The organism is Nocardia sp. NPDC004260 (genome assembly GCF_053603155.1).
In genome coordinates this window covers 1-57671 of the sequence record NZ_JBSGEZ010000050.1, presented here as the reverse complement: position 1 = coordinate 57671, position 57671 = coordinate 1, and the positions used below count along the sequence as shown (strand labels likewise).

The 57671-nt window shown below is 68.9% G+C and carries 19 protein-coding genes and 1 pseudogene (1 of these 20 running past the window's edge); 8 read left to right on the top strand and 12 right to left on the bottom strand.

The window, feature by feature from the left end; translation table 11 throughout:
* Nucleotides 1-2086 carry the 3' portion of an arylsulfatase gene (locus ACWEO7_RS26015; RefSeq protein WP_452426915.1) on the top strand. The gene continues 266 nt to the left of window position 1, outside the view, so 2086 of the gene's 2352 nt are visible here — the last part of the coding sequence; its start codon lies beyond the left edge, outside the window; it ends in the stop codon at nt 2084-2086.
* 175 nt (nt 2087-2261) lie between these two features.
* Here ACWEO7_RS26015 and ACWEO7_RS26010 read toward each other — a convergent pair whose 3' ends face one another.
* The 7 genes from ACWEO7_RS26010 to ACWEO7_RS25980 form a co-directional block, all read right to left on the bottom strand.
* Nucleotides 2262-3056, bottom strand: coding sequence for an FkbM family methyltransferase (locus ACWEO7_RS26010; protein WP_452426913.1), 795 nt, complete (start codon nt 3054-3056; stop codon nt 2262-2264).
* A complete protein-coding gene (locus ACWEO7_RS26005) occupies nt 3050-27517 on the bottom strand; it encodes a non-ribosomal peptide synthase/polyketide synthase (protein WP_452426911.1) in 24468 nt (8155 codons plus the stop codon). Before ACWEO7_RS26005 ends, ACWEO7_RS26010 begins: the two co-directional genes overlap by 7 nt.
* A 1233-nt stretch (nt 27518-28750) precedes the next feature.
* Nucleotides 28751-31531, bottom strand: coding sequence for a cation-translocating P-type ATPase (locus tag ACWEO7_RS26000; RefSeq protein ID WP_452426909.1), 2781 nt, complete (start codon nt 31529-31531; stop codon nt 28751-28753).
* Nucleotides 31532-31743: 212 nt separating this feature from the next.
* Entirely contained in the window at nt 31744-32646 is a 903-nt protein-coding gene (locus ACWEO7_RS25995) for a universal stress protein (protein WP_452426907.1), read from the bottom strand.
* Between the two features lie 154 nt (nt 32647-32800).
* Nucleotides 32801-34441, bottom strand: a complete 1641-nt coding sequence (locus ACWEO7_RS25990) for an MFS transporter (RefSeq protein ID WP_452426905.1) — start codon at nt 34439-34441, stop codon at nt 32801-32803.
* Between the two features lie 323 nt (nt 34442-34764).
* Nucleotides 34765-35217 carry a pyridoxamine 5'-phosphate oxidase family protein gene (locus tag ACWEO7_RS25985; protein ID WP_452426921.1) on the bottom strand — a complete coding sequence of 151 codons (453 nt, stop codon included), beginning with the start codon at nt 35215-35217 and terminating at the stop codon, nt 34765-34767.
* A 187-nt stretch (nt 35218-35404) separates the two neighbouring features.
* Entirely contained in the window at nt 35405-36772 is a 1368-nt protein-coding gene (locus ACWEO7_RS25980; RefSeq protein ID WP_452426903.1) for a wax ester/triacylglycerol synthase family O-acyltransferase, read from the bottom strand.
* Between the two features lie 189 nt (nt 36773-36961).
* Here ACWEO7_RS25980 and ACWEO7_RS25975 point away from each other — a divergent pair, with 189 nt between their 5' ends.
* The gene (locus ACWEO7_RS25975; protein ID WP_452426901.1) at nt 36962-38098 is read left to right on the top strand and encodes an NAD(P)/FAD-dependent oxidoreductase; all 1137 of its coding nucleotides are present in this window, start codon (nt 36962-36964) and stop codon (nt 38096-38098) included.
* On the opposite strand, the gene ACWEO7_RS25970 is transcribed toward ACWEO7_RS25975, so the two are convergent.
* A complete protein-coding gene (locus ACWEO7_RS25970) occupies nt 38088-47195 on the bottom strand; it encodes an amino acid adenylation domain-containing protein (protein WP_452426899.1) in 9108 nt (3035 codons plus the stop codon). The two genes, ACWEO7_RS25975 and ACWEO7_RS25970, sit on opposite strands and share 11 nt — an antisense overlap.
* A 363-nt stretch (nt 47196-47558) precedes the next feature.
* Here ACWEO7_RS25970 and ACWEO7_RS25965 point away from each other — a divergent pair, with 363 nt between their 5' ends.
* From ACWEO7_RS25965 to ACWEO7_RS25955, 3 genes are all read left to right on the top strand, one after another.
* On the top strand, nt 47559-48596 hold the full coding sequence (locus ACWEO7_RS25965) for a cupin domain-containing protein (protein ID WP_452426897.1): 1038 nt from the start codon (nt 47559-47561) through the stop codon (nt 48594-48596).
* 99 nt (nt 48597-48695) lie between these two features.
* Nucleotides 48696-50327 (top strand): FAD-binding oxidoreductase, encoded by a 1632-nt coding sequence (locus tag ACWEO7_RS25960; protein ID WP_452426896.1) that lies wholly within the window; start codon nt 48696-48698, stop codon nt 50325-50327.
* The gene (locus tag ACWEO7_RS25955; RefSeq protein WP_452426894.1) at nt 50324-50935 is read left to right on the top strand and encodes a TetR/AcrR family transcriptional regulator; all 612 of its coding nucleotides are present in this window, start codon (nt 50324-50326) and stop codon (nt 50933-50935) included. The genes ACWEO7_RS25960 and ACWEO7_RS25955 overlap by 4 nt, the downstream gene beginning before the upstream one ends.
* 178 nt (nt 50936-51113) lie before the next feature.
* Here the strand turns inward: ACWEO7_RS25955 and ACWEO7_RS25950 are convergent, their stop codons facing one another.
* Nucleotides 51114-52082 (bottom strand): TIGR03557 family F420-dependent LLM class oxidoreductase, encoded by a 969-nt coding sequence (locus ACWEO7_RS25950; protein WP_450021203.1) that lies wholly within the window; start codon nt 52080-52082, stop codon nt 51114-51116.
* A 134-nt stretch (nt 52083-52216) separates the two neighbouring features.
* Nucleotides 52217-52993, bottom strand: coding sequence for an MHYT domain-containing protein (locus ACWEO7_RS25945; protein WP_450021201.1), 777 nt, complete (start codon nt 52991-52993; stop codon nt 52217-52219).
* 688 nt (nt 52994-53681) lie between these two features.
* On the opposite strand from ACWEO7_RS25945, the gene ACWEO7_RS25940 reads away from it, so the two are divergent.
* Both ACWEO7_RS25940 and ACWEO7_RS25935 read left to right on the top strand, forming a co-directional pair.
* A complete protein-coding gene (locus tag ACWEO7_RS25940; RefSeq protein ID WP_452426892.1) occupies nt 53682-54221 on the top strand; it encodes a hypothetical protein in 540 nt (179 codons plus the stop codon).
* Between the two features lie 89 nt (nt 54222-54310).
* Nucleotides 54311-55432, top strand: coding sequence for a CapA family protein (locus tag ACWEO7_RS25935; protein WP_452426890.1), 1122 nt, complete (start codon nt 54311-54313; stop codon nt 55430-55432).
* Here ACWEO7_RS25935 and ACWEO7_RS25930 read toward each other — a convergent pair.
* Together ACWEO7_RS25930 and ACWEO7_RS25925 are read right to left on the bottom strand one after the other, a co-directional pair.
* Nucleotides 55413-56084 (bottom strand): annotated as a pseudogene (locus ACWEO7_RS25930) (dienelactone hydrolase family protein); the annotation flags it as partial. The gene ACWEO7_RS25935 and the pseudogene ACWEO7_RS25930 sit on opposite strands and share 20 nt — an antisense overlap.
* A 116-nt stretch (nt 56085-56200) precedes the next feature.
* Nucleotides 56201-56959: a hypothetical protein gene (locus tag ACWEO7_RS25925; protein ID WP_452426888.1), complete on the bottom strand. Its 759-nt coding sequence runs from the start codon at nt 56957-56959 to the stop codon at nt 56201-56203.
* 489 nt (nt 56960-57448) lie between these two features.
* On the opposite strand from ACWEO7_RS25925, the gene ACWEO7_RS25920 reads away from it, so the two are divergent.
* Nucleotides 57449-57671, top strand: a 223-nt coding sequence (locus ACWEO7_RS25920) for a DUF6986 family protein (RefSeq protein WP_452426919.1), incomplete at its 3' end; no start/stop codon positions are given.

Genomic DNA, 57671 nt, shown 5'->3' with positions numbered 1-57671 from the left:
CTGTCTCATCACCGGGCGTAATCATCACGCCAACGCCATGGCGGGCATCACGGAGATCGCCACCGGGTATCCGGGCTACAACGGCAACATTCCATTCGAGAACGGATTCCTCTCGGAGATGCTGTTGCAGCACGGCTACAACACCTACATGGTCGGCAAATGGCATCTGGTGCCGTCGGAGCAGGAATCCGCCGCAGGGCCCTACGATCGTTGGCCGCTCGGGCGGGGCTTCGAGCGGTTCTACGGCTTCCTCGGCGGCGACACCAGCCAGTGGTATCCGGATCTGGTCTACGACAACCATCAGGTCGAGCCGCCCGCCACCCCGGAAGACGGCTACCACCTGACCGCCGATCTGGTGGACAAGGCGATCTCCTTCATCGCCGGTGCCAAACAGGTCGCTCCGGACAAGCCGTTCTTCTTGAACTTCTGCACCGGCGCCACACACGCGCCGCACCACGTCCCGAGGGAGTGGGCGGATCGTTACCGCGGCCGATTCGACGGCGGCTGGGACGCCTATCGCGAATACACGTTCGACCGGCAGCGCGAACTCGGTGTTGTACCACCGGACGCGCGGCTTTCGCGCCGTGACCCGGATGTGCCCGAATGGGCTGCGCTGTCCGCCGACGCACGCCGCCTGGCGGCGCGAATGATGGAGGTCTACGCCGGATTCCTCACCCATACCGACCACCACATCGGACGACTGCTCGACTTCCTCGACCAGATCGGCGAGCTGGACAACACCCTGCTCATGCTCGTGTCCGACAACGGCGCCAGCCCGGAGGGCGGGGTCACCGGAACCACGAACGAACTGCAGTTCTTCAACAACGCCCAGGAACCGATCGAGGACAGCCTGCGCGCCATCGACGAGCTGGGCGGTCCGACCACGTTCAACCACTATCCGTGGGGCTGGACCTGGGCGGGCAATACTCCCTTCCGGCGGTGGAAACGCGAAACCTACCGCGGCGGCGTCAGCGATCCCTTCCTGGTCCACTGGCCTCGGGGCATCACCGCACAGGGTGAGATCCGAACCCAGTACGCGCACCTGATCGACATCGTTCCCACCGTTCTCGACGCTTTCGGCCTCGAACCGCCGGACACCATCAAGGGCGTATCCCAGTCCCCCTTGCATGGCGTCGGTTTCGCCCACACTTTCGACGATTCCACCGCGGCGACCCGGCACCACACGCAGTACTTCGAAATGCTCGGCCACCGAGCCATCGACCACAACGGCTGGCGGGCCGTGTGCCCCTGGCCGGGCCCGTCCTTCGCCGAAGCGGACCGGCCGTTCGGCACGCCGATCACGGCCGATGACCTCGGCCGCCTCGACGCCGACGATTGGGAGCTCTACCACGTCGCCGAGGACTTCGCCGAGACCCGTGACCTCGCCGCTGAACGTCGAGACAAGCTCAACGAGATGGTCGCCCTGTGGTATGTGGAAGCAGGCCGCTACGACGTGCTGCCGATCGACGGCAGCGGATTGCAGCGCCTGCTCGCCGAGCGCCCGCAGATCACGCCCGCGCAGACCCGATACACCCTGCGCCCGGACACCGAGACGCTGCCCGCGGCCGTCTCGCCGCGGGTGCTGAACCGCCCGCACAGCGTCACCGCCGAAGTGGAGATCCCATCCGGCGGCGCCGAGGGCGTCTTGCTGTGCCAGGGCACCAATGCCGGAGGCTGGACCTTCTTCGTCGCAGACGGCCACTTGCACTACGCCCACAACTACGTGCGGCGCACCGTGCACCGCGTCGCCTCGACACGAACCATCCCGGAAGGCCGCCACGAATTGCGCTTCGAGTTCGAACCCACCGGCGCACCGGATTTCGGCAATGGAAGGGGCACCCCCGGCACCGCCCGGCTCTACATCGACCGCAGCCCGGCAGGCGAAGCCGATTTCCCGTTCATCACGCCGGTCGCGTTCAACCCCGGTGGGATGACTTGCGGCGCCAACCCGGGCTCCGCGGTGGTGCCCGACTACCGGCCGCCCTTCCGGTTCACCGGCACGTTGCGCACGGTCGTCGTGGACCTCTCCGGGGAACTGACGACAGACGCCAAGAGCGAGATGCGCATGCACATGGCTCGGCAGTAACCGATACCGTGCCCGCCGCGCTCTCCAGCACCCGGGTCGTCGCCACACCCGCGACCGTGGGATCCGGCTGTCCTCGACAGCGCGCGGGAAGGGCGGCGATCCGGCACGGGAACAGCCTGGGAGAGTGTCCGCAGGCTGTTCCTCTGCCGGGATGGAACAAGACGGCGCGGGACCGTCAGACGCTCTCCGCTCTGATGGCGTAGATCTCGTGCAGTTCGGTTCCGGCCAGGCTCGGGTCCTGGCGCGTTCGCGCGTACAGACCGTGTCCGCTCAACAATTCGCAGCACTGGGCCAAGCGGTCGTCCCGATCGTGCACCTCGGCGACGACGGCACGGATACGCGGCCAGTCCGCGGCGGCTATGCCGCGCAGGACATCGAGCTCCGCTCGCTCGACGTCGACCTTGAGCAAGCCGACCTCCGCGTTCCCGCCGTGCTCGTCGAGTATCGCCGAAACGGTGGTGACTTCGACCTCCATTCGCTCGCCCTCGTGCAGCCCGGCGGTGATGAGAGCGATCGCCTCGTCGTTCAGGCCACTGTTGCGCAGGTAGATCTCGGTGGCCCGGTCATCGGCCGCGCGGTCGGCGTAGAGACCCGAATTCGCCGACGCCCGTGGGTACCAGGTGAACGGCGCGCTGCCGGGCGCCGCACCGACCGCGACCTGCAACGGCACACCGTCCGGCACATGAGCGGCCATATTGCGCTGCAGACAGTCGAAGGTCGCCGGGGCCGGCTCGGCGGCGATCACCCGGATGCCGGGGCAGGTGTCGGCGAACATCATCGCGCTCAGCCCGATGTTCGCGCCGATGTCCAGTGCGATGTCCCCGGGACGCAGCAGCGCGGCCGCTAGCCGATAGAAGCCGCCGGTCGACATCTCGCCCCACAACATCCGCGCCTCGGCCGGACTGGTACAGGCGACCGTCCTGCCGTCCTCGAGCCGGAGTTGCTGGAGTTGATCGAGAGTCTTCAGCATGCGTTCGCGAACCTTTCGAGGATCGGGCCGATGACGGCCAGTGCGTGCGGATGGGTCAACTCGAGATGTCGTGCGTCGACGACAGTGTTGTGCAGGTCGCCGGTGATGAACGGCCGCCACGTCCGCACGACGGCGTCGTGGTCCGCACGGTCTTTTCCTGCGGTGAAGAAGATCAGATCGCCGTCGAAGACACCCGGCCGGTGCTCGCGGGCGATATCGCTCGCGGTCCGGAAGCTCTCCATCACCCGATCGACCTGTTCGGCGGTGAACATCCCGGTGGCGGTCACCTGATCGCGGATCACCGCCCAGGCCTGCTCGTGGGTCTGGGCGGTCACCTCGGCGCCGAGGTCGAACAGCTCACGCCAGCCACCGAGCAGATCGGCCATCAGTTCGCTCGGCGCGGGCTCGTCCGCGGTGCCGCTCACCGCCGCGGCCAGCGCCTCGGAGTCGCCGACCGCGCTGTCCATCATGGCCAGCATTCCGACCTGCTGTCCTTCCCGCTGGAGCCGGACCGCGACGGCATGCGCGATGGCACCGCCCAGCGACCACCCCAGCAGGTGATACGGCCCGCTCGGCTGCACTCGGCGGATCTCGGCGACATAGCGTTCCGCGAGTTCCTCGATGGAACGCGCACCGGGTTCGCCCGCCACGACATGGGGATCCTGCAAGCCGTAGACCGGCCGGTCCTTGTGCAGATGTTCGACCATTCCGCCGTAGAACCACGCCAGCCCGCCCGCGGGGTGCACCGCGAACACCGCGGGCTTCGGGCCGTGCGCGCGCAGCGGCAGCAATACTTGCAGCCCCGAACCGCCCGCCGTGCCGTCGGCCCGCGCCGCCAGAGCTCGCGGCGTCGCGTCGTCGAACATCCACGGCAACTGGATCGTCACGCCGCGGCCGCGCAACTCGGTCACCACCATGGTGGCCAGCAGCGAGTTGCCGCCGAGATCGAAGAAGCCGTCCGATGCCCCGACCCGCTGGACGCCGAGGACTTGCGCGTAGACGTCGCTGATCACCTTCTCCGTGCGGGTCCGGGGAGCCACGAACGCGGTCGTCGACTCGTCGAACTCGGGGTCGGGCAGTGCTTTTCGGTCGAGCTTGCCGTTGACCGTCAACGGCAGCGCGGGCAACACCATGATCGTCGCGGGCAGCATGTAGCCGGTCAGCACCTGGGCGGCGGCCTCGCGGACCTCCGCCGGATCGATCCGCTCGCCGTCGACGCCGACGACGTAGCCGATCAGCTGATCGACACCGCGATCGTGCCGGTGCACCGTGACCGCGGCCTGGGTGACGAGCGGATGGCGCAACAGCGCCGACTCAACCTCGCCGAGTTCGATGCGGAAACCACGCAACTGCACCTGCGCGTCGGCCCGGCCCGCGTACGCCAACTCCAGCCCGCTCGCGGACTTCCGCCAGCGGCCGACATCCCCGGATCGATAGAGCCGGGCGCCGTCGGGATCGAAGGGATTCGCCACGAATCGGCCCGCGGTCAGTGCCGCGGCCCCCAGATATCCCCGGGAAAGCTGCCCACCGGCCACATAGATCTCTCCGGCGACACCGATCGGCACCGGACGCAGCCGGTCGTCGAGAACGTAGGCCCGCAGCCCGGGCAGCGGCACACCGATCCCAGCCGAGTTCGGCTGCGTCACTTCGGAGAACGTGACGTGCACGGTCGTCTCGGTGATGCCGTACATGTTGATCAGCCGTGGCATGCCCGGCGCGTGCGCGGCGAACCAGTCGTCCAACCGCGACGCGTCCAGCGCCTCGCCACCGAAGACGACATAACGCAACGCGAGATCTCCCGCGGGGCAGCCGGATTCCCGATAGCGGCGCTCCGCGTCGACGAATCCGTAGAAGGCCGACGGCGTCTGGCTCAACACGGTCACGCCCTCCCGCGCCACGACGTCCACGAACGCCTCCGGCGACCGGGAGGTGTCGTAGTCGACCACGACCACCTTGCCGCCGGACAGCAGCGCGCCCCAGATCTCCCACACCGCGAAATCGAACGCGTAGGAATGGAACATCGTCCACACGTCGTCGGGTCCGAGGTCGAATCGCTCGGCCGCGTTGGTGAACAGGGTGACCGCTTCCCGGTGGCCGACCGTCACGCCCTTCGGGCGCCCTGTCGATCCCGACGTGTAGATCACGTAGGCGACGTTGCCCGGCCGCGCACGCGACACCACCGAATCGGAGCCCGCCGCGTCGTCGTTCGCGCACTCCTCGATGAGCAGTACCGGCGCGGTGCACTCCGGCACCGCGGCGGCCAGGTCCGCCGAGGTGAGAACCGCGGCCGGGCGAGCATCGTCGAGCATGAAGCGCAATCGTTCGGGCGGATACGCCACATCCAGCGGCAGATATCCCGCACCCGCGCGCACAACGCCGAGCAGGCCGGCGACCAGGTCCGCCGAGCGCGGCAACGCCACGGCCACCAGCGATTCCGGACCCACTCCCCGCTCCGCCAGCCGCGCGGCCACCGCGGCGGAGCGCCGATCCAGCTCCGCGTAGGTCAGCCGCGACACGCCGTCGGTCACCGCGACCGCGTCCGGTCGCGCGACGGCCTGGGCGGTGAACAGTTCCGCGAGGGTCGTGTCCGGCACCGCGACCCCGGCGCCACCGGCCGCGCCGAGCAGCTCGCGACGCTGCTGCGGGCCCACGAGGTCGATGTCACCGACGGCGACCTCCGGATCGGCGGTCACCTGCTCCAGGATCCGCACGAAGGCCGCCGCGAACCGCGTCATCGTCTCCTCGACGAAGAGATCGGTGGCGTAGGTCAGGCGACCTCGGATGCCCTCCGCCTGCCCACCGGCGCCGGACCCTTCCACCAGATTCAGGTTCAGGTCGGCCTGCGCCGGTTCGAAGCCGTTCTCGACCGGCTCGACGGTGAGCCCCGGCAGTTCCAACGCGGCCTTGCTGAGGTTCTGCACGTCGAGCGTCACCTGGTACAGCGGCAGATGGGCCGTGGACCTCGGTGGATTGATCGCCTCCACCACCTGCTCGAACGGCACGTCGGCATGGGCGAACGCCGCCAGATCCGTCTCCCGCGTCGCCGCGAGCAGGTCAGCGAACGACTGACGCGACGACACCCGTGACCGCAGCACGAGGGTGTTGACGAACATGCCGATCAGATCGTCGAGTTCGCGCTCCCCGCGTCCGGCCACCGGAGCACCCACCGCGACATCGCCGACACCGGCCGACCGCGACAGCAGGACGGCCAGCGCGGCGTGCACGACCATGAAGACAGTCGCGTTCGCCGCGCGCGCCACCGCGCCGATTCGTTCCCGCAACGCGGCGGAGATCTCGAAATCCACGGTCCGGCCGCGCATCGACGCCACCGGCGGACGCGGCAGGTCGGTGGGCAGTTCGAGCAGTTCGGGCAGCCCGGCGAGGGTGTCCTTCCAGAAGCGCAACTGCCGGGACATGACCGAGCCCGGGTCGCGCTCGTCGCCGAGTACATCGCGCTGCCAGAGCGTGTAGTCCGCGTACTGGACCGCGAGAGCGGGCCAGATCGGTTGTGTCCCTTGTGTGCTCGCCTGGTAGGCCACCGCCACGTCTCGCGCGAGCGGCATCATGGACTGCCCGTCGGCACAGATGTGGTGCACGGCGATGACCAAGACGTGCTCGGTGGCTCCGAGCCGGAACAACGCCATGCGCAGCGGCGGCGCCTGTGTGACATCGAAGCTCGCCGAGACGGTGGCGAGCACTCGCTCCATCAGCCGATCCGCCTCGACCGGTACGGCGGTCAGCCCGATCGTGACCTCTTCGACGGGGACCGCGACCTGATGTGGCGTCCCGTCGGTCATCGGGAATCTGGTCCGCAGTGACTCGTGCCGATCGAGGACCAGCTCGCACGCGCGCCGCAACGCGTCGATGTCGAGTTCGCCCGTCAACCGGATCACCAGCGGGATGTTGTACGCGCCGATGGAGGTGTCGAGCTGGTTGAGGAACCACATCCGCTGTTGTGCCGGCGACAACGGCACCGGCCCGGAGCGGGTGCGCGGCCCCAGTGGCGCGCGGACCGTCCGCTCGGAGGCGTCCAGACGGGCGGCGAGTCCGGCGACCGTCGGCGCTTCGAACAGGTCGCGAACGCCCACCCTCACTCCGAGCGCGGTACCCAACTGAGCGGTCACCCGCGTCGCCGACAACGAGTTGCCGCCGAGGTCGAAGAAGCTGTCGCCCGCCCCGACCCGGTCGATGCCAAGGACGCTTCCGAAGATTTCCGCGACTTGCCGTTCGGTCTCCGTACCCGGTGCGGTCCAGGCCCGCGCCGCCGAGAACCGCGGGGCGGGCAGTGCCAGGCGGTCGAGCTTTCCGGTTGTGGTGAGCGGGAATTCGGCGAGCACCGTGCAGATGTCGGGCACCATGTGCGCGGGCAGCCGCAGCCGCGCGGCCGCCCTGATCTCCTCCGGATCCAGGTTCTCGGCGCCGACCAGGTAGCCGACGAGTCTGCCGACGCCACGCTCGTCTTCGCGCAGCACGACGACCGCGTGTTCCACGCCGGGGTGCGCGGCCAGCACGGCCTCGATCTCACCGAGCTCGATCCGTTGACCGCGGATCTTGACTTGGAAGTCGCGGCGACCGAGGTACTCCACGGTGTGCTCCGGCGTCCAGCGAGCGAGGTCGCCGGTGCGGTACATGCGGGATCCCGGCGCACCGAACGGGTTCGCGACGAACGCGTTCGACGTCGCCACCGGCCGGTTCACGTATCCGCGGGCCAGTTGCACACCGGCGAGATACAACTCGCCGACCACGCCCACCGGCACCGGCCGCAGCCAGGCGTCCAGCACGACGGCCTCGACGCCGCTGATCGGACCACCGATCGTGACGGCCGCACCGGGATGCAGCGGGCCCCCGATTCCGGCCAGGATCGTCGTTTCGGTCGGGCCGTACCCGTTCAGCAGTCGCCGGCCCGGCGACCACTGCGTGACGATCTCCGGCGTCACGGCCTCGCCACCGGCGATCAGCACCCGCAGGCGATCCAACCCCTCCGGCGACATCGTCGACAGCACGCTCGGCGTCAGGAAGGAGTGCGAGACGCGCTGCTGCCGAATGAATTCCGCCAGTTCGGGGCCGCCGAACACGTCCGGCGGCGCCACCACGAGTACCGCACCGTTGGTGTGGGCCAGCAGCAGTTCGAGGACCACGACGTCGAAACCGGGAGCGGACGCGTGCAGTACCCGCGACCGGCTGTCCGCGCCGAAACGGTCACGTTCCACGGCCGCGAAATTGGCCAGCCCCTCGTGGGTGACCGCGACGCCCTTCGGCGTCCCGGTCGAGCCCGAGGTGTACAGCACGTACGCGGTGTCGCGAACATGCGGCGTCCGCGTTCGATCCGTGTCGGTCACCGCGTCCGAGGACCGCGCCTCGATCCCCTTCCGGGTTTCCGGATCGTCGAGCACCAGCCGCCGGACGGGTGCGGAGACCAGCTCTCGCCACGCCTCGACCGTGACCACGACCCGCACCCGCGAGTCGGCGACCATGTGCCCGACGCGTTCGGCGGGGTTGCGCGGATCCACGGGCAGGAACGCGGCGCCGGTCTTGGCGACCGCCCACATGCCGACCACGAGTTCCACCGATCGGGCCATCGCCAACGCCACCTGGTCGCCGGGGCCGACACCCCAGTCGATCAGCTCGCGCGCGACACGGTTCGACCAGGCGTCCAACTCGGCGTACGACATCGTGTGCCCGTCCGAAACGATCGCTGCCGCTTCGGGATCCACCGCGACACCGGCGGCCAACAGCTCAGCGAGAACCCGGGGCGCTGCGGCGGGTCCGCCGGTGGCGGGTACCAGGTCACGGCGCTCGGCCGCGGTCAGCAGGTCGACCGCGCCCAGCCGCGCGCCCGGATCGGTCGTGATGGCGCGCAGCACGGTCTCCAGCCGGGCGGCCAGGCCGGCGGCCGTCGAGTCGTCCACGCGGGCCTGCTGGTAGCGGATCATGACGTGCAGCTGATCGGTCTGGTGCGCCTGCACCGTGATCGGGTAGTGCGCGGCGTCGCTTCCATCGGCCGCGACCACCCGCATGCCGTCGATGTCCGCGTCGCCGAGGCCGCTGCTGTCGACCGGATACGACTCGAAGACGACCAGCGTGTCGAACAGCTGGGCAGCGCCCGTGTCCGCCAGGATCCGGGACAGTTCGACGTCGTGGTGATCGAGCAAGCGGGTGTTGTCGGCCTGCAACCGCCGCAGCGCGTCCTCGACGGTCCAGGTTCGCGGGAGGTGCACGGCTACCGGAATCGTGTTGATGAACAAGCCGATCATCGACTCCACACCGGGCAGGTCGGCGGGACGTCCCGACACCGTGCTACCGAACACCACACGCTCGGTGCCGAGCAGGTTCCCCAGGACCACCGCCCAGGCGAACTGCACGATCGTCGACATGGTCACCGCCCGCGCCCGAGCGAATTCCACCAGTTCCGCGGTGACGGTGCGATCCAGCACCACCGCCAGGTCGACCGGGATGCCGACCGTCGTGTGTGTCCGCGCGTCGGCGATCACCGTCGGTTCGGTGAAATCGCGCAGGACCTCCCGCCACACCTCGATGCCGGTCGACGACTCACGCCGATCCAGCCATTCCAGGTAGCCGCGGTACGACGCCGCGGCGGGCAGCAGCTCGGCCCGCGCGCTCACCGCGTAGAGGCCGATCAACTCGCGCCACAGCAACGGCAACGACCAGCCGTCCAACAGCAGGTGGTGCGCCGTCAGCACCAGCCGGAAGTCCTGCGGCGCCACGTCGATCAGCAGGAACCGCAGCAGCGGAGGATCGGCGGGATCGAACGGGACCGCCCGCTCGGCCGCGATCAGCTCCTCGGGGGTCGTCGTGCCGTCGCGCAGATCGACCCGCCGCCAGCGCACGGCGGCGGCCGCCGGAATCACCTGCGCCGGAGTGCCATCGGCCGTGCGCACGAAGGCGGCTCGCAGATTCGGATGACGCTCCAGCAAGGCCGCGGCGGAGCGCTCCAGCCGATCCGCATCGATCACACCGGCGAGGGCGAGCGTCGATTGCGCCGTGTAGACGTCGAGATCACCCGCGGCGAGTTCGGCATGGAACAGCAGTCCCGCCTGCAGGGGCGCCAGCGACCAGACATCGCCGAGCGCTCCGTAACGGTTGGCGAACCCGTCCAGGTCGGATTGTGTGACCTCCACGAGTGGAACGTCGGCGGGTGAGAAGCCCCAGTCCTCGTCCGCGAGGGCCGCGGTGGCGATCCCGGTCACCGCGCCGGTCCATTCGTCGGCGAGTTCGGCCACGTCGTCGCGCTCGAACAGCCGGGACGCGTAGCCGATCCGCGCCGACAGGCGCGGTCCCGCTTCGGTATCCACGATGTTCACATCGATCGTGATGGCCGCCGCCGCGGGCATGTCGGGATCGAAGGCCGACCACCGGTCGAACGGCTCGTCGGTCGGAATCCACGCGAGGTCGGACAGCGTCGTGAGGTCGACGCCGACCCGGCCGAGATTGTTGAACCCGATCTGCGGCTCCGGCAGTGCCGCGAGCCGGTCGCGGGTGTCGGCGTGGAGGTAACGCAACAGGCCGTAGCCGATCCCCTTGTCCGGGATCACGCGCAACTGGTCCTTCACGGATTTCACCGCGGCACGCGGATCATCCGCATTCACCCCGCTCAGGTCGAGCGCCACGGGATAGGTGTTGGTGAACCAGCCCACCGTGCGGGAGACATCCGCTCCCTCGGCGATCTGTTCCGCGCGGCCGTGCCCCTCCAAGAGGACTTTCACACCCGCGTGCGCGATACCGCGCCGGTGCCGCCAGCGCGTCGCCGCCACGGCCAGGCCGGCCAGCAGCGCGTCGTCGACGCTGCCGTGCGCGGCCTTCGGCACCGCGTCGAGCAATGCCGACGTGACGTCCACCGGGAGGGACACCGTCAGATGCCGCACGGTCGACTGGGTGTCGACAGCGGGATCGAGCACCGCGCTGCCGAGCAGCGGATCCGGCGCCGCACCCATCCGGTGCCACAGGTCGAACTCCCCGGCACGGGCCGCGGCGGCATCGGCCAGCGCGTGCGCCCATCGGCGCATGGATGTCCCTTGCGCGGGCAATTCCACCGTTCGTCCCCGCGTGACCTGCTGCCAGGCGGTCGCGAAATCGGGAATCAGGATTCGCCAGGACACACCGTCGACCACGAGGTGATGGACGACCACGAGCGCCCGCGCCTCGGCGTCGAGGCCCGGTTCGGGCAGCAGGCACACGACCTGCACCATCCGGCCCGCCGCCGGGTCGAGGCGTTCCGACGCCTCGGCCAGCGCCCCTTCCACCACCGCGCTGAAACCGTCACTGCCCGGAGTCTCGTGCGCGCGGAAGGTGCGGGTCAGCACCACGCCCGCGGCGTCGGCGGCCTCCGGCCGCGGCACCTCCAAGCAGTGTTCGCGCAGCCGCGCGCGCAGCATGTCGTGCTGTCGCAGCACGGCCCGCACCGTCGCGGTCACGTCCTCGACTCGCGCGTCGCGCGGCAAGCGCACCAGCATCGACTGAGCGAACCGAGGAGCGGCGCCGAGTCGCTCGGTGAACCAGGAAACCACCGGGGTGAACCGAATCTCGCCCACGCCGCCACCCGGCAACTCCGCGAGCGAGGTCCGTTCGGCGGCCGCGGCGACCCGCGCCAGGCCACGAACGGTCTTCTGCTCGAAGATGTCCCGCGCCGTCACGACGACACCTGCCGACTTCAACCGGGAAGCCAGCTGGATCGACAGGATCGAATCGCCGCCGAGGGCGAAGAACGAGGTGGAGACGCCGACCGACGCGACGCCGAGAACGTCGGCGAACGCGGCCGCGACGGTGCGTTCCAGATCGGTGGACGCCGCCTCCGCGTCGGCTCCATCGGCGCGGAAGACCGGCTCCGGCAACGCTTTCCGATCCACCTTGCCCGTCGAGGTGATCGGCATGCGATCGAGCACCGTCAGCACCGACGGCACCATGTGCGCGGGCAACACCGACGCGACGTGTTCGAGCACCGTCTCCGGATCGGCGACCGTCGCGCCTTCGGTCACGATGTACGCGGCCAGCACCTGCTGCCCGCCCGGCCCCGTGCGGCTGACGGTCACCGCGGCGGCCACCGCCGGGTGCGTGAGCAGCGCCGCGTCGATCTCACCGAGTTCGATGCGCTGGCCACGGATCTTGATCTGGAAGTCGCTGCGGCCGACGTATTCGAGCGTGCGTCGCGTCGTCCAGCGGACGATGTCTCCGGTGCGGTACATCCGCGCGCCCGGTCCACCGTAGGGATTCGCGACGAACGCACCGGCAGTGACCGCACGCCGGTTGAGATAGCCGCGCGCCAACTGTGCACCCGACAGGTACAACTCCCCCGTGACTCCGACCGGCACCGGGCGCAAGCGCGCGTCCAGCACCAAGGCCTCCGCGCCGCGAATCGGGCCGCCGATCGCGATCGGATCGCCCGGCCGCACCGGGTCGCTCATCGTGATCACGATCGTCGTCTCGGTCGGGCCGTAGATGTTGTGCAACCGGCGACCTGGCGCCCAGGTGGCGATCAGCTCCGCGGGCACCATCTCGCCGCCGACCGCGAGCATCCGCACCGACTCCAGACCGGCGGGCGCCATGGTCGCCAGCACGCTCGGCGTCAAGAACGCGTGCGACACCCGATGCGTCCGGATCAGCGCGGCCAGATCCGGCCCGCCGAACACCTCCGGTGGCGACACGACCAACGCCGCGCACGCCGCATGTGCCATCAACGCTTCCAGCAGCACCGCGTCGAACGCGGGCGCCGCCACTTGCAGCACCCGCGACGTGCCGTCGACCCGGTAGCGTTCGGTTTGCTCGGCCGCGAAGTTCGCGAACCCGGCATGGGTGACCACGACGCCCTTGGGCGTTCCGGTCGAACCGGACGTGTAGATCAGGTACGCGGCATCCTCGATCCGCAGCACACGTCCGCGATCCGCGTCGGTCACCGCCTCGCCGGACCGCGCCGTGATCTCCTCCGCCGTGCTCGGATCGTCGAGCATCAGCCAGCGCACAGCGTCCGGCAGCTCCTCGCGCGCGGTCGCGAGCGTGAGCCCGACTCGGACGCCGGAATCGCTCACCATGTGCGCGATCCGCTCGGCGGGGTAGCGCAGATCGACCGGAACGAACGTGGCGCCGGTCTTCGCGATCGCCCACATGGCGACGTGATACTCGACGGAGCGTGGCACGGCCAGCGCCACGAACACTCCCGGCCCGACTCCCTGGGTGAGCAGGTGACGAGCGAGCCGGTTGGCCCTGACGTCCAGCTCCGCGTACGTGACGGTTTCGCCGTCCCCGATCAGGGCCACCGCCGCCGGAGCCGATGCCACGGCCGTCGCCAGCAGATCCGGCAGCAAGCAAGGCCGCGCGTCGGCGCCGCCTCGCGCGGGCACCAAGCGGTCGGTGTCGGCGGCGCTCAACAGATCGATGTGGCCGATCGCCCGCGCCGGATGGGAGGTGACCGCCTCGAGCACGCGGACGAACCTCTCCGCCAGAGCATGCGCGGTCGATCGGACGAAAAGATCTGTGGCGTAGATGATCTCGCCGTCGATTCCGGCGGGCCGATCGCCTTCGCGCCGCTCGGTCACCAGCACGGTGAGGTCGGCTTTGGCCTGCGCGATGCCGGGGTCCATGATCTCGACGTCGATTCCGGGCAACTCGAATCGGGCCGCTCCGGTGTTCTGCAACCCGAACATCACTTGGAACAGTGGCGAATACGCCGTCGAACGCGGACGGCCGATGACGTCGACGAGCCGCTCGTAGGGCAGGTCGGCGTGGGCGAGCGCTTCGAGGTCGATATCGCGTACTTCGGCCAGAAGCTCCCGGAACGAGCGGTCCTCATCGATGCGGGTCCGCAGCACCACCGTGTTCACGAACATGCCGACGAGATCGTCGAGTTCCGGCCTGCCGCGACCGGCGACCGGCGTGCCGACCGAGATGTCGTCGCTGTGCGCGGTGCGCGCCAACAGGATCGACAGGGCCGCGTGCAGGACGACGAACACCGTGACGCCCTCGCGGTGGGCCAGCCGCACGATGTCGTCGTGCAGCCGCGCGGGCAGCTCGAACCGGACGTTGCCGCCGTCGGTCGAGAGGGTGGCGGGGCGTGGCCGGTCCGTCGGCAGGGCGAGCAGCTCCGGGGAACCGTCCAGAGCGTCGGTCCAGTAATCGATCTGCCGCGCGATCAGCGACGCCGGATCGTCCTCGGAGCCGAGCAGCTCCTGTTGCCACATCGCGTAGTCGGCGTACTGGACCACCGGCGATTCCCACCGGGGCGCATGGCCGCCCACCCGCGCCCGGTACGCGGCGAACACGTCGCGGCCGAGCGGAGCCATCGACGCTCCGTCGGCGGCGATGTGATGGACCACCACCACCAGCACATGTTCCCGCGGCGCGGTGCGATACAACCGCGCACGCACGGGTACCGATTCCGCGATGTCGAATCCCGCCTCGACCACGTTCCGTATGCGGTCGGCGAGTTCCGTCTCGCCGACGACCGGCTCCGGTTCGAAGGCCATGTCCGCGGCGATCGTCGCGACCTCCCGCACCACCTGGCAGGGCTCGCCGTCGACGAGCGGATACACCGTCCGCAAGGGCTCGTGCCTGGTCACCACGTCGAGGAACGCGGCACGAAGTGCCTCGGTGTCCAGCGGCCCGGTCAGGCGGGCCGCGAAGCAGATGTTGTAGGCCGCCGAGGAGGTGTCGAACTGGTTGAGGAACCAGATCCGCCGTTGCGCCGCCGCCAACGGGACCGCGCCGGTGCGTGGCCGCGCGGTCAGCGCAACAGCGGTGGATCTGGTCCGTGCCGAGATCCGCTCCGCCAGTGCGGCGATGGTCGCCGCATCGAAAACATCCTTGATACCGACATCGACACCGACGACCGCCTGGGCCCGCGCCGCGAGCTGAGCGGCCGACAGCGAGTTGACACCGATCTCGAAGAGGTTCGCGGTCACGCTCACCCGTTCCGCGCCGGTGAGTTCGGCGACCAGACGCGCGAGCACCACCTCGCCGTCGGTGCGCGGCGAGACGAAGTCCGCGCCGTCGTCGAACACCGGCCGGGGCAGCGCCCGGCGGTCGAGCTTGCCGTTGGCGGTGAGCGGCATCGCGTCGAGCACCTGCACGACGTCCGGAACCAAGTAGGACGGCAGCGTCCGGGTCAGCTCTTCGCGGATCGCGCGGCCGTCGGTGACCGCGCCCGGCGCCAACGTCACGTAACCGACGATGCGCTCCGTCGTCACGATGGCCACCGCACGCGCTACCTGCCCGCAGGCGCGCAGCGCGGCTTCGATGTCACCGGGCTCCACCCGCTGACCGCGCACCTTCACCTGGAAGTCGCCGCGCCCCAAGTATTCCAGTTCGCCGGTCTTGCGCCACCGGACCAGGTCCCCGGTCCGGTACAGCCGCTGTCCCGCGACGCCGAACGGGTTGGCGACGAAGGCGCCGCAGGTGAGGTCGGCGCGCCCGTGGTATCCGCGCGCCAATTGGACACCCGAGACGTACAGCTCCCCGACGACCCCGACCGGCACCGGCCGCAACCGCGAATCCAGCACGTAGACCTTCATGCCGCCGGCGGGCGCTCCGATCGGCACGGCCGCGACGGCCGACGCACCCGGCGCGCACCGCTGCGCGGTGACCACCTCCGCCTCCGCGGGCCCGTACCAGTTCACCAGCTCCGCGTGCGCGAAGACGTGCGCCGCGGCGTCGACCGTGCGCTGCGCCAGCGCCTCACCCGCGACGAACACCCGCCGGATCGAGGGCAGTTCCGCGACCCCGGCCGATTCCAGCAGGACATCGAGCATCGACGGGACGAAGTGCACGGTGGTGATCTCGTACCGTGCGATGACCTCCGCCAGGTAAACGGGATCGCGATGTCCGCCCGGTTCGGCCACGACGATGTGCGCGCCGGTCTGCAACGGCCAGAACAACTCCCACACGGCGATGTCGAACGTGATCGGCGTCTTGTGCAGCACCGCGTCGGACGTTCCGTGCGGCCACCGCTGCTGGGCCCACGCCAGCTGGCTCACGGTGGCGGCATGGGTCAGCGCCACGCCCTTGGGCACCCCGGTGGACCCGGAGGTGAACAGCACATAAGCCAGGTGGTTCGGCCGCAGCGGCGTGCGGCGCTCCGCGTCCGTGATCCGGGCACCGGACAGACCGGTCACGTCCAGCCGGTCGATCCGCGCGTACTCGAATCCGTCGGGCAGGCCCTGGCCGTCGTCCGCGGTCGTGAGCACCAGCAGAGGATCGGCTGCGCCGAGGACGTGCGCGATCCGCGCGCTCGGGTGATCCGGGTCGATGGGCAGGAACGCGGCGCCCGCCTTCACGACCGCGTACAGTGCCGTGACCAGCTCGGCCGATCGGCGGACGGCCACCGCCACGATCGTCTCCGGCCCGGCACCGCTCTCGATGAGCCAGCGAGCCAGCCGGTTGACGCGTGCGTCGAAATCCTGGTAGGTCGACGTGCTTCCGTCCGGAAGCCGCAGCGCCGTGGCGTCCGGGGTGCGCGCGACCTGTTCGTCGAAGACGTCGACGAGCGTCCGGCCCGGTGCGGCCGAGCCACCGGTGTCGTTCCACCGCTCCAGCACTCGGGACCACTCGGCCTCGTCGAGCAGGCCGATCTCCCCGACGGTGGCTTCGGCATCGCGGGCCACGGCATCGAGGACCTGGACGAACCGGTCGGCGAAGCCGCGCACCGTGTCCTCGTCGAACAGATCCGTGGCGTAGGTCAGGCGTAACGTCATGCCGGTCGGCTCGTTGTGCGTGCCGTGGCCTTCGCTGATCATCAGCAGCAGGTCGTAGATCGCCGCGCTGTCGCAGGGGTCCACGTTCTCCACGGTGAGTCCCGGCAGTTCGACGCGAGCCCGGGTCATGTTCTGGTAGGCCAGCAGCACTTGGAACAACGGCGTATGCGCGGTCGATCGCACCGGGTTCAGCGCGTCCACCAGTTGCTCGAACGGCACGGTGGCGTGATCGAACGCCTCGATGTCGGTGCGCCGCACCTGGTCCAGCAGACTCGCGAACGTCTGGTCGAGCGTGATCCGCGACCGCAGCACCAAGGTGTTGACGAACATGCCGACCAGGTGGTCCAGCGACCGGTCGCCCCGGCCCGCGTGCGGCACACCGACCGTGACGTCGTCGCTGCCGGACAGCCTCGACAGCAGCACCGCCAGGGCCGCGTGCACCACCATGAACGTGGTGGCACCGGAGCGCCGTGCCAGCGACTCCACCCGGCCTTGCAGTTCACCGGGTATGACGACCTGGATCACCGCCCCGCGCTGGGATTGCTCGATCGGCCTCGGCCGGTCGGTCGGCAATTCGAGCAACTCCGGTACGCCCGCGAGCTGGGTTCGCCAATAAGCGATGTCGCGGGCCATCGGCGAGTTCTGGTCGTCCACGGAACCGAGAACCGCTCGCTGCCACAAGGCGTAGTCGGCGAACTGCACCGGCAGCGGCGCCCAATCCGGCGCGGTACCGCCGGAGCGCGCCCGGTACGCCGTCACCAGGTCGGCCGCCAGCGGGGCCACCGAGAAGCCGTCACAACTGATGTGGTGCGCGGCCAGCGCGAGCGTCCACGCCTCGTCGGACAATTGGTACAGCGCCACCCGCAGCGGCACACCCTCGGCCACGTCGAATCCGGTGCCGCAGAATTCGGCCAGCCGGTGCGGCAGTTCCCGCTCACCGACGGCCTGCGGGGTGAGATCGCAGGTCGCGAGTACATCTTCGGCGTTCAGCACAACTTGGGTGGGCGTGCCGTCGACCGCGGGATACATGGTGCGCAAGCTCTCGTGCCGCTCGACCACATCGCCGACAGCGGCCGTCAACGCGGCCGGATCGAGCGCGCCTTCCAGCCGGATCGCCAGTGGCACGACATATCCTGGCGCGGCGGGGTCGTACTGGTTGAGGAACCACATCCGGGTCTGCGCGTGCGACAGCGGGATACGGTCCGGCCGCGTGACCCGCGTCGGCGCGGGCAGACTCGGGACCGCGCGCAACTGGGCGATGCGCTCGGCCAGCCCCGACACGGTCGGTGCCTCGAAGATCGCGCGCACCGGAATGGTCACGTCGACAACGTCCCCGATCCGGCTCAGCGCGCGCGTGGCGACCAGCGAGTTGCCGCCCAACTCGAAGAAATCGTCGTCCGCGCCGATTTCGGGGCGGTCGAACAGTTCCGCGAAAACCGCGGCGATCGCCTGTTCGATGAGACCTCGCGGCGCCCGGAACTCGGTGTCCTGGGCGCTCGGGTCCGGTTCGGGCAACGCTCGATAGTCCACCTTGCCGTTGGCATTCAGGGGAATCGAGTCGATCCGGGTCACCGACGACGGCACCATGTAGGCGGGCAGCCGGTCCAGCAGCGTATTCCGGACCTGCCGGGCGTCGAACGCGCCATCCGCGACGACGTAGGCCACCAGCCGCTGCTCGCCGCCGTCGCCGCGTACCTGCGCGACAGCCGCGCGCACCTGCTCGTGCGCGAGCAGGGCCGCTTCGATGTCGCCGAGTTCGATCCGCAGGCCGCGCACCTTCACCTGGGTGTCGGCGCGGCCGATATAGCGCAGGTTGCCGTCGCCGTCCCAGCGCACGAGGTCACCGGTGCGATAGAGGCGCGCGCCGTCCGCGGCGCCGGAGGGGTCGGCGACGAACGTCGCCGCCGTCAGGTCCGGACGTCGGTGGTATCCGCGGGCAAGCTGCGCGCCGCCCAAATACAGCTCGCCGGTGACGCCGACCGGCACGGGATGCAGCCGCGAGTCCAGCACGTGCACCGTGACATTCGCCTCGGGCACGCCGATCGGCACGGCCGCGCCTTCGACCACGTCGATCCGGTGCGCGGTGACACTGACCGCCGCTTCCGTCGGGCCGTACAGGTTGTCGATGCGGGCGTCGCTGAAATCCCGGAAGCGGCGCGCGATCTCCGCGGACAACGCCTCACCGATGCACAGTACGCGCCGCAGGTCCGGGAACTGATCCGGAGTTGCCACCTCGAGGAACACCGCGAGCAGCGACGGGACGAAATCCACCGTGGTCACGTGATACTCGGCCATCAGCCGGGCGATCTCGCGCGGATCGCCGTGCACGTCGGGACCGGCGACCACCAAGGCAGCGCCGCAGGTCGGCGCGGAGAACAGCTCCCAGACGGAGAGGTCGAACGTCACCGGGGTGCGCAGCAGCATGACATCGCCGCCACCGAGCCGGTAGTGGTCGCGCATCCAGCGCAGCTGATTCACCACCGCGGCGTGCGGAACCGCCACGCCCTTGGGCACACCCGTCGAACCGGAGGTGTAGATGACGTAGGCCAGATCGTCCGGGCGCAGCGGCCGGATCCGATCGGCATCGGTCAGCGCCGACGCGTCCAGGCGCTCGGCCTCCAGCTCGCCGAGCGTCCAGACCGGCACGTCGCAGGGCAGACTCGCCCGGTCGGTCGTACGGGTGAGAATCGCGGCGGGACGCGCGGCGGAGAGGACGGAGCTCACCCGGTCGGCCGGATGGTCCGGGTCCAGTGGCAAATAGGCCGCGCCGGCCGCGTGGATGGCGTACAGCGTGGCCAGCAGGTCCACCGAGCGGCGCATCGCCACCGCCACGACGGTCTCCGGTCCGATGCCGCGCCGGATCAGCGCCCGGGCCAGCGAATTCACCCGTGCCCCGAATTCCCGGTAGTCGAGCCGGGCACCACCGGCGGCGTCGAGCACCGCTGGGTGTTCCGGCGTCGCGGCCACCTGTGCGGCGAAGAGGTCCGCGATCGTGGCTGACGGAGCCTGCGTCCGCACGCCGCTCGACCGGGCCGCGATCCGGTGCGCCTCTTCGGCGGTGACCAGATCCACGTCGCCGATGGCGCGGGTGGGGTCACCGACGATCGCACGCAGCAACAGCAGATAGCGGTCGAACATCGACTCGACGGTCGCCTCGTCGAAAAGATCCTTCGCGTAGCCGAATTCGACCGCCATGTCCCCCGGCTCACCATCCGCCGCCAAGGCGTCGACCAGATTCAGGTGCAGGTCGTACTTCGCCACGCTCGGATCGGCCATCCGCGCCGAGACCGTCAGGCCCTCGAACCGCACCGTGGGGATCTCGATGTTCTGGAACGAGAAGCCCACCTGCGTCAACGGCGCGTGTGCCGTCGAGCGCGGCGGATTCAGCACCTCTACCAGACGCTCGAACGGGATGTCGGCGTTCTCGAAGGCGGCAAGGTCGGTGGCCCGGACCTGGTCCAGGATCCGGACGAAGGACGCGCCGGGTTCGATGTACGTCCGCAACACCAGCGTGTTGACGAACATCCCGACCAGGCCGTCCAACCCCGGCTCGCCACGACCGGCGATCGGTGTGCCGACCGCGATGTCCCCGGTACCGGACAACCGCGCCAGCAGTGCCGCGTAGGCCGCGTGCATCACCATGAAGACCGTCGCGTCGTGGCTGCGGGCCAGCGCGATCACCTCGCGGTGCAGATCCGCGGGAAGGGTGGCCGAGACCGTCGCGCCCCGGAACGACTGCTTCGCGGGCCGCGTACGGTCGGTGGGCAGATCCAGTACCTCGGGCAGATCGGCGAGAGCCGCGATCCAGTACCGGGTCTGGGCGACGGTCGGACTGTGCGGATCGTCCTCGCTGCCGAGCAACTTCCGTTGCCACAGCGCGTAATCCGCGTACTGCACCGGCAACGGGGCCCACCGCGGCGCTTCGTTCCCGACCCGGGCACGGTAAGCGGCCATCAGGTCCGCGGCCAGCGGCGCGAGCGAGGACCCGTCGAAGCTGATGTGATGGACCACGAGCACCAAGGCATGCTCGTCGGCCGCGATGCGCACCAACGCGACCCGGAACGGAACCTCGGTGGTGACGTCGAAGCCCGCGGCGACCTCGGCGGCGACGCGCGCCTCGACCGCACCGGCCGCGACCGCCACCGGCGTCAGCGGCGGCAGCGCCGTCGGCACCGACACGATCATCTGGTGCGGCCCGCTGTCGCTGTCCGGGTATACCGTCCGCAGCGCCTCGTGCCGTTCGAGCACATCCGCGATCGCTGCGTGCATCGCAGCCACGTCGAGGTCTCCCGACATCCGCACGACCAGCGGGATGTTGTACACCGGTGAGCTCGTGTCGAACTGATTGAGAAACCACATCCGGGCCTGGGCGGGTGAGAGCGGGATCCGGTCCGGGCGCTCCTGCGGCACCAGCGGCGCCCTGGTCGCCGCGTCGGCACTGCGCAGGCGCTCCGCCAGCGCCCCGATGGTCGGCGTCTCGAAGATCGCGCGCAGCGGCACCTCGACGCCGAACGCACCGCTGAGCTGCGCGGCCGCGCGGGTGGCCGACAGCGAGTTGCCGCCGAGATCGAAGAAACTGTCGAGCACGCCGACGCGTTCGACGCCCAGCACGCCCGCGCAGATGTCGGCCACGATCTGTTCGGTGGCGTTGCGCGGCGCGACGAAATCCACGGCGGGCGCGAATTCCGGTTCCGGCAGGGCGGCGCGATCGACTTTGCCCACCGACGACAGTGGGAGCGTGTCGAGCACCATGACGGTGTCCGGCACCATGTGCGACGGCAGGCGTTGCGCCGCATACCTCGTCAGTTCCGCGGTATCGACCACGCCGTCGGCGGGCACCACGTACGCCGCCAGGCGCGACCCGGTCTCGGCGTGCACGCCCACCACGACGGCTGCCGCGACGGTGGGGTGCCCGGCGAGGACGGCTTCGATCTCGCCCGGTTCGATGCGCTGTCCGCGGATCTTGACTTGGAAGTCGGTGCGTCCCAGGTACTCCAAGGTGTGATCGGCGGTCCAGCGCGCCAGGTCACCGGTGCCGTACATGCGAGTGCCCGCGGGACCGTACGGGTTTGCGACGAATGTGACGGCGGTCGAGGCGGGACGATTGAGGTACCCGCGCGACAGCTGCACGCCCGAGACGTACAGCTGTCCGGTCACCCCGACCGGGACGGGCCGCAACCGGTCGTCGAGAACCACCGCGTCGACGCCGCGGATCGGGCCGCCGATGGTCACCGGGTCGCCGACGCACAGCGGATCGCTGATCGCCACCATGATCGTGGTCTCGGTCGGCCCGTACCCGTTGTGCAGCCGACGCCCCGGCGCCCATACCGAAACCGTCTCGGCCGATACCGCTTCGCCACCCGCCACCAGCACCCGCAGCGAATCGAGTCCGGCGGGCGACATCGTCGCCAGCACGCTGGGCGTCACGAAGGCGTGCGAGACCTCTTGTGCGCGAATCAATTCCGCCAGCTGGGCCCCGGCGAACACCTCCGGCGGCGAGACGACGAGCACCGCGCCGTTCGCGTGCGCCATGAGCAACTCGAGCATCACCGCGTCGAAGCCGGGCGCCGCCACCTGCAACACGCGCGACCTGCGATCCACCCGATACCGCTCGCGCTGCTCGATCGCGAAATTGGCCAAGCCCTCGTGGGTGACCGCCACACCTTTCGGCCTGCCGGTCGAGCCCGAGGTGTACACCACGTAGGCCGCGTCGGCCACACGGCAGGCCCGCACCCGTTCCGCGTCGGTCACCACGGCCGGGGACTGCGCCGCGAGGAACGCCTCGGTGCCGGGATGGTCGAGAACCAGTTGCCGCACGTGACCGGGAAGCATGCCGCACGACGCCTCGACGGTGAGTCCGACCTCGATATTCGCGTCCGCGACCAGGTGCGCGACCCGCTCGCTCGGATAGCGCGGATCGACCGGCACGAACGCGGCGCCGGCCCGCGCCACCGCCCACACACCGACCACGAACTCCACCGACCGCCCCATGGCCAGCGCGACCTGATCCCCCGGCCCCACACCCCAGTCGATCAGCGCCCGTGCGAGACGATTCGACCATTCGTCCAACTCCCCGTAGGAGAGCACGCGATCCCCCGCCACCACGGCAGGCGCGGTGCGTTCACCCACCAGCAACACATCCGCCAGCACCCGAGGCGGCTCGGCACGACCACCGGAGGCCGGGACCAATCCCAGGCGCTCGACCCCCGACAACAAATCCACGTCGCCGACTCGGGCCCGTGGATTCGCCACGAAGGCGTCGAGCACCCGATTCAGCCGTTCGGCCAGCTCTTCGACGGTCTCCCGATCGAACAGGTCCGTCGCGTAGTTGACGCGCAGCGCGACATCGCCGCCCGCGGCGGTGTTCTCGGCGACGGTGACGATGATGTCCACCTTCGCTGGCTCGGCGCCGGGGTCCAGCAGCTCGACGGTGAGCTCGGACAGCTCCAAGTTCGCCCGGTCCATGTTCTCGAACGCGAGATACACCTGGCACAGCGGCGCGTACGCCGGGGACCGCTTCGGATGCAGTTCGTCCACGACACGTTCGTAGGGCAGGTCGCTGTTGGCGAAGGCGTCGACGTCGATGCCCTTGACGCGCGTGAGGAACTCGGTGAACGACTCCTCGGCGCACACCTCGGTACGCAATGGCACGGTGTTGACGAACATGCCGATCAGCGGCTCGAGCGCGCGTTCGCCGCGACCGGCGACCGGCGTGCCGATGGTGATGTCCGCCGAGCCCGACATCCGGGCCAGCAGCACGGCCAGGGCGGCGTGGACGACCATGAACGTCGTGACGTTGGCGGCACGCGCCAGCCGCTCGATTCCGGCGAAGGTCTCCGCGGGGATCACCGTGTCCGCGACGTCGCCGCGCATGGTCCGGCGGGCCGGACGCGGCCGGTCGGCGGGCAGCTCGAGGACCGGCGGCATCCCCGCCAAACGCTGCGACCAGTACCGCAATTGGCGGGCCGCCCGGGAATCCGGATCGTCCGGGTCGCCGAGCAGGCTGCGATGCCAGACGCTGTAGTCGGCGTACTGGACGCTCAGCGGTTCCCAGTCCGGGATCTTCTTCTGCGCCCTCGCCTCGTAGGCGACGGCGACATCCGCCGCGAGGGGCCGCAGCGACGATCCGTCGCAGCAGATGTGGTGCAGGACCACGGCCAGCACATGCCGCGTGCGGTCGGCGGTAGCGAGCAGCGCCACCCGGATCGGAGCGCGTTCGCGCAGATCGGTCCCGACCGAAGCCAGGTCGCGGATTCGGCCCTCGATGTCGTCCGGGTCGGTCGGCCGCGGCGTCAGGTCGAGCCCCGCGACGACCTCGTCGGCAGGCAGAATCACTTGTGTCCCCTCGCCGTTCACCGCGGGGTAGACGGTGCGCAGCGATTCGTGCCGATCGATCACGTCGGTCAGCGCGGCACGCAGCGCCGCCGCGTCGAGACGTCCGGTGAGCTGGACGATCAGCGGAATGTTGTAGGCGGCCGAGGCCGGGTCGGTCTGGTTGACCAGCCACATCCTGTTCTGCGCCGGCGCGAGCGGAATGGGATCGGGTCTGTCCGCCGCCCGCAGCACGGGCCTGCCGGAACGGTGTCCGTCCTCGATGTGCGCGGCGAGTTCCGCGATGGTCTGCTTGACGAACAGGTCGCGCACCGACACATCGCACCGGGTCGCTTCCGCGATACGCACCGCCGCGCTGGTCGCGGTGATCGAGTTGCCGCCGAGGTCGAAGAAGCTGTCGAACACGCCCACCCGGTCGGTGCCGAGCACCTCGGCGAAGACGTCGGCGATCGACTCCTCGACGGCCGTGCGCGGAGCGACGTAGGCCGCGGCCGAATCGAACACCGGCTCGGGCAATGCCCGGTGATCCACTTTGCCGTTCACGGTCAGCGGCACCGCGTCGATCACGACGACGCTCGACGGCACCATGTACTCCGGCAGCATCCCGCCGACGTGGGTGCGCAACTCGTCCGGCTCGCAGGTGGCGCCGACGGCGGGTACGACGTATCCCACCAGCCGGGCCGCCTCCGTGCCGGGCAGATGCACCACGACGACCGCCGCGGCGACGCTGTCGTGGGCCAGCAGGGCGTTGCGGATCTCGTCCAGCTCGATCCGGAACCCGCGCAACTGCACCTGCTGGTCGGCGCGGCCGCGATACTCCAGTTCGCCCCGGTGATTCCAGCGCGCCACGTCGCCGCTGCGGTAGAGACGCTGACCCGAACCGCCGAAGGGGTCGGCGACGAAACGTCCCGCGCTCAACGCCGGTCGGTTGAGATAGCCGCGAGCCAGCTGCGTTCCCGCGACGTAGATCTCGCCCCATGCGCCGAGCGGGCACGGACGCAACCGCTCGTCCAGGACATAGGTTCGCAGGCCCGGCAATGCCGGGCCGACCGTGCTCGGCGCGCCCGGGACGGCGACGTCCGGCGTGAGGTCGGTGTAGGTGACGAAGACGGTGGTCTCGGTGATGCCGTAACTGTTGGCCAGCACCGGCAGGTCCGGGTTGTGCTCGTACCAGTCGGCCAGCCCGGCGGGATCGAGAGCTTCGCCGGACAAGACGACCAGCCGCAGCGACAGTTCGCCTTCCGGCTCTCCTGCGTGCGCGTACCGCTGGCGCGCGGCCGCGAACTGATAGAACGCCGACGGCGTCTGGCTGAAGACGGTGACCTTCTCCCGCGCCGCCAGGCGCACCACGTCGTCCGGCGAACGGGTGGTGAGGCTGTCCACGACCACGATCCGGCCGCCGGTGACCAGTGCGCCGAAGATCTCCCAGACCGAGTAGTCGAAGGCGAAGGAGTGGAACAGCGTCCAGACGTCGTCGGATCGAATCCCGATCGCCGCGCACGAGTTCACCAGGTAGGTGGACACGGCGCGGTGCGTGATCGACACGCCCTTCGGCCGACCGGTCGATCCGGACGTATAGATGACATAGGCGAGGTGATCGGGACGCAACGGACCGGTCCGATCGGCATCGGTGATCGGGTCCGCGGCCTGCTCCGCGGCGAGCACGTCGTCGAACAGCACGACGCGGCCGGGATCGCCGGGCACGTGCTCGCGCATGCCCCGCGTGGTCACCACCGCGATCGGGTTCGCGTCGCCCAGTACGTATTCGAGCCGCTCGGCCGGATGGGCGGTGTCCAGTGGAAGGTACCCCGCGCCCGATTTCAGCACGCCGAGCACGGCGACGATCAGGTCGGCGTCGCGAGGCATCGCGATGGCCACCAGTGCTTCCGGTCCCGCGCCGAGTGCGATGAGCCCGCGGGCGAACCGGGTGGATCGTTCGTCGAGCTCGCGGTAGGTGAGAGTGGTCGCATCGGACGTCACGGCCACCGCGGACGGAGTCGCCGCCGCTTGCCGGGTCAGCAGATCCACCAATGTGGCCGACGGGGATTCGCCGTCGCGACCGGCGAGTTCCTCGACGATGCGCAATTCCTCGGCGGGGCCGACCAGCTGGATGTCACCGATGCGGGTGTCCAGGGACGAGTCCATCATCCGCTGCAGGAAATCCAGGAACCGGTCGGCGTGCGACTCGAGTTCGTCCTGCCCGTAGAGGTTCGGATTGCCGTGCAACTCGATGAGCAGCGGCGCGTCCGCCCCGGAGCGGTACAGGTTGAGCTGCAGATCGTCGAGCGCGCCCGAGGTCAGCGCGCGGTAGCGGCCGACGGCCGAGCCGAGGCGAATCTCCGAATCGAAGAACAAGATGTTCACGATCGGGCCGAACGAGTTCGCCGACGAATCGATCGCGGCCGAGTCGCGGCGCAGATCCTCGAACCGGTACAGCTGGTGGCGCATGGCCGAGACGAGCTCCGACACCGAGGCGCGGACCAGCTCCTCCACGGTGGTGGAATGGCGCACGGCGAAACGAATCGGCACCATGTTGGCCAACATCGCGGCGGAGTTGCGCAGGCGCTTGGTCACTCGGGCGGTCACCGGAAGCGACAGCGCGACGTCCTCGGTGCCGGTCATCCGGGCAAGAAACGCCGCGAACGCCGCGATCACCACCTGCGCGGCGGATGCGTTCACCTCGTCGGCGAAGCGGTCGAGCCGGTCGGACAGATGCGCCGGGAGCTGCAGGCCTGCGACGCGGTCCACCTTGCCGGAACGTGCCGTTCGGCCGGACAGGCTCACCGGTGTCGGCAGATCGGAAACCTTGTCCAGCCAATATTTTTTGTCCGCCTGGTACCGCGAGCCGGCGCGATAGACGCGCTCCGCTTCGACGATGTCGTGCAGACTCGCCGCGTCCAGCCGCGTCGGTGGCCTGCCTTCCAGCGGCGCGTTGTAGTGCTCGGCCATTCGGGTGAGGCTGTTGAAGGCGCCGTACCCGTCGACCACCAGGTGATGCGCGCGGCCGTACCAGAAGTAGTGGTCCTCGCCGACCCGGATCAGCCTGGTCCGGGTGAGCCGGTCGCGACTGAGATCGACCGCCTTCGTGTTGTAGTCGCGGCGCATCCACTCCATCGCCGCCGCGACCGGATCCTCCGCATCGCTGAAATCCAGCACCGGCTCGTCGTAGATGATGCTGCGGTCCACGAATTGATAAGGGCGTCCGTCGGATTCGATCACCCGCACCACGAGGGACTCGGTTTCGTGCCCGCCGTTGTTCACCGCGCGGGTGAACGCGTCGTGGTCCACCGGGCCATCGATCTCGACGTAGTGTGCGATGTTGACAGCCGGTCCACCGGGCACATGATCCGCGAGCCACATGCCGTACTGCGCGCTCGAGAGCGGAATCAACCCCGGTTCGCCATCGGCGGTTCCGTCTGACTTCAGATGCATCGCATGACCCCTTATTCCTACCCGGACGCGTGAAGGCATGGCGGAACCACGCAGGCTCACCGCGTCCGAAATCTGGCTTATATATGCACTTGGTCTGCTGAGAAGCGGCGTACCCCTGCTGTTCGCCGCGCCGTTCAGGTTTCCCGTGTAGCTCGATCAGCCGGTTCCCGGCATCCGAATCGGACACCATTGTGGTCTCTACGGCGGCTCCCACACCTCCTGTTTGTCGGCATTTCCAGTCGGCTCAAAATCTGAAAACAGAACTTTTGAATCTGCGGTGGAGCATCGACACTCTGGCGGGACAAGCTATCTGACAGCAGCCTGGCTCAGTCTAGTCGTATCAAACCTCGCGGCCCCGCACGGAAGCCGGTGTTTCGGATCGCGATTCCAGCGGAGCGGACCCGTGACACACCTCGCACGGCGCCGCTACTACGACCACGCATCCCCGAAGAAGATCCTGGTTCCGAGGCGAGTAGCCGAGGAGAGACACCTGCGATCGGGCATCGTACATGCCGGGTCAGGGCCGGAATCAAGCCGGTACGTCTCGACCGACCAGACGGCCGAACGAGGAGCCGCAGCACCTCCCCGCCTACACCTTCGATCGACGATGAATTACCGGTCGACAGTTATAGCAATAAACTGGCAACCTTACTTGTGATTGCCAATAGACACCACCTCCATCAATCGTGGCAGCGTGCTGACAATTTCATATGAGTGCCTATTCCTCTACCCCGAAACAATCTGCACCGGATACGTCTCGCAGCACATACTTCCGTTCGGCAGCGCGCTCATATCAGGCGATGAATTGTTTCCACGCTTCCGCGTCCGCCGAAGATCGCTGCCGGACAGGGGCGACCCCCAGAGAAGTCCCGCGTCCACGACGCTTTCACGCACGGCCGGACGGCGGCCGATCAGCGCTCACGACGGACATCGTCCCGGTCAGGCCGCGGATTCGAACGGCCGATAGCACGCCGGGCAGGCACCGGCGACCGGCGACCATGCCGGAGCAATCGGCACGACCGCCGTGCCGGACACACACCGGCACAACGCTGAAGACATTTTGCCCGCAAGGGAATCGGGGCGGCGCCGAAGCCGTGTGCTGGTCCACCGGATACGGCCGCAAAAATTCTCGGTAGGAGAGTTCGGCAAATCGGCGCGGTGTCCCCTGCCGCACGCCAGGACCGGCGTATGGACAATCACCGGGACGACGCGATGTCCGGCAGCACCACTCGTTCACTCGCCCGTCCCCGGACCGACCGCCGCCATTGTGGGGATCGGCGCGGGCGCGCCGGATCGGCGCCGACGTCGCACCGCCTTCTCGGCTTCGATGACGATCGGGACCACGAGCGACCAGCCCAGGCAGGCCAGCCACTGACCACCCGTCAGCGACCTCGTCATCAGCAGATCCTGCAGGAAGCCGATCTCGACCGCGAACACGGTGACCACGACCGGAATCGACAGGATCTTCACCGCGCCGAGAACCGGTGGGGTCAGGCCGGACTCCGGGTCGCGGCGCATGACCAGGCCGCTCAGGATGGAACCGAACGACAGCACCACGAACGCCATGGTCATCGGGACACTCGCCGTAGTCGTGCTCATCTCCCCCGGCGCGAGGAGCATTGCGGCGAGCGTCACGGCCAGTTGCAGAGCGCCGTAGGCCAGCCACTGCACGAACGAATTCCGGTTCGCGATCGGCTTCGCCGGGTCGCGGGGCGGCTTGTTCATCAGGTCCGGCGGCGGCGGATCGAGCATGATCACGGCGACCGGGAACAGGGTGATGAAGAAGTGCTGGAACAGCACCATGAGCGGGGTCAGCGCGACCCCGTCGTTGATGTCGAAGACGCTGGCGACGAGGAACAGTGCCACCAGCGCGAACAGCTTGGACATCTGATAGCGGATGTAGGACACGATCTTGTCGTAGATGCCGCGCCCCAGCCGGATAGCGGTGATCAGGGTCCCGAAGTTGTCGTCGGTGAGCACCATCTTGCCCGCCTGCTTGGTGACTTCGCTGCCCGATCCCATCGCCACGCCGATATCGGCCTTCTTCAGCGCGGCGGCGTCGTTGACCGCGTCGCCGGTCATGGCCACCACGTCACCGCCGCGCTGCATCAGGTCGGCCAGCCGCAGTTTGTCCTGCGGGGTGACCCGCCCGAACACGTGCAGATTCGGCAGGGCCGCCGACAGCTGCTCGTCGGTCATCGCCTGGAGTTCGCCGCCGCCGATCGCACCGGGACCGAGGCCGAGTTCGGCGCCGATCGCGGACGCGGTGATCGCGTGATCTCCGGTGATCATGCGGACCTCGATGCCGGCCGCTCGCGCGGTGCGCACCGCCTCGATCGCCTCGCGCCGCAGCGGATCGATGATCCCGACCATGCCGACGAAGGTGAGTTCCCCGACGAACGACATCGGGTCGGCGACGGCGGCTTCCTCCTGCTCGTCGAGCAAGCGTGCGGCGAAGGCCAGCACGCGCAGCCCCTGTTCCGACATGGCGCGATTGGCGGCCGCGATCTCGTGCCGCATGTCATCGATCGGCACGGCTCGCCTGCCGGGACGGTACGCGGTCGCGCACCGGTCCAGGACGACGTCGGGCCCGCCTTTGACCAATTCGACGAAGCGGGTGCTCCCGTCGAATTCGAGGTGGTGGAACGTCGCCATGAATTTGTAGGCCGAATCGAACGGCACTTCGGCGACCCGGGGGTAGGTTCGGCGGGTCAGAGGTGCGTCGACGCCGAGCTTGGCCGCCAGCACCACCAGCGCCGCCTCGGTCGGATCGCCCACGATCTCCCCGCTCTCGGCGACGGTGGCGTCGCTGTCCAGGCACAGCCCGTAGGCCAGCAGGGTGAAGTCCGGCGCCGCCTGACCGGCGGCGTGAGTGATCGCCCCGGACTTGTCGTACCCCTGGCCCTCGACGGTGTACCACCGGCCGTGAAAGTACAGCGACCGCACCGTCATCTGGTTCATCGTCAGCGTGCCGGTCTTGTCGGAGTTGATGGCGCTCGTCGCGCCGAGTGTCTCGACATCGGTGAGGTTCTTGACGACGGCCTTGGCCTCGGCCAGCTGGCGCGCCCCGTAGGCCAGCATCGCCTGCACGAATGTGGGCAAACCGGTCGGGATCGCCGACACGCCCATCGAGATCCCGAGCAACAGCACTGCCGTGATGCTCTGCCCGCGGATCGCACCGATGATCACGATGATCGCCACCGCCGTCCAGGCGATCACGCCCAGCACCTTCGTCAGCGCATCCAGTTCCCGTTGCAACGGCGACTTGCTCGGGGTGACCGCCGAGAGCATCGACGCGATCCGGCCCATCTCGGTGTCGGAGCCGGTCTCGGTGACCACCATGGCGGCGGTGCCGCGCGTCACCGATGTGTTCTGGAAGACCATGTCGGTCCGGTCGCCCAGGGCGACGCCGGCGGCGCCGAGCGTGTGGGCGTCCTTGGCGACGGGCGCGCTCTCCCCCGTCAGCGCCGCTTCCTGGGTCTCGAGAGTGGTGGATTTCAACAGCCTGCCGTCGGCGGGGACGATGTCGCCTGCCTCCAGTTCAACGATGTCGCCCGGCACGAGCTCGGTCGCGGCACAGCGCATCAGCGACCCGTCGCGCACAACCCGTGCCTGCGGCGTCTGCATTTTCGCCAGCGCGTCGACGCTGGCCCGCGCCTTGACCTCCTGCTGGGTACCCAGCACGACATTGAGCCCGACCAGCACCCCGACCACTATCGCCGTCGGAATCTCGCCGATGATCACGCTGACCACCGCGACCACCAGCAGCATCAGGTTCATCGGATCCTTCGACTGCAGCAACGCCATCGCCCAGACCGACGGCGCGGGTTCCGCGGCGAGCTCGTTGGGGCCGTACCGCTTTCGCCGTTCCTCGACGTCGAGTGCGGCCAGGCCGGACTGCCGGTCCGAGCCGAGAGCCGCCAGCACCGCGTCCGCGTCCTGCACGTACCAGACCGGTCGCCCCTCCGAGCCGGCCTGACGTACGCGGTCCCGCGCTGATTCCGTCGTTGCCATCCCGCTGGTCCTTTCTCGGCTGGGACCGCATGGCGGGTTCTCCAGCGCCCGATCCGGACGGGAGCGGGCGCGAGGCCCCGATCGCCATGATGTCGCAGTGAGGTATCCAGACAACCACGGGCAAGCGACGGGCACACCGGATTGACCCAACGGAGACAGCACTGCGACCGCCGCGCGGTCAGTGCTGGTTATCGCGGCTCAACAAACGTCCGTCACCGCGTTCGAACGACGATCAAAGGCACCTCCACCGAGTGCAGCAGGGTGTTGCTCGTCGAGCCCAGCAGCATGCTGGCGAACCCTCCTCTGCCGTGACTGCCGACCACAACCAACTGTGCGTTCGCCGACTCGTCCAGCAACGATCGTCCCGGCCGGCCCGCCGTGACGACGCGCCGTACCGCGACGTCCGGGTAGCGATCGGCCCAACCGGCCAGACTCTCGGCCAGCACCGCTTCCGCCGACTCGCGGGCGCCGTCCCAGCCGCGGACCGGTGCGTCCGGACCGCTGGTGTCGCTCCACGCGTGCAGCGCGACCACGTCGACCTTTCGGCGTGACGCCTCCTCGAACGCCAGCTCGACGGCGGCCACACTGTTGTCGGTCCCATCGACGCCCACCAGCACGGGCTGCCGGGCCGACACGGCGTCGATCGCCGCGATGCCATGGATCACCGCGACCGGGCACCGCGCGTGATGGGTGGCCGCGGTGCTCACCGAGCCGAGCAGCCCCCGCTGGAACGCACCCATCCCGCGACTGCCCACCACCAGCATCCACGCTCGCGCGGACCTTTCGATGAGCATGGGAATGATCAGTTCGAAAGTCACCTCGGTGGTGATGGCGGGTTCGGCGCCCGGCACCGCCGTGCGCGCCACCCGCGCCGCCTCCGTGAGGATGCGCTCGCCGTCGCCGCGCAACCACTCCAGATCGGCTTCTCCGAGCGACATCTCGGGGCCGAAACCGGTCTGGATCGCCATCGAAGTGACGATGTGCAGCGAGCGGTGATGCAGCGCGGCTTCGACCGCCGCCCAAGCGACCGCCTGGTACGAGCTGGCCGAGCCGTCGACGGCCGCCAAGATGGGGAAGTCGAGGTTCATTGCGCGCGAGGTGCTTTCGGTGGTCATGAAGATTCCCTCCGTCGAGAGGGGCGCCGCAGGCGTCCCATCGGCCGTCCGCGTCGCCGCTGCCATCGACATCGAGCATCTCGCGTCCCCTACGAAGGCGGCAGAGACGAAGGTCTTCACCGGACGGGCCGTCGGACCTCTGCCGAAGGCTGCTTCACGATTCGCCGGTCTCGGCCGGGTCATCCCGGCTCCGCGCGGCCGGTCGCCGTGGCAACCTGCCGGTGGCGAACAGCGCCGCGATGGCGAGCAGGGCAGTCACGGCCAACGCCACCCGCAAGGCTTCCAGCCGCGCCTCGGTGTTGACCGCTATGACGGCGTCCGCGGTGGACTGCTGCACTCCGGCGGCATGGAGGGCATCCTCGAGTTGGGTGTCGGACAGGAACGGCACGCCGCCCGCGAGTTCGGTGGTCGCCCGCTGCTGCACCGACGCGGGAACCGCGGGATCGCTTTCGATGCCCGCGACGACCGACGAGGTCAGGGTCGCGATCAGCACCGAGCCGATCAAGGCGGTGCCGAGCGATGCGCCGAGATTGGTCACGGTGTTCTGCAGCCCGCCGACCGCGCCGCTCTGCGCATCGGGCACCGACGAGACGGTGACAGCGCCCAACTGCGAGGCCAGAGCGCCCAGTCCGAATCCCATCAGCAGCATCGGAATCGAGACCACCCCGGCGTTCGCTCCGGGGTCCATCCCGGCGACCAGAATCAGGATGCCGGTGATCATCGAGCCCAGCCCCAGCCGTACCACCCGCCGCGGGTTCGCCCGCGGCCGGAACTTCGGAATCGCCGTCGCCGCCAGAACCAGCGCCACCGACAGCGGCAGGATCCGCACGCCCGTTTCCACAGCGCTGAGTTCGAGCACCACCGACAGGTACAGCGGGACCGCGAAGAATACCCCCGCCTGCACCGTGAACTGAGCGAAGAACATGCTCAGGCCGCCGGTGAGCTGCCGATTACGCAGCAACCCCGGATCGACAAGCGGCTCCCGGCCCGTGTCGACCAGATGGGTCTGCCACCGCAGGAACAGGTACGAGACCAACAGTCCGGCGATCAGCAGCCAGATGACCGGGGAGAGCCCGAGCACGGCGGGGCCGCCCGGCTTCACCAGCACCCAGCCCCACGTGCTCGACCGCAGGACACCGAAGACGACCATGCCGAGCCCGGCCACCGATAGCAGCGAGCCCACCAGATCGAGCCGTACCTGCTCCGCGGGGGCGTCCTCGATCCTGCGGAGCACCGGCAGGATCAGTACGACGATGACGACCTCGCCGAAGAACACGTACCGCCAGGACGCGTATGTCGTCACCGCGCCGCCGAGCAGTGGCCCCACCGCGACCGCCATCGCGCCGGCCGCCGCCACCAATCCATAGGCCGCCGGGCGGCGTTCCGGGGCGAAGTTCGCAGCGACCAGGGACACGATCGCGGGCATGATCAGAGCCGCTCCGATCCCCTCGAGCAGCGACCAACCCAACAGCAGAATCGGCAGATTCGGCGCCAGGCCGGTGGTGCAGGAACCGGCGCCGTAGATCACCAGCCCGAGGCCGAACGCCCGGCGACGGCCCAGGATGGAGCCCACCTTCCCGCCGGTCAGCATCAGCGTCGCCATCACCAATGTGTAGAGGGTGATCGCGGTCTGGATTCCGGTGATCGTCGTACCGACGTCCTGGGCCACGGTCGCCATCGACACGTTCATCACCGAGCTGTCGAGCGTCATCAGGAATTGGCCTGCGGCCAGTACACCCAGTACCAGAACGGAATTCGGCCTGGCCTGCGATACCGAAGAACTCTCGATGCTCATGTCTCGGTTCCGTCCCGGTCTCGGCCGAGAGCCGGGGCCCGAGCCACTCGGCTACGGCGGCGGTCGCCGTGCCGGAACCGAGCAGCGCCCCGGCGTCGGCGATCTGTCGGCGGGCGACTTCCCGGGCCACCTGCCTGGTGTTCTGGTCCGGTGGCCGAATCGGCCACGCGCCCCGCCCCGACCCGCCGTCGGACAACCGCAGGCGGTCGGAAGGGAACGCCGCAACATCCACCTCATTTGATCACAGACGTCCTCCGCCAACCCGCAATTGTTCGCGGTGACCGGCTTCGGATCACCGACCTGGTGCGCTTCGCTACGGCGACCTATCCCTGCTCGCCGAGCAGTCTGACACCCGTCACGATCGTGGGTTCGATGGCGATGACGGTGTCCATGAGCCCATCGGCCCACGGACGCAGCAGCCGCGTATAGCGCGCGATCCGTTCGGGGTCGGTGACCGTACGCGCGAGACCGGTCACGACGACCGACCAGCCCACATGGCTCACCGCGTCGATGTCGTCGGCCTCGTACGCCACGACGACGCACGGATCGGCACGGACGGTGTCGGTGAGCCGTGAGGTGACCCGAGTACGCACGATGACCACACCGCCGTCGACGAAATGGTTGACCGGGCGAATCGCGGGCAGCGCGTCGCGAGTGAACACCACGCGTCCGTAGGCGACGCCGGCCAGCAGTCGCAGCGCCTCCTCGCGATCGATCTCGACCATCGTGCGTCCCGCGACGCCGTGGTCGGCGACACGGCCGTTCGAGGCGATCATGATCTCGGGCCGGGGCACATCGCGCGTGTATCCACCTGGCAACAACCTCGCTCTCCGGTCTTCACTCGACACCACGGCCTCCCATACCATCACCGAGTCCTACTGCCGGACAGGGCAGAAAGTCCCCGATCCGGCCTCTTCGCGCAGCCGGTCCCGGCGGCTCGGGCCGCACCGCCGAGAAGGCGCGTCACGGCCGGGTCACCTCGGGCCGGGACGGTCGCCGGATCCCGGCCCGCTCCCGCAGCCGCCGGATCTCCCGCTCGATGCCTTCGGCGAGCACGGCGATATCGGGAGCGGTGTCATAGTCGCCGGTGATGCCGAAGGTCAGGTGGCCCGCATAACTGAGGACCGCGACCGCCGTGCGCAACCGCATGGCGATCGGCATGGCAGGCAGAAGTTCCGACACCACACGCCCGCGCACGGTCAGCTGTTCACGCGGGCCCGGCACATTCGTCACCAGCGCCCCCACGGTTCGTTGCGGAAACCGTGCCAGCAGACGAAGACTCCACGCCAGGGGCGCGAACGGCAGCAAGCCCGCCAGCGCGAGCACCGATTTCTCCGCCTGCGCTTCGCCTCCCGACTTGTGCCGGTTCATCCGTTCCCGGATCGCCCTCAGCCGCTCCACCGGGTCGGCGACCTCGATCGGCAGGAACGGCAGCACCGCCGAAACTCGGTTGTCCATTGTGTATTTCGCTTGTTCGGAGCGCATGGAGATCGGGACGAGAATACGCAGTTTGTCCGGAGACGGCCGTTCGTCGCGGCCGACCAACAGTTCCCGATAAGCGGCGGCGACCGCGGCCAGGACGACATCGTTGACCGTGACGCCGAACACCGCGCCGATCTCGTGTACATCCGACAGGGCGGCCCGGGCCACGACATACCGGCGCTGTCGTCCGATGGGGCCGTTCAGCGAGGACTCGGTGGCCGGCGATAAGACGGCGGACAGCAGCGGCGCCAGACCGCGCGTCATGGCGACCACCGTCCGCGGCACGACGACGGGTAGCCGCGACAGTTCTCGAACCGGATCCGGCCGGCGCACCTTGGTACGGCTCGCTGGCTCGGTCACCGGATCGCTCGGCTCCTCGGCCACGGCATCGCAGAAACTCCGAAACACCGAGATGCCGGATACGCCGTCCACCAGGCTGTGATGCGCTTTGACCACCAGTGCCCAGCGGTCCGCCGCGAGGTGTTCGACGACGACGCACTGCCACAGCGGGTGGTCGCGATCGAGTCGCTCCTCGAGTTCCGTCGCCACCAATTCGCACAACGCGGCCTCGTCACCGGGCGTGGGCAGCGCCGTCCACCGAATATGGTGTGCGAGATCGAAATTGGGGTCGTCTTCCCACACCGGCGTGGCCAGGTCGAGCGGCGCCCGCCGCACCTTCTGGCGCAAGCGCGCGTTCCGCTGCACGCCCTTGGCGACTACGCCGCTCAACTCGGACCTGCTCGGCGGGGCACCGGAGATGATCGCCACCGCGCCGATGCCGAGACTGATATGCCGGTCGGAGTCCTCCAGTTCCATGAAGCCGGAATCGAGGGGTCGTAGTTCTGTCATGGGGATGCTCATTCGAGTCGCTTCGTCTTTCCAGCATCGCGCGAAGCGTCGGTACAGATGATGGCCGAAGGTCACCGAACGCAGGGCACTCCGGCCACGGCGGGCCCCGTCACCGGACCGGGACTCGGCCGTCGGCAGGCCTTGGAAGCACCCTCGACTCGGCGGCGTCGCCGGGGGAAGAATCGGCGTATGCGAACCGTGCTCATTCTCGGTGCGGGGTTCGGAGGGTTGGAGCTGGCCACCCGTCTGTCGGGTTCGCCGGCCGACGAGCTCCGTGTCGTCATCATCGACCGAAACGACTCCTTCACCTTCGGCTTCGCCAAACTGGACATTCTGTTCCGTGACCTGCCGCCGGAGACAGCGCGGGTGCCGTACTCCCGCTTCACCCATCCGCGCGTCGAATTCCGGCAGGAGGAGGTCACCGAGATCGACCCGAGAACCCGCCGCGTCCGCACCGACCAGGCGGTGTACGACCCCGACATCCTCGTCGTCGCGCTGGGCGCCGACTACGACCCCGGCGCGACCCCCGGCTTCGTCGAGGACGGCTACGAGTACTACTCGATCGACGGCGCCCGCCGATTGCGCGAACGCCTGGCGGGCTTCGACGGCGGAGCCGTCGTCCTCGCGGTGCTGAGCGTCCCGTTCAAGTGCCCGCCCGCGCCCTACGAAGGCGCGATGCTCCTGCACGAAGCGCTCACCAGGCGCGGGATCCGGGACCGCACCCACATGCGATTGCTCACCCCGATGGACGCGCCGATTCCGGTGTCCGCGGACACCTCCGCCGCCATCGTCGAAGCGCTGGCCCGGCGTGGCATCGCGTATTCGCCGGGACGCCGGGTGCACGCGCTCGACCCGGACCGCCACATGGCGGTCACCAGGACGGGAGACGAGCCCTACGACCTGTTCATCGGAATCCCGAAACACCGGGTTCCCGCGGTCGTCGAGGCGTCGGGGCTCACCGAGGGCGGGACCGACGGCTGGATCGCCGTGGATCCGCACACCCTCGAGACGCCGTATCCGGGCGTCTACGCCCTCGGCGACTGCGCCGACGCACCGGTCCCACGCGCGGGCGTGTTCGCCGAGGACGCCGCCCGTACGGTCGCCGCGGGCATCGAGGCGGGGTTCGGCGGCTCGGCGCCGCAGGAACAGTACCGCGGGCGGGGCACCTGCCACATCGAGTTCGGCGGCGGGCTGGTCGGCAAAGTGGACGCCGATTTCCTCTCCGGTCCCGCGCCGGTCGCACCGTTCACCGTGCCCTCGGTGGAACTCGCCCGGGAGAAGGCCGCCGCCGCCGAGGCCAGGCTGCACCGCTGGTTCACCGGCTGACCGAGTCCTCCCCGCCATGCTCGCCCGCTCGCCACGCGCGGGTCAGCACCGCGGCGATCTCGGCCAGGCCGGACGCGACGGTCATCCGCCAGTGCGTCGTCGACACGGGATGGTTGTGCACGCTGCCGTCGACGACCTCGTTCCAGATCGACGCGCCGACACAGCCGGTCGGATCGTCGAGCGCGGCGGTGAAATAGAGGACATCGCCCCGGTACACCGGCGGGACGTAGGCGCCGCGGAGCGCGACCGAATGCACCGCCGCGTCCAGGATCCGGGTGACGCGGTCGGAGCCGAACGACGCGAACGGCTCCGGAAGTTCGGTCATCTTCTGCGGCAGCGTGGCCCAGTCCACCTCCGCGACGTTGCCGAGGTCGCCCGCCTGCTCACCCAGCAGACCGCCGATCAACTCGGCCACCGGAACCTGGCCCGCGTCACCCGCCGGCGTGCCGGGCGGATCCGCCATGTAGCTGTCCATCACCGCGAGCAGCGCGACTCGCTCGCCTTCGCGTTGCAGCTGGACCGCCATCTCGTGCGCGATGACGCCGCCGAAGGACCAGCCGAGCAGATGGTAAGGACCGGTCGGTTGTTTCGCGCGGATCAGCTCCAGGTAGCGGCGGGCCCATTCCTCGATCGAATCCGGCATCACCTCATCGCCGGCCAGTACGGGCGTTTGCAGGCCGTAGAGCGGCCGTTCCGGGTCGAGGTAGGCGGCGAGGCCCGCATACGACCAGGAGATGCCCGACACGGGATGCACACAGAACAGCGGCGCGGCCGAACCGCCGGGACGCAGCGGCAGCAGCATGTCGAAGGCCGCCTCGGTCCGGACTTCGCCGCTCGCACGGCGGGCCAGGTCGGCGACCAGTTCCGCGGGTGTGGGCGCGGTGAACACCCGCATCACCGGAATCCGGGTGCCCAGCGCGGACGACAGCCGCAGAGTCAGCTTCGCGGCGAGCAGTGAGTTGCCGCCGTGCTCGAAGAAGTTGTCGTCCATGCCGAAGCGCTCGGCGCCGAGCACCGCGGCGAAGGCGGCCGCGACGGTCGCCTCCACGGGAGTGACAGCAGCGCGGAACTCGCGCGTGCGGAACGCCGGCGCGGGCAACGCCCGCTTGTCAAGCTTGCCGTTGGGGGTCAACGGGATGGCGTCGATCACCACGATCGCGGCGGGCACCATGTACCCGGTCAGGTGTTCGGCCACCTGATCACGCAACTCGGCCGGGTCCGGCCGCGCCCCCGGCTCGGGCAGGACATACCCCACGAGCTGGTCACCGAGCGTCGGATCGGTCCGGACCAGCGCGACGGCCTGACGCACGCCGGAACACCGCACCAGCGCCGATTCGATCTCCCCTAGTTCGATACGGAACCCGCGCAACTGCACCTGCTGGTCGCCGCGACCGGAGTAGGCGAGCCCGGCGTCGCCGCCGAACCGGTTCCAGCGCGCGAGGTCACCCGAGCGGTACATCCGCGATCCCGGCGGCCCGAAGGGATTCGCGACGAACCGCGTCGCGGTGAGCCCCGGCCGCCCCACGTAGCCGCGGGAGAGCTGACCGCCCGCGACATAGATCTCACCGGGCGTGCCGACCGGCGCCGGTCGCAGACGGATGTCCAGCACGTGCGTGTCCAGCCCGGGCAGCGCTCGTCCGATCAAGCTGGCCGGGCTGTCCATCAGTTCCGCGCCGACGTCGAGGAAGGAGACGTGCACGGTGGTCTCCGTGATGCCGTACATGTTGACCAGTCGCGGCGATTCCCCCGGACGACGCTCACGCCAGCGTCGCAGGTGCCGCAGATCCAGCGCCTCACCGCCGAAGATCACATACCGCAGCGCGAATTCGCCGGACGCGGCCGAGGCGTCCCGATCGGCTTCGACCAGTTGACAGAATGCCGACGGCGTCTGGTTCAGCACCGTTACGTGCTCGCGAATCAGCAACTCACGGAACAGTTCCGGTGAGCGCGAGGTCGCGTAGTCCACCACGACGACGGTGCCGCCGGTCACGAGCGCGCACCACAGCTCCCACACCGAGAAGTCGAACGCGAAGGAGTGGAACAACGTCCAGACGTCGTGCTCGCCGAATTCGAACAGCGGCCGCGCCTCGGTGAACAGTCGCACCGCATTGCGATGCGTCACGCCGACACCCTTCGGCACGCCCGTCGAACCCGAGGTGTAGATGACGTAGGCGAGATTGTCCGGCAGCAGCGGCGACGCCCGGTCGGCGTCGGTGATCGGATCGTCGGCGAACTCCGCCGTCTGCTCCAGCAGCACGGTGGGCAGGTCGGTGTCCGGGATGCCGGAGCGCTCGGCGGCGGTGGTCAGCACGCACACCGGTTCCGCGTCGGCGAGCACGAACGCCAGCCGCTGCGCCGGATAGCCGAGGTCGATCGGCAGGTAGGCGGCACCGGCGGCCAACACTCCGAGCAACGCAGCCGGTAGGTCCTCGGTGCGCGGGACCGCCACGGCGACGAGGGTTTCCGGGCCCGCTCCGGCGGCGATCAGCGCGCGGGCGATTCGATTCGCGCGCTTGGACAACGCGCCGAAACTCAGTGTGGCGGCACCGAACCGGACGGCCTCCGCCTCCGGCCTACGCCGGGCCTGCTCGCCGATCAGCTCGGGCAGGATCGCCACCGGTTCGGTCCCGGCCCGCGCCTCGTGCGCGACCGCCGGGCAGTGTTCGTTCTCGTCGAGGATGTCGATGTCCCACACCCGCGCCGAGGGATCTTCGGCGACCGCGCACACGATGCGCTCGAACCGGCGCGCGAAGGCGCGGACGGTCGATTCGTCGAACAGGTCCGTGGCATAGGTGAAGGTCACCGCCGATTCCGTCCGGCCGTCGCCGCACGCCCGCGGCTCGACGACCACTTGCACATCGAATTTGGCCGTGAGCTCGCCGTTGTCGACGGCGGTGACCGTCAGTTCCGGCAACTCCAGGGTGGGCTGCTCGAGGTTCTGGAACGACAGCATCACCGGAAACAGCGAGGTGCGCGCTCCGGTGCGCGCGGGATCGGCCTCCTCGACCACTCGCTCGAAAGGAACGTCCGCGTTGGCGAAGGCCGAGACGGCGACTTCACGGGAGCGCTCGACGAGATCGTGGAACCGCACGTCGGGGTCGACGTCGACGCGCAACGCCAGCGTGTTGACGAACATCCCGACCAGGTCGTCCAGCGCACGTTCGCCCCGCCCGGCCACCGGGGTCCCGATGACGACGTCCGTGGCGCCGCAGAGGCGTGCGATCAGCGTGGCGAGGGCCGCGTGCACCACCATGAACAACGTCGCGTTGTGCTCGCGCGCGATTCCGGTCAGCCGCTCGTGGACCCGCGCCGGGATCGTGCAGCCGGTCGAGGCACCGCGCGTCGAGGCTGTCGACGAGCGCGGGCGATCGGCTGGCAGTTCCAGCGGTCCGGTGAGCCCGGACAGCTGTCCGCGCCAATACGACAGCTGTTGCGCCGCAACGGAATCCTCGTCGTCCTCGGATCCGATCGTGCTGTGCTGCCAGATCGCGTAATCGGCGTACTGCACCGGCAGGGGCGGCCAGTCCGGCGCGCCGCCGCCGAGCCTGGCCACGTAGGCGGTCACCAGGTCACGGGCCAGCGGCGCGAGCGACGACCCGTCCGCCGAGATGTGGTGGGTCACGATGACGAGCAGATGATCGGGGCCCGAGGTGAACAGCCGCAGCCGCACGGGCGCGTCCGCGGTCACGTCGAAGCCCGCGGATATCAGCGCGTCCACCATGGCCGCGGCATCCGTGACACCGTGCTCGATCACGATGCCGTCGGGAAGGACCGCATCGGTCGGAAGGATCTCTTGATACGGCTGTCCGTCGGCGTCGACCGGGTAGCGGGTGCGCAGCACCTCGTGCCGTTCGATCACGTCGGCGAGCGCGTGGCGCAGCGCGGGCCGATCGAGAGTGCCGGTCAGCCGGACGGCGAAGGGCATGTTGTAGGCGGGCGAGTCCGGCTCGAGGCGGTTGAGCAACCACATCCGCTGCTGCGCCGGCGACAGCGGGATGCGATCCGGTCGTCGCACTCGCGCCAAGGGCGCGCGAGCCACGCCCGCCCCACCGGCGACCACCCGCGCGGCGAGTGCCCACACCACGGGCGCCTCGAACAGATCCCGCACGGTGATCCGCGATCCGAGCGCCTCGTTCACCCGTGCGACGGCCCGGGTGGCGAGCAGCGAATTGCCGCCGAGCGCGAAGAAGTCGTCGTCGATGCCCGCTCGCTCGACGCCGAGCAGTTCGGCGAACACCTGCGCGACGGCCTGTTCGGCGGGGTTGCGCGCCGCTCGGAACGCCGTGGCCTCGATGGCGGGCTCGGGCAGCGCTTTGCGATCGAGTTTCCCGCTCGCGTTCAGCGGCAGCGCTGCCAGCTCCACCAGCGCGGACGGGATCATGTAGGCGGGCAGGACCGCCGACATCCCGGCAATGAGTTCGCCACGATCGATGACCTGCCCCGGACGCGCGACGACATAGGCCGCCAGCCGATCTCCCGAGGACGATGCCACCACCGCCGCGACCGCTTGGCTCACCGACGGCTGCGCGAGCAGCGCCGTCTCGATCTCACCGAGTTCGATGCGTTGGCCGCGGAATTTCACCTGGAAGTCGGTGCGCCCGAGGTATTCCAGGCGTTGCGGCTCGTCCGCGCGAGGCGCACGCCAGACCGCCAGGTCGCCGGTGCGGTACATCCTGGTTCCGCGGTCGAACGGGTTGGCGACGAAACGGTCTGCGGTCAGCGCCGCTTGTCGCACGTATCCGCGGGCCAGCTGTTCCCCGGCCAGGTACAGCTCGCCCGGTACCCCGGCCGGAACCGGCTGCAGGCGCGAATCCAGCACGTATACCTGGGTATTCCACTGCGGCTGCCCGATCGGCACCGTCACACCGTCGCCCGTTCCGGCGCGCTGGTACGTCACCGAGACCGCCGCCTCGGTGGGTCCGTACAGGTTGTGCACCTGTGCGCCGGAGACCGCGCGGACCGCGCGCACGGTCTCCGGCGGCAGAGCTTCCCCGATGACGAACAGATCCCGCAGTGTCGCGAGACTTTCCGCCGTCGCGTGGGCGGCGAACTCGGTCAACATGGAGGGCACGAAATCGGTGACCGTCACACGGTGCGCGGCGACGGCCGCGGCGAGGTAGGCGGCGTCACGGTGCCCGTCGTGGTCGGCGAGCACGAGTTTCGCGCCCGCGCGCAACGGCATCAGGTAGCCCCACAAGGAGACGTCGAAGGTCGCCGCGGTCTTCTGCAGGTATACGTCCCGCGGGCCCATGGGGTACTGGGCGAGCATCCACTCGATCTGGTTGTCGATCGCGGCGTGCGAGACCGCCACACCCTTCGGACGCCCGGTCGAACCGGACGTGAAGATCACATAGGCGGCGTGCTGCGGCAGCACCGCCCGCCTCAGTTCGTCGGAACGAATCGCAGCTCCCGAGCGCTGATCCGCGCCGAGGACGTCCAGGGACAGGACGGCGACATGATCGGGTATCGGGATCGCGTCGGCGGAAGTGGTGAGCACGCAGACCGGTTTCGCGACCTCGAGCACGTGCGCGATCCGCTCGGCGGGGTGATCGGGGTCGAGCGGTACGTACGCGCCACCGGCGGTGAGGATCGCGTACATGCCGACCACGAGATCCACCGACCGCCGGACCGCAAGCACCACAAGGGTTTCCGCGCCGACGCCGTGGTCGACGAGTACCCGGGCGAGCCGGTTGACCCGCTCGTCGAATTCGCGGTAGGTCAACTGTGTATCCGCGTGGACCACCGCTATCTCGTCCGGGTGCCGGGCCACCGCACGCCGGTACCCGTCGAGCACCAGCCCCGCCGCGACCGGGTGCCGGGTGTCGTTCCACCCGTTCAGAATCGCGGTGCGCTCCGCGGAATCGAGCAAGTCGATCTCCCCGACCGCCCGATCCGCCGAATCCGCGACGGCCGCGAGGATCACGCACAGCCGCCGGGCGAATCCCGCCACCGTGGCCTCGTCGAACAGGTCGGCGGAATAGGTGAACGCCGCCGATATGCCCAGCGGCGTCCGCTCGTCCTCGTGCGGCACCATGGTCAGCTCGAGGTCGAATTTCGCCAGCGGTAGCGCGAAGTCCACCGCGGAAACCCGCAGCCCGGGCAGTTCCAGTGCCGTCGGCGCGAAGTTCTGGAAGGTCAGCATGGTCTGGAACAGCGGGTGATGCGCGCTCGACCGCACCGGGTCGAGCACCTCCACCAGGCGTTCGAACGGCACGTCGGCGTGGCCGAAGGCCTCGATGTCCCGCCTGCGCACCTGCTCGAGCAGCTCGGTGAAGCTGTGGCCGGGGTCGATCTCGGTACGCAGCGCGAGAGTGTTGACGAACATGCCGATCAGGCCGTCCACCGTGGCCTCGCCACGACCGGCCACCGGCGCGCCGACGGTGATGTCACGGGTGTTCGACAGCCGGGCCAGCAAGACCGTGTACGCGGCGTGCGCGACCATGAACAACGTCGCGTCGTGGCGCTGCGCCAGCCGGTTCAGTGCGGCGTGCACCGTCGCGTCGATCTTGAATTCGTGGGTGGCGCCGCGACCGGAGAACACCGCGGGGCGCGGCCGGTCGGCGGGTAGGTCCAGTCGTTCCGGCAGGTCCGCCAGCCGCTGCCGCCAGAAACCGAGCTGGCGGGCGAGTGTCGAGTCCGGATCGCTCTCGGCGCCGAGCATCTCGCGCTGCCACAACGTGTAGTCCGCGTACTGCAAGGGCAGCGGCTGCCAAGCGGGAGCGTGGCCCTCGGTCCTGGCCGAGTAGGCGGTCATCAGATCGGTGGTCAGCGGGCCCATCGAGGCGCCGTCGGCGGCGATGTGATGGACCACGCCGACCAGCACGTGCTCGGACTCGCTCGAACGCAGCAGACGCAACCGCAGCGGCGGCGCGGCGGTGACATCGAAGCCCTCGACCACCGCGGCCACCGTGTGCTCGAGGACCTCGGCTTCGGCGACGTCGAGCACCGGCAGTTCGGGCACCGCGCCCGGCTCCGACAGCGCGTGCACCCGCTGGCTGCCCGTCCCGTCGCGCTCCGGATAGCTGGTCCGCAGCACCTCGTGCCGCTCGACCAGATCCCGGATCGCCGCCCGCAGCGCGTCCACGTCCAGTTGTCCGCTCAGCCGCACCGCCAGTGGGATGTTGTTGCTCGCTGCGGCCGGGTCGAACCGATTGAGGAACCACATCCGGCGCTGTGCGTACGACAGCGGCACCCGGTCCGGTCGCGCCATCGGTCGCGGCGCCGGGTGGGTGACTCGAGCCAGTTCGTTCAGGCGTTCGGCCAGTTTCGCCACCACCGAGGCCTCGAACAGCAGCGCGACCGGAACGCGGACGCCCAGCGTGGTACCGAGCCGCGCCGCGGCCTGCGTCGCGATCAGCGAATTGCCGCCCAGTTCGAAGAAGTCGTCGTTGGCACCGACCCGGGCGGTTCGGGAGTCGCCCGGCGGGAGGAGCAGCGCGGCGAAGACGTCGGCGACCACCTGCTCGGTCGGCGTGGCGGGCGCACGGAACTGCCTGGTATTGAGTACCGGCTCCGGCAGCGCGGCGCGATCCAGCTTGCCGACCGGCGTCAGCGGGAGTTCGTCGAGCACCGTGATCGCGGCCGGAATCATGTATGCCGGAAGGGTTTTCGCCAGTAGATCGGCCAATTCGGCGGTGTCCAGCGCCACCCGGCCGCTGCCGTCCGGGCCGGTCGCCGCTCGGGGCAGCACGTAGGAGACCAGCGCGGTGGCGCCGGACGGCAGTGTCGTGCCGAGTGTCGCGGCGTAGTCGACGTCGGGGTGGGCGGTCAGCGCGTTGTCGATCTCGCCGAGTTCGATCCGCAGCCCTCGGATCTTGACCTGGAAGTCCACCCGTCCGTGGTGTTCGAGGTGTCCCGCCGAGTCGCGCCGCACCAGATCGCCGGTGCGATACATGCGGGAGCCGGGTACCGCCGCGAACGGATTGGCGACGAATCGGTCCGCGGTCAGCCCGGGGCGTCCGAGGTACCCCTGCGCCAGCGCTGGTCCGGACAGATACAGCTCGCCGATCACGCCGGTGGGCACCATCCGCAGCCGGGCGTCCAGCACGTGGACGCCCAGCCCCGGGACCGGAGTGCCGATATGGGTCGCGCCGCCCGCACACAGCGCCTCGGTGCCGGTGGCGAAGATGGTGGTCTCGGTGGGGCCGTACACGATATAGAAGGACCGGCCGCCGGTCGCCCACCGGGCGGCCAGCTCGGGGCCCACACGCTCCCCGCCGCACAAGATGGCCCTGAGGTCGTCGAGCCCGGCCGGATCGATGGATTCCAGGGCTCCCGGGGTGATGCACAGATGCGTGACCCGCTCGCGCCGCAGCAGGTCGGCCAGTTCGGCGCCGCCGAACACCGTGGGCGGCGCCACGACCAGCGTCGCGCCCGCCGAGAAGGCGAGCAGCATCTCGATCACCGAGAAGTCGAAGCTCGGCGTGCACAGATGCGAGACGCGGGATGCCTGGCTCACCGCCCGGGCGGCGATCTCGTGCTCGACCAGGCCCGCGAGACCGGCATGGGTGACCGCGACGCCTTTCGGCTTGCCCGTCGAGCCGGAGGTGTAGATCAGGTAGGCGAGGTGCTGTTCGGTGAGGGGACGAAGCCGGTCCAGGTAGCAGATCGAATGGCCGGGCGCGGCGGCGGCCTTCTCCCGGTGCGCTTCGGAATCGAGTTCGATCCACGTCATGCCGGGTGCGACGAGTGCCGCGCGATGCGCCGAGATGGTGAGGCCGACGACGGCGCCGCAGTCGGCGATCATGTGCGCGATCCGATCCGCCGGATAGGAGGGATCGACGGGCACGTACGTGGCGCCGGTCTTCGCGACCGCCCATACCGCGAGCACCGACTCGATCGAGCGGGTGACGGCCACCGCGACGAAGTCTCCCGGCCCCACGCCGAACCCGATCAGGTAGCGGGCCCATCGCGAGGACATCTCGTCCAATTCCCGGTAGCTGAGCTCACGCTGATCCGCGGGATCGCCGGCGGGATTGTACCGGAGGGCCGCCGAGTCGAACGCCGTGTCGACCGCGGCCGTGAGCAGTTGCGGGAACAGAAGATTGCGTGCTCGTGAGTGCTGGGTGCGACGTGCAGAACGGCGTGTCGGGGTCATGCGGCGGCGAGTTCACTCTCTGGTCGATCATCGTCCGCTCCGGCTATGGAGCCAGAAGCGGTGCCTCAAATGCGTGAACCATGACCCGAGCGTGCAGAACGGACCTTAGCGAACACCGATCGGATCGGCGCGCCGAGGGTGTTAAAGGTCCTAGGATTACCCGCACCCGTATTGGGCTATGACATGGTGTGATGTGAAAAACATTCGTTTGGGCACCACTCGTCAGCACTACTTATTGTGCCGTAAATCACTACCCAAGGTTCTCTGCTATGACGCGTGTGGCGCGGTTTCCCCGAGCTGCCATGCGCCGATGCCGGCGCGATCGCGCGACACCGATCCTTCGACCGCGAGCGAGGAGCAACCGTGCAGACACCATCGATCCATGTGGCCTCCCTGCGGAAGGGTGAGCAGATCCACCGCAGCGAACTGGGCTCGCTCACCCGGCTCACCGCCGACAGTTTCCCGATCCTCAGCGGGCTCTCGATCAAACGCCTGACGCTCGCGCCCGGCGCGATCCGCGAACCGCACTGGCATGCCAACGCCACCGAACTCACCTATTGCACCGCGGGCCGGGCGTTGGTCTCGGTCTTGGACGACGGCAGCAGATTCTCCTCGTTCCTGGTGAGCGCGGGCGAGATGTTCCACATCGACTCCGGCGCGCTGCATCACGTGGAGAATGTCGGCGATGCCGAGGCCGAGTTCATCCTCGCCTTCCGCCACGAACGACCGGAGGACTTCGGACTCAGCGCGAGTCTCGGCGCGATGACCGATTCGGTGCTCGGCAACACCTACGACCTGCCCGCCGAAGACTTCGCGAAGATCCGGCGCGACACCACCGCAAGACTCGTCGTGCAACGCGAGGGCGAGCCCGACATCCCGTGCACCGCCCACTACGGCGATCCGCACCACTTCGCGATCGAGGCGATGCCCGCCCCGGTGGACTCGCCGGTCGGTTCCGCGCGCACCGCCCGCGCCCAGTTCTGGCCCGCATTGCGTGACATCTCGATGTACTCGCTGCGGGTGCGCGAAGACGGCATGCGCGAACCGCACTGGCATCCGGTGACCGCCGAAATGGGCTACGTCCATCGCGGCTCGGCGCGAATGACGATCATGGATCCGGACGGCACCTTGGACACCTACATCGTGCGCGAAGGCGAGGTGTACTTCGTCCCGCGCGCCTACCCGCACCACATCGAAGTCGTCGACTCCCCCGAGATCCACTTGCTGATCTTCTTCGACCAACCCACGCCCGCGGACATCGGCTACCGCGCCTCGATGAGCGCCTATTCCAGGAAAGTGCTCGCCGCGACGTTCGGCGTCGCCCTGGACGCTCTTCCCGACCTGCCCTTCACGCCGAGCGATCCGTTGATCGTCACGCGGAACAACGCACTGGTCCGGTAGTCGCGGCGCGGCGTCGGCCGCCCGCGACATCGAGCATTCGCCGCCAATTGATCGTCAGGTAATTTACCATCGAGTCAATTCAGCGGATGGAGCGAAGCGATGGCGACGAAATCGTGGTGGGGTTGGGGCAACCGGGAGGACGCGGTTACCGGGACCGAGCGGAAGATCCTGACCGAACGCGTGGCGGCACTGCTGCCGAAAGCCGAGTTGACCGTGCACGAGGCGCCGGAACTGACGTCGTTGAGCGTGCCTGCGCCACGCGTCCGGGTGCCGGATGCGTTGACCCCTTTGGCCTCCGAAGACCTAGGCGACCGGGTCGCACACGGCCATGGGCAGGCATTCCGCGATGTGGTGCGCAATCTGCTCGGCCGCGTCGACCACGTACCCGACCAGGTGTTGCGGCCGCGGACCGAGCAGGACGTCCTCGACATCCTGGACTGGTGCGCGAGCGCGGGCGTCGCCGTGGTGCCGTTCGGCGGCGGAACGTCGGTGGTGGGTGGTGTCGAACTCCGCGGCGCCGACGCCTATGCGGGGTCGGTTTCACTGGACACCGGCCGCCTGGATCGGATCGTCGAACTCGACCGCACCAGCCGAGCCGCACGAATCCAAGCGGGCATACTCGGCCCGGCGCTGGAAACGGCATTGCGGCCGGATGGCTTGACGCTGCGGCACTTTCCGCAGTCGTTCGAGTTCTCCACGCTCGGTGGCTGGCTGGCCACCCGGGCGGGCGGGCACTACGCGACCGTCTATACCCATATCGACGACATGGTCGAATCGCTGCGGGTGGTCACACCGGCCGGGATCAGCGAATCCCGCAGGCTGCCCGCGTCCGGCGCGGGTCCGTCACCCGATCGGATGTTCCTCGGCTCGGAGGGCATCCTCGGCGTCATCACCGAAGCGTGGATGCGCTTGCAAAATCGTCCGCGGTGGCGGTCCGGGGCGTCGGTGGTGTTCGGCGACTACGGCGCGGCCGTGGCCGCGACGCGCGCCATCGCCCAGTCCGCGTTGTATCCGGCGAACTGCCGGCTGCTGGATGCGGTGGAGGCGTTCATCAACGCGGGCACCAGCGCGGCGGGCGGGGTGCTCGTCCTCGGCTTCGAGTCCGCCGACCATCCCGTCGACGAGCCGATGCGTCGTGCGGTGCAGATCTGCCGCGAGCACGGCGGCACGGTTCCGGACGGGGTCCGCACCACCGATTCGGCCGACGACTCGGCGCGCACGGGCGCGGCCGACGCGTGGCGCTCGGCGTTCCTGCGCATGCCCTACCAGCGCGACGCGCTCGCCGCCCAATCCATGATCGTCGAGACCTTCGAAACAGCCTGCACCTGGGACCGTTTCGAGGCCCTGCGAGCGGCGGTGCAGGAAGCGACCACCGACGCGTTCCGATCCGCCGGCGTGACCGGTGTTACGACCTGCCGGTTCACCCATGTCTATCCGGACGGACCCGCGCCGTACTTCGGCATCTACGCCGCGGGCCGGTGGGGACGGACCGTCGAGCAATGGGACGAGATCAAGACGGCCGTGTCGGAGGCGCTGCACCGCAACGGCGCGACTATCACGCACCATCATGCCGTCGGCCGCGACCACCGCCCCTGGTACGACCGCCAGCGACCCGAACCTTTCGCCGCGGCGCTGCGCGCGGCCAAGTCGGCACTCGATCCCGCGGGCATCCTCAATCCCGGTGTGCTGATCGACCCGGTCGTACACCGGGCCACCCGGGAGGACCGGTGAGCAGGCCGGGCACCAAGGGCGTGCCGCGCGAGCTGCGGGAAGAGCAGATCCTCGACATCGCCACCACCGAATTCGGCGAACGCGGCTACGCCAAGGCTTCGGTCGCCGAAATCGCCTCGGCCGCAGGCGTTTCCAAGCCGCTCGTGTACGCCTACTTCGGCTCCCGCGACGCACTGCACGCGGCTTGCGTGCACCGCGCCGGGAAGAGCCTGGTCGACGCGGTCGCGGCGGCCCAGTCCACGCATGGTGCGCACGACCGGGCGCTGGCGACACTGACCGGGATCTTCCACGCACTGGACGGACGCACCCAGAACTGGAAGATCGTCTACGACTCCACACTGCCACGTGCGGGCGCGGCCTTCGCGGTGGCCCGGCATTATCAGGACGCCTTGAACGGCATGGGCTCGGCAGGGGTATCGGAGATTCTGGCCGATGCGGGCAGCTCCGATCCCGGCGATCACTCGCTGCTGCTGGCGCTGTGGTTCAGCATCGTGTCCACCACCATCTCGTGGTGGAGCGACCATCCCGACCACACGCCCGAGGACATGACCCAGCGCTGCCTGCGCCTGTTCACCACGATCCGTGGAACGACCACTCGACGGACTTGACCGCGGTCACCTTGCCTTCCGATGCAACACCTCGTCGCGGGCAACGCGTTGCGCGCGGAATAAGCCGGACATGCGCCGCACCCCGGCGGGCGTGAGCGGCTGCCCACCCGCGACGTGCACGGCCCGACGGAAGATACCGACGACGACCGCGCACCCGTCGATGACGGAAGTTTCGCGCTCAGACGCTCGGGGTCAGTGCGCGGAGAGGCTTGTCGAGTTCACGGCGGTAGAAGTCCAGGAAGCCGTCGGGGTCCGGGCCGGCGTTCTGCATCACGAGATGGTCGAAGCCCGCATCGGTGTACTGCTGGGCGGCATCGAGATAGCGGGCCGGGTCCGGACCGCAGGCGAAGTTGTCGAGGACGTCTTCGAGCCGGACGGTGGTGGTCGCGGCGGCGAAATTGACCGGGTTCGGCAACTCGCTCATCACCTTCCAGCCGGTCAGGGCCCAGCGGGTCGTATCGAGCACCGCCTTCGCCGCCGTCTCCTCGTCGGGCGCCCACGCCATGCCGACTTCCGCGTATCGGGGGCCCGCGCCGCCCGCCGCGCGGTAGCGCTCGACGATTTCGGACTCGGGCTCGGTCGCGAACAGGCCGTCGCCGAGTTCCGCGGCGATGCCGGCCGCCTCCGGCCCACCGCTGGCGACGGCGATGGGCGGGAGGGTCTCGGGCAGATCGAAGACCCGTGCGTCGGAAAGGCTCAGGAACTCCCCCTCGTAGGAGTGATAGCCGCCGCTCCAGAGCAAGCGGATGATCTCGATGGCCTCGCGCAGCATGCGATGCCGGATGCGTACGGGCGGGAATTCCCGGCCGACGACATGCTCGTTGAGACGTTCACCAGAACCGACACCGAGGGTGAAGCGGTTGCCGGACAAGATCGCCAGAGTGGCTGCCGCCTGCGCGACGATCGCGGGGTGGTATCGCAGAATGGGGCAGGTCACTCCGGTCGCGAGTTCGATCCGCTCGGTCTTCGCCGCGATGGTTCCGAGCACGGTCCAGGCGAACGGCGAGTGCCCCTGGTTGTCCAGCCAAGGATGGAAGTGGTCACTGATCTCGACGAAGTCGAAACCCGCCTCTTCCGCCCGAACGGCTTGCCGGACAAGCTCGTTCGGACCGAATGCCTCGGCCGCCAGTTTGTACCCGATGCGCATTGCCACCTCCTGGTTCGACTGGGAGCGGCCGGCCACCGCGCGAACCGGCTCTTGGCGCGCGTACCCGGCATGCGGCAGTGAAAACTTCGCCGCGTCATTCGGCCCGACCGGCGACAAAGCGCAACCCGGGCGGTTCACTCACGAGTCGGCCAGTAACTGGCAGCGTGCCGGCCCTGCGGCACATAGGTGTTCTCGTCGTCGACTTCCGTGACACCCAGGTGCAGCAGTAGCAGCACCGTCACCAGGCTGATGCTCACGATCAGCGGGGTGAGCAACTGCGTCGCGCCGGCCCCGGAGGGTGCGTGCATGTGCTCGGCTTCGTGCACATGCATCGCGAGCATGCCCGTGTAGTGCATGCCGGACACCGCGACACCCATGACCGCCGCCGCGCCGACGGTGACGAGCGTGCTGCGGGTGTGCAGCGTGAACCACAACGCGGCGGTCGCCGCGACGACGGCGATCACCATGGACAACGCGACGATCCGTCCGTCGTAGCCGATCATCGCGTCGGATTTCATGGCGTACATGCCCGCGTAGTGCATCGCGCCGACGCCCAGACCGGTCACCCCGCCGCCGGCCAGCAGTCCCACCGGTCCCAGCGCTCGCTGGTGTGCGATGCGCAGTCCGATCCACACCACCGCGATGGCGATCACGGCGCTGAGCAGGGTGATCGGAACGTCGTACCGGATCGTCGCCCCCTCGATGGCGAAGCCGAGCATCGCGATGAAGTGCATGACCCAGATGCCGGTGCCGCCGATCGCGACCGCCGCGGCGATCAGCCAGCCGTCGCGTGCGGACCCGGTACGCGATCTGGCCACGCATCGAAGTCCCAGCAATGATCCGGTGAACGACATGACGTAGGCGACGATGGGCGTAAGCCATCCGTGACTGAAGTGGTCGATTTCCAGCACGCGACACTCCCTCGCTGGATAGATTCGGGCCACCGGCGAAGCGAAGCCCGGATCTCACATAGTGAAACTGCAGGTAGATGGTTTAGAGTACTACTATCCTCTTTATAAACATAGGATGAGTTCCAACCAGCGGGAACACCGCGCCGACAGGCCATCGAAGCGACGACGCTTCGGTCCGCGGCGTCGCCTCTACGCGCAAGGTCGGTCGACAGCTAGTGTCTGGCTTCCACGTGACGGCAGCACGACCCGTATCTCACTCACCGGACCCGCGGCCGCCGGTACCGGCCCACCCGGACGCCGGCATCCGAGCGGTAGCCGAACTTCGAAGTGCCGTATCGGTCAACCGGACTCGTGTTCGGATGCACGTGCGAATGCGATTTCGGCACAGCCGCCAGACCTTTCGGAAACCGAGCACGGGCATAATCGCAGTTAACGCCCACGGCCGGACGCGACGGCCCCGGCCTCCGTCCCCGATGACCCACTCCGGCGAAGACCTTCCACGCCCTCGTATCTCCTGGGATCGTCGTCCGAGGCCAGCACGAACTCGACCATCGGGACGCCGATTCCGGCGCTGCCGCGGCGGCGCAACGGAGCGAGCCGGGCCGGCGATCAGGCCCAATCGCGACTTCTGGCGAACTTTCAGCGTTTCTTCGCATGTCTCACCTGGGTAACAGCGTATGGTCGCGCTATGCCGACAGCGACGTCGATCGACACCGGAGCCGAACACCTCGCCTGCTGGGTCACCGTCGTGGGGCAACGCCTACATCAGTTGCCGACAGCAAATCCGCATATCCTGCTCGCCCACGCGATGAGCGGGTTCCTCGCGATCGGCCGGGCGAGCATGGCCCTGCTGACCACCTCCGCCAATCCGACCGACATCCGAGACCACGATCTCGTCTTCGAGATCACGGCCGACGCGGAACGCTGGCTCACCGACGCGGCGACCGAACCGATCGTCAACCAGGTCACCGACCGCGGCGAGCACATTCAGCGCTATCTCAGTCCCGCCGCGCTCGACACCGTCGCCAAAGCACGCCTGCGACGCTGCGCGCAGGCTACCGCGATCCATACCCGCGATCTGCTGGCCGGGATCGACGCCGACCCGGCCGCGTCGGAGGAGATCCGCGATCTCGCCCGTGATCTCGCCGCGCGAGCGAACATCATCGCCACCGTCTACGCCGATGACCCGCAACAGCTGATTTCGATGGCCCGGCAGGCGACTCGGTAGCCGACCACTCCGGGAGTTCGGCGAGCTCGGGTCACGCCCGGTACTCGGGTGCGGCACGCGACCAGCGGCGCGTTCACATCGAGGCCGCGATGATCGACAATGGTGACATGGCGACGGTGCTGCTCGGCGGCGACGTCATGCTGGGCCGGGGTGTCGACCAGATCCTGCCGCATCCCGGCGACCCGAGGCTGCGCGAACGGTACGTCAACGACGCACGAACCTACGTGGAGCTGGCCGAGCGCGCGCACGGCGAGTTCACTCATCCGGTCGGATACCGGCACTTGTGGGGTGATGTGCTGCCGCTGCTCGCCCAGCTCGACCCCGAGGTGCGGTTGCTCAACCTGGAGACGTCGATCACCGCCGACGGCGCGTTCGCTCCCGCGAAGGGCATTCATTACCGGATGCATCCGGACAACGTGCCCGCGTTGACCGCGATCGCACCGGTGGTCTGCGCGCTGGCCAACAATCACGTGCTCGATTTCGGAATTCCCGGGCTCGCCGACACCCTCGAAGCGCTCGACGCCGCGCATATCGACCGCGCCGGCGCGGGGGCCGACCTCGCGGCCGCCCGTGCCCCCGCCACGGTGGAACTCGCCGACGGCCGCCGCGTGGTGATCGTGTCGGTCGCCGCCGGATCCAGCGGTGTTCCGGAATCCTGGTCGGCACGGCGCGACCGGCCGGGTCTGTGGCGAGTGGGCTACTCCCCCGGCGCCGCGGCGGCCGATGATGTCGCCGCCGAGGTGGCGGCGCACAAGCGGGACAACGACATCGGCATCGTTTCCGTGCATTGGGGGCCGAACTGGGGCTACGACGTGACGCGAACCGAAACGCAGTTCGCACACCGATTGATCGACGCCGGAGTCGACGTGGTGCACGGGCACTCCGCGCACCATCCGCGCCCGATCGAGATCTACCATGGCAAACCGATCCTCTACGGGTGCGGCGACGTCATCGACGACTACGAAGGCATCCGCGGCCACGAGCGGTACCACACGGATCTGCATCCGCTGTATCTCGTGGCGGTCGACCACGGTTCGGCGGAGGTCCGGCTGATTCCACTGCAGGTGCGGCACATGCGCCTGGAATGGGCCCCGCGCGCCGAATCCCGTTGGCTCTGCGCCAAATTAGAAGACATCAGCCGCGGTTTCGGCACCCGCGTGGCGCCCGGAACCGACGACCTCCCTGTGGTGTTCAGTGCCGCACGACGGTGAGATGGCGATGGAACCACGCAACCGCCGAGTCGGCGACTTGTTCGAGCGCACCGGGTTCCTCGAACAGGTGTGTCGCGCCGGGAACGATGTCCAGCTCACTCGGGCACGGCATCCGTAACTGCGCCTCCCGATTCATCTCCAGCACCCATCGATCGTTGCCACCCACGATGAGCAGTGTCGGTGCGCGGACCGAGCCCAACCGCGAACCGGCCAGATCCGGGCGACCGCCACGGGAGACGACCGCCGCGATCTCGGTGCCCGGTTCGGTCGCCGCCCACAGTGCCGCGCCCGCGCCGGTGCTCGCCCCGAAATATCCGGTCGGCAGGCCACCGAGCTCCGGCCGCGTCCGCAGCCAGTGCGTCACCTCGACCAGCCGGTGAGCGAGCAACTGGATGTCGAACACGCGGGCGCGATCGCCTTCCTCCTCGACGGTCAGCAGATCCACCAGCATCGTCGCGAATCCCGCCTGGTTGAGGACCTCGGCGACGAACCGGTTGCGCGGACTGCGCCTGCCGCTGCCGCTGCCATGGGCGAAGGCGATCAGCGCGGTGCGCTCCGGCGGCACAGCCAGCACCCCGGCCAGTCGGGTGTACTCCGACGGCACGATGACCTCTTCTGTCCGCGTCGGGGACGGGTGTGCGGACGGCATCGAACACCTCCTGCTATCCGCAGTACCCGGTGAGGCTGGCCGTGCGCAAGAGGGGAAGGGATTTCGTCCGCACAACGGTCAGGTGGCTGCGGCGAACCGCCGCCACCGACAGTCGATGATCAGTCCGCGTCATCGGGCTCGTTGGAGTTCTCCGACTTCACGATGTTGACGCGCACCGGAAGGAACAGATTGCCCGATCGGTTGCGGACCCACTGGGCGACGGCGGCCACCGCCGAGCACAGCGATGTCGCTCCCGCGAGCAGCGCCCACGGCGTGAGCGTCGCGGAAGTGTAGGACGCCTGCCCGATACCTGGCACGACGAGCCTGCCGTTGCCGAACGCCCAGCTGATCAATGATCCGATCTGTCCACCCAGATCATATTTGCGTACGACCATCGCCTTCAACTCCGGGCTCTTGCTATTGATGTAGATCACAGTGGACATAACGAACAACGCGCCGATCAACGTGGCCAGTGTTGCCAGCCGATCAAGGGCCCCGATACGCAGGCGCAGGTTCACCACCACCGCGAAGATCGCGACGATGATCGCGGCACAGGCCAGCAGTGCCCAGAAGTTCGTGACCCGGGCGGAGGGCGGCGACGATCGCGACCAGACGTTGAGGTACCGCGTCGTGATCTCCATCCGGCCGAATGCGTTGGTACTCACCTTGCCATTGGCGCCTGAGGCGGTGAGCCACGGCTGGAACAGTAGCACCAGCGTCACCAGGCCACCGACCGCGGCCCACACATAGCCCCAATGCCCTCCCAGGGCGGCCAGAATTGCCTTCGCTGACACGACGGCGGCGCCCACCCCCCGGTTCTGCTGGACGGACCGGTCGTCTCGCACTTCGCCCGACTCCCAGGGCGTTGGCTGCACCATTACCTCAGTTTAGGGTCGCGTCTCTGCTCGCATGCGGGCCCGACTCACCACCTGTGGGAGGATCCGATCGGCGTCTGGCGAGCGGACTACGGGCCCGACTCGCGTCGGCGATGTAACGATAGCGTCACCCAGTGCCACTGTGCCGCACTGAGCCAATGGGTACAGCCCATCGGGGCTACCTCATCAGATTCGAACTCATCAGATTCGAAACCGTCGCGCCACGACACGACCAAAGAAGACCATATATCCATTGGAAGCATGCGATTCGAGCGCATATCAACGCGAACACCCGGGAAGTATAGGCAAAAATTAAGCTGCCGGTATGTTTTCGGGTAGAAGCGAATTCCGCTGCCCCAAAAAGAGCACCGTTGGTGATCGTGCTGTTACGAAACCCCGGGGAACTTGACATTTCCTTGACTGGCGCCGACCGGACTATAGGTGAAGCATGAAATCTGTGAGTCACAGGTTAAATTTCACTCGAGCCAAAGGATGCACTATGTCCACCAAAATAACGAAAATCGTCGCCGCGACCGCAATGGCCGCCTCCTTGGGCGTCATCACGGCTCCCGCCGCTTCCGCCGAAACGACACCTTCGGACGCCGCGACGCCGGTTTTCGGAAGGCGGTCATGCAAGTCGCGGCCGCGCAGACCGGGGTGTGGGTATGCGATGGTTCCACCCAGATCGTGCCCGACGCCGACCCGGAGGCCGCGC

Excerpts from the sequence above, each read along its gene's own strand:
- ACWEO7_RS25960 (WP_452426896.1), top strand. The coding sequence starts at position 48,696 with ATGGCGACGAAATCGTGGTGGGGTTGGGGCAACCGGGAGGACGCGGTT.
- ACWEO7_RS25925 (WP_452426888.1), bottom strand. The coding sequence starts at position 56,959 with ATGGTGCAGCCAACGCCCTGGGAGTCGGGCGAAGTGCGAGACGACCGG.
- ACWEO7_RS25975 (WP_452426901.1), top strand. The coding sequence starts at position 36,962 with ATGCGAACCGTGCTCATTCTCGGTGCGGGGTTCGGAGGGTTGGAGCTG.
- ACWEO7_RS25940 (WP_452426892.1), top strand. The coding sequence starts at position 53,682 with ATGCCGACAGCGACGTCGATCGACACCGGAGCCGAACACCTCGCCTGC.
- ACWEO7_RS25995 (WP_452426907.1), bottom strand. The coding sequence starts at position 32,646 with ATGACCACCGAAAGCACCTCGCGCGCAATGAACCTCGACTTCCCCATC.
- ACWEO7_RS25935 (WP_452426890.1), top strand. The coding sequence starts at position 54,311 with ATGATCGACAATGGTGACATGGCGACGGTGCTGCTCGGCGGCGACGTC.
- ACWEO7_RS25985 (WP_452426921.1), bottom strand. The coding sequence starts at position 35,217 with ATGATCGCCTCGAACGGCCGTGTCGCCGACCACGGCGTCGCGGGACGC.
- ACWEO7_RS25990 (WP_452426905.1), bottom strand. The coding sequence starts at position 34,441 with ATGAGCATCGAGAGTTCTTCGGTATCGCAGGCCAGGCCGAATTCCGTT.
- ACWEO7_RS26005 (WP_452426911.1), bottom strand. The coding sequence starts at position 27,517 with ATGCATCTGAAGTCAGACGGAACCGCCGATGGCGAACCGGGGTTGATT.
- ACWEO7_RS25980 (WP_452426903.1), bottom strand. The coding sequence starts at position 36,772 with ATGACAGAACTACGACCCCTCGATTCCGGCTTCATGGAACTGGAGGAC.
- ACWEO7_RS25950 (WP_450021203.1), bottom strand. The coding sequence starts at position 52,082 with ATGCGCATCGGGTACAAACTGGCGGCCGAGGCATTCGGTCCGAACGAG.
- ACWEO7_RS26000 (WP_452426909.1), bottom strand. The coding sequence starts at position 31,531 with ATGGCAACGACGGAATCAGCGCGGGACCGCGTACGTCAGGCCGGCTCG.
- ACWEO7_RS26010 (WP_452426913.1), bottom strand. The coding sequence starts at position 3,056 with ATGCTGAAGACTCTCGATCAACTCCAGCAACTCCGGCTCGAGGACGGC.
- ACWEO7_RS25970 (WP_452426899.1), bottom strand. The coding sequence starts at position 47,195 with ATGACCCCGACACGCCGTTCTGCACGTCGCACCCAGCACTCACGAGCA.